Source organism: Comamonas sp. CAH-2 (genome assembly GCF_009668305.1).
Classification (GTDB): Bacteria; Pseudomonadota; Gammaproteobacteria; order Burkholderiales; family Burkholderiaceae_C; genus Comamonas; species Comamonas aquatica.
In genome coordinates, this window is record NZ_VSWF01000029.1 from 1 (window position 1) to 42,561 (window position 42,561).

At 61.7% G+C, this 42,561-nt stretch carries 40 protein-coding genes, 1 tRNA gene and 1 pseudogene; 23 read left to right on the forward strand and 19 right to left on the reverse strand.

What is annotated here, in order from left to right; translation table 11 throughout:
• Positions 1 to 466: 466 nt before the first annotated feature.
• The 3 genes and pseudogenes from FYM52_RS14175 to FYM52_RS14185 all read left to right on the forward strand — a co-directional run bounded on the left by FYM52_RS14175 (position 467) and on the right by FYM52_RS14185 (position 4,851).
• Positions 467 to 2,302: a hypothetical protein gene (locus FYM52_RS14175; protein WP_154164566.1), complete on the forward strand. Its 1,836-nt coding sequence runs from the start codon at positions 467 to 469 to the stop codon at positions 2,300 to 2,302.
• Positions 2,302 to 3,882: a hypothetical protein gene (locus FYM52_RS14180; RefSeq protein WP_154164567.1), complete on the forward strand. Its 1,581-nt coding sequence runs from the start codon at positions 2,302 to 2,304 to the stop codon at positions 3,880 to 3,882. Before FYM52_RS14175 ends, FYM52_RS14180 begins: the two co-directional genes overlap by 1 nt.
• Before the next feature lie 346 nt (positions 3,883 to 4,228).
• Positions 4,229 to 4,851 (forward strand): annotated as a pseudogene (locus tag FYM52_RS14185) (glutathione S-transferase family protein).
• A gap of 202 nt (positions 4,852 to 5,053) precedes the next feature.
• On the opposite strand, the gene FYM52_RS14190 reads toward FYM52_RS14185, so the two are convergent.
• Both FYM52_RS14190 and FYM52_RS14195 read right to left on the reverse strand, forming a co-directional pair.
• On the reverse strand, positions 5,054 to 5,680 hold the full coding sequence (locus tag FYM52_RS14190; RefSeq protein WP_154164568.1) for a TetR/AcrR family transcriptional regulator: 627 nt from the start codon (positions 5,678 to 5,680) through the stop codon (positions 5,054 to 5,056).
• Positions 5,681 to 5,683: 3 nt separating this feature from the next.
• Positions 5,684 to 6,856 carry a CaiB/BaiF CoA-transferase family protein gene (locus FYM52_RS14195; RefSeq protein ID WP_154164569.1) on the reverse strand — a complete coding sequence of 391 codons (1,173 nt, stop codon included), beginning with the start codon at positions 6,854 to 6,856 and terminating at the stop codon, positions 5,684 to 5,686.
• Between the two features lie 98 nt (positions 6,857 to 6,954).
• Here FYM52_RS14195 and FYM52_RS14200 point away from each other — a divergent pair, with 98 nt between their 5' ends.
• The 7 genes from FYM52_RS14200 to FYM52_RS14230 all read left to right on the forward strand — a co-directional run bounded on the left by FYM52_RS14200 (position 6,955) and on the right by FYM52_RS14230 (position 13,885).
• Positions 6,955 to 8,094: an acyl-CoA dehydrogenase family protein gene (locus FYM52_RS14200; protein WP_154164570.1), complete on the forward strand. Its 1,140-nt coding sequence runs from the start codon at positions 6,955 to 6,957 to the stop codon at positions 8,092 to 8,094.
• Positions 8,091 to 9,161, forward strand: a complete 1,071-nt coding sequence (locus FYM52_RS14205; protein ID WP_154164571.1) for an acyl-CoA dehydrogenase — start codon at positions 8,091 to 8,093, stop codon at positions 9,159 to 9,161. The genes FYM52_RS14200 and FYM52_RS14205 overlap by 4 nt, the downstream gene beginning before the upstream one ends.
• An 8-nt stretch (positions 9,162 to 9,169) precedes the next feature.
• The gene (locus FYM52_RS14210) at positions 9,170 to 9,946 is read left to right on the forward strand and encodes an enoyl-CoA hydratase/isomerase family protein (RefSeq protein ID WP_154164572.1); all 777 of its coding nucleotides are present in this window, start codon (positions 9,170 to 9,172) and stop codon (positions 9,944 to 9,946) included.
• Between the two features lie 33 nt (positions 9,947 to 9,979).
• Positions 9,980 to 10,945 (forward strand): tripartite tricarboxylate transporter substrate binding protein, encoded by a 966-nt coding sequence (locus tag FYM52_RS14215; RefSeq protein ID WP_154164573.1) that lies wholly within the window; start codon positions 9,980 to 9,982, stop codon positions 10,943 to 10,945.
• Positions 10,946 to 11,330: 385 nt separating this feature from the next.
• Entirely contained in the window at positions 11,331 to 11,660 is a 330-nt protein-coding gene (locus FYM52_RS14220; protein WP_154164574.1) for a hypothetical protein, read from the forward strand.
• A 149-nt stretch (positions 11,661 to 11,809) separates the two neighbouring features.
• A complete protein-coding gene (rpoH, locus tag FYM52_RS14225) occupies positions 11,810 to 12,754 on the forward strand; it encodes an RNA polymerase sigma factor RpoH (protein WP_042414991.1) in 945 nt (314 codons plus the stop codon).
• Between the two features lie 129 nt (positions 12,755 to 12,883).
• Positions 12,884 to 13,885 (forward strand): tripartite tricarboxylate transporter substrate binding protein, encoded by a 1,002-nt coding sequence (locus tag FYM52_RS14230; RefSeq protein WP_154164575.1) that lies wholly within the window; start codon positions 12,884 to 12,886, stop codon positions 13,883 to 13,885.
• Positions 13,886 to 13,966: 81 nt separating this feature from the next.
• On the opposite strand, the gene FYM52_RS14235 is transcribed toward FYM52_RS14230, so the two are convergent.
• From FYM52_RS14235 to FYM52_RS14250, 4 genes are all read right to left on the reverse strand, one after another.
• Entirely contained in the window at positions 13,967 to 15,703 is a 1,737-nt protein-coding gene (locus tag FYM52_RS14235; protein ID WP_162524737.1) for a bifunctional diguanylate cyclase/phosphodiesterase, read from the reverse strand.
• Positions 15,704 to 15,823: 120 nt separating this feature from the next.
• Positions 15,824 to 16,441 carry an SCO family protein gene (locus tag FYM52_RS14240; RefSeq protein WP_154164595.1) on the reverse strand — a complete coding sequence of 206 codons (618 nt, stop codon included), beginning with the start codon at positions 16,439 to 16,441 and terminating at the stop codon, positions 15,824 to 15,826.
• An 85-nt stretch (positions 16,442 to 16,526) separates the two neighbouring features.
• Positions 16,527 to 17,222, reverse strand: a complete 696-nt coding sequence (locus FYM52_RS14245) for a hypothetical protein (protein WP_154164577.1) — start codon at positions 17,220 to 17,222, stop codon at positions 16,527 to 16,529.
• Positions 17,203 to 17,979 carry an SURF1 family protein gene (locus tag FYM52_RS14250; protein WP_238826224.1) on the reverse strand — a complete coding sequence of 259 codons (777 nt, stop codon included), beginning with the start codon at positions 17,977 to 17,979 and terminating at the stop codon, positions 17,203 to 17,205. Before FYM52_RS14250 ends, FYM52_RS14245 begins: the two co-directional genes overlap by 20 nt.
• Positions 17,980 to 18,003: 24 nt before the next feature.
• On the opposite strand from FYM52_RS14250, the gene FYM52_RS14255 reads away from it, so the two are divergent.
• A complete protein-coding gene (locus tag FYM52_RS14255) occupies positions 18,004 to 18,234 on the forward strand; it encodes a DUF2909 domain-containing protein (protein WP_154164578.1) in 231 nt (76 codons plus the stop codon).
• A gap of 139 nt (positions 18,235 to 18,373) precedes the next feature.
• Here FYM52_RS14255 and FYM52_RS14260 read toward each other — a convergent pair whose 3' ends face one another.
• The 7 genes from FYM52_RS14260 to FYM52_RS14290 all read right to left on the reverse strand — a co-directional run bounded on the left by FYM52_RS14260 (position 18,374) and on the right by FYM52_RS14290 (position 24,915).
• Complete coding sequence (locus tag FYM52_RS14260; protein ID WP_042415000.1) at positions 18,374 to 19,255, reverse strand: cytochrome c oxidase subunit 3; 882 nt, start codon at positions 19,253 to 19,255, stop codon at positions 18,374 to 18,376.
• A gap of 56 nt (positions 19,256 to 19,311) precedes the next feature.
• Positions 19,312 to 19,512, reverse strand: a complete 201-nt coding sequence (locus tag FYM52_RS18780; RefSeq protein WP_179954956.1) for a DUF2970 domain-containing protein — start codon at positions 19,510 to 19,512, stop codon at positions 19,312 to 19,314.
• On the reverse strand, positions 19,509 to 20,114 hold the full coding sequence (locus FYM52_RS14270) for a cytochrome c oxidase assembly protein (protein ID WP_154164580.1): 606 nt from the start codon (positions 20,112 to 20,114) through the stop codon (positions 19,509 to 19,511). Before FYM52_RS14270 ends, FYM52_RS18780 begins: the two co-directional genes overlap by 4 nt.
• Before the next feature lie 18 nt (positions 20,115 to 20,132).
• Entirely contained in the window at positions 20,133 to 20,288 is a 156-nt protein-coding gene (locus FYM52_RS14275; protein ID WP_154164581.1) for a cytochrome oxidase small assembly protein, read from the reverse strand.
• 4 nt (positions 20,289 to 20,292) lie between these two features.
• Positions 20,293 to 21,924, reverse strand: coding sequence for a cytochrome c oxidase subunit I (ctaD, locus tag FYM52_RS14280; RefSeq protein ID WP_042415009.1), 1,632 nt, complete (start codon positions 21,922 to 21,924; stop codon positions 20,293 to 20,295).
• 35 nt (positions 21,925 to 21,959) lie between these two features.
• A complete protein-coding gene (gene coxB / locus FYM52_RS14285) occupies positions 21,960 to 23,528 on the reverse strand; it encodes a cytochrome c oxidase subunit II (RefSeq protein ID WP_154164582.1) in 1,569 nt (522 codons plus the stop codon).
• 478 nt (positions 23,529 to 24,006) lie between these two features.
• Entirely contained in the window at positions 24,007 to 24,915 is a 909-nt protein-coding gene (locus FYM52_RS14290; RefSeq protein WP_154164583.1) for a class I SAM-dependent methyltransferase, read from the reverse strand.
• A gap of 309 nt (positions 24,916 to 25,224) precedes the next feature.
• Between FYM52_RS14290 and FYM52_RS14295 the strand changes: the two genes are divergently transcribed.
• The 3 genes from FYM52_RS14295 to FYM52_RS14305 all read left to right on the forward strand — a co-directional run bounded on the left by FYM52_RS14295 (position 25,225) and on the right by FYM52_RS14305 (position 26,691).
• On the forward strand, positions 25,225 to 25,725 hold the full coding sequence (locus tag FYM52_RS14295) for a ComF family protein (protein WP_154164584.1): 501 nt from the start codon (positions 25,225 to 25,227) through the stop codon (positions 25,723 to 25,725).
• A gap of 40 nt (positions 25,726 to 25,765) precedes the next feature.
• Positions 25,766 to 26,248, forward strand: a complete 483-nt coding sequence (gene trmL / locus FYM52_RS14300) for a tRNA (uridine(34)/cytosine(34)/5-carboxymethylaminomethyluridine(34)-2'-O)-methyltransferase TrmL (protein ID WP_154164585.1) — start codon at positions 25,766 to 25,768, stop codon at positions 26,246 to 26,248.
• Between the two features lie 149 nt (positions 26,249 to 26,397).
• Positions 26,398 to 26,691 carry a DUF4148 domain-containing protein gene (locus tag FYM52_RS14305; RefSeq protein ID WP_162524738.1) on the forward strand — a complete coding sequence of 98 codons (294 nt, stop codon included), beginning with the start codon at positions 26,398 to 26,400 and terminating at the stop codon, positions 26,689 to 26,691.
• Positions 26,692 to 26,739: 48 nt separating this feature from the next.
• Here the strand turns inward: FYM52_RS14305 and FYM52_RS14310 are convergent, their stop codons facing one another.
• A complete protein-coding gene (locus FYM52_RS14310; RefSeq protein ID WP_042415025.1) occupies positions 26,740 to 27,210 on the reverse strand; it encodes a MaoC family dehydratase in 471 nt (156 codons plus the stop codon).
• A gap of 147 nt (positions 27,211 to 27,357) precedes the next feature.
• Positions 27,358 to 27,996 (reverse strand): LysE family translocator, encoded by a 639-nt coding sequence (locus FYM52_RS14315; RefSeq protein ID WP_154164587.1) that lies wholly within the window; start codon positions 27,994 to 27,996, stop codon positions 27,358 to 27,360.
• Between the two features lie 119 nt (positions 27,997 to 28,115).
• On the opposite strand from FYM52_RS14315, the gene FYM52_RS14320 reads away from it, so the two are divergent.
• Positions 28,116 to 28,553 carry a DUF1841 family protein gene (locus FYM52_RS14320; RefSeq protein ID WP_154164588.1) on the forward strand — a complete coding sequence of 146 codons (438 nt, stop codon included), beginning with the start codon at positions 28,116 to 28,118 and terminating at the stop codon, positions 28,551 to 28,553.
• An 80-nt stretch (positions 28,554 to 28,633) separates the two neighbouring features.
• Here FYM52_RS14320 and FYM52_RS14325 read toward each other — a convergent pair whose 3' ends face one another.
• A complete protein-coding gene (locus FYM52_RS14325) occupies positions 28,634 to 29,290 on the reverse strand; it encodes a cytochrome c (protein ID WP_043381095.1) in 657 nt (218 codons plus the stop codon).
• Between the two features lie 236 nt (positions 29,291 to 29,526).
• Between FYM52_RS14325 and FYM52_RS14330 the strand changes: the two genes are divergently transcribed.
• From FYM52_RS14330 to FYM52_RS14365, 8 genes are all read left to right on the forward strand, one after another.
• Entirely contained in the window at positions 29,527 to 30,369 is an 843-nt protein-coding gene (locus FYM52_RS14330) for a MoxR family ATPase (RefSeq protein ID WP_045266280.1), read from the forward strand.
• 100 nt (positions 30,370 to 30,469) lie between these two features.
• Positions 30,470 to 30,718 carry a hypothetical protein gene (locus FYM52_RS14335; protein WP_042415037.1) on the forward strand — a complete coding sequence of 83 codons (249 nt, stop codon included), beginning with the start codon at positions 30,470 to 30,472 and terminating at the stop codon, positions 30,716 to 30,718.
• Between the two features lie 23 nt (positions 30,719 to 30,741).
• Positions 30,742 to 31,368, forward strand: coding sequence for a GNAT family N-acetyltransferase (locus tag FYM52_RS14340; RefSeq protein WP_045266279.1), 627 nt, complete (start codon positions 30,742 to 30,744; stop codon positions 31,366 to 31,368).
• A gap of 73 nt (positions 31,369 to 31,441) precedes the next feature.
• Positions 31,442 to 32,629, forward strand: coding sequence for a VWA domain-containing protein (locus FYM52_RS14345; RefSeq protein WP_154164589.1), 1,188 nt, complete (start codon positions 31,442 to 31,444; stop codon positions 32,627 to 32,629).
• 4 nt (positions 32,630 to 32,633) lie between these two features.
• On the forward strand, positions 32,634 to 34,496 hold the full coding sequence (locus FYM52_RS14350) for an autotransporter assembly complex family protein (protein ID WP_043381074.1): 1,863 nt from the start codon (positions 32,634 to 32,636) through the stop codon (positions 34,494 to 34,496).
• A gap of 4 nt (positions 34,497 to 34,500) precedes the next feature.
• Positions 34,501 to 38,571 carry a translocation/assembly module TamB domain-containing protein gene (locus FYM52_RS14355; protein ID WP_154164590.1) on the forward strand — a complete coding sequence of 1,357 codons (4,071 nt, stop codon included), beginning with the start codon at positions 34,501 to 34,503 and terminating at the stop codon, positions 38,569 to 38,571.
• Between the two features lie 73 nt (positions 38,572 to 38,644).
• A tRNA-Arg gene (locus FYM52_RS14360) sits at positions 38,645 to 38,719 on the forward strand.
• 290 nt (positions 38,720 to 39,009) lie between these two features.
• A complete protein-coding gene (locus tag FYM52_RS14365) occupies positions 39,010 to 39,402 on the forward strand; it encodes a hypothetical protein (protein ID WP_154164591.1) in 393 nt (130 codons plus the stop codon).
• A 432-nt stretch (positions 39,403 to 39,834) separates the two neighbouring features.
• Here the strand turns inward: FYM52_RS14365 and FYM52_RS14370 are convergent, their stop codons facing one another.
• The 3 genes from FYM52_RS14370 to FYM52_RS14380 all read right to left on the reverse strand — a co-directional run.
• A complete protein-coding gene (locus FYM52_RS14370; protein ID WP_156781596.1) occupies positions 39,835 to 40,284 on the reverse strand; it encodes an SH3 domain-containing protein in 450 nt (149 codons plus the stop codon).
• 425 nt (positions 40,285 to 40,709) lie between these two features.
• On the reverse strand, positions 40,710 to 42,077 hold the full coding sequence (locus FYM52_RS14375; protein ID WP_154164593.1) for an MATE family efflux transporter: 1,368 nt from the start codon (positions 42,075 to 42,077) through the stop codon (positions 40,710 to 40,712).
• Positions 42,074 to 42,561: MarR family winged helix-turn-helix transcriptional regulator (locus FYM52_RS14380; RefSeq protein ID WP_370513853.1), on the reverse strand; the 488-nt coding region annotated here is incomplete at its 5' end. The genes FYM52_RS14380 and FYM52_RS14375, both read right to left, overlap by 4 nt.

The window sequence follows — 42,561 nt, forward strand, 5'->3', positions numbered from 1 at the left end:
AATCCAAGTCTGATGTAAAGCTCAACCGCTCGCATCCTGTCTGCGTATGTGTACATGAACTATCTCCTCTGATAGTCCAAGTTTTTGTCCGCATGCCCGCCGGGTCAGTTTTGCGTGGAAATTAACAGCCCAGGCAGATCAAGTTGCCGTTGAATCAATCTTTCTCCCTGAATCTTGTTGTGGGCTTCTGCCCTTTTTTTGAGGTTAGCGTCGGATCTGCTACGCGTGGAATCTCCTAGAGCCAATGTTAGTTGGAAAACTGACGGCCAAGGGCGGTATTCGCCGCAAAGCCGAAGTCGGTAGTTGTTGGCTTGCTTTAGGCTGATTGCCGGCGCTCGATGAGGACGGTTCAAGCAGCGGCTGTGCGTCCAAGCGTACGCTCGCCAAATACGCTATGTGACCGACATGAGCCTTCCGCCCTGCAGCAAAAGTGAACAGAGAGGCCGCTGCATCGTATGCTCTACATATGTCTGCTGACCGTATCACCTATTGCTTAGAGCGTGTCTCAAGCTACCGCGACTTCGAACGGCTCTGTTCAGGTCTCCTTGCAGGTACCGACTATCCCGGGATTGACCCATTGGGGGGAACCGGTGACGGAGGGCGTGACGCAATCATTCGGTCCGACTTGAGCGGGCGAAAAATCGTCTTTGCATACACAGTTCGGGGCGACTGGAAGACCAAGCTCAAAGGCGACTGCTCTCGGGTCCGCGAACAAGCTCACAACCCAGATTTGTTCGTCTTCGTATGCACAGAAGCATTGAACGCTGCGGACAAGGATGGCGCTCATGCACTCGTCCAGAGTGAGTTCGGTTGGAAGCTAGACCTCTTCGACTTGGAAAGATTAAGGGTGCTACTGGTCGGACCTCAACGCCATCTCCTGGCGCAGCATCCCAGCATCTTCACGCCTCCGTTTTTTCCGCAAGCAGGGGGGGAATCGCTTGCAGAGAGCCGAGATACCTTAGTTATTGACCATGTCGACTCCGACCATGCGCTCGCAACTTGGCTTTCGCGCAGACTCACGCTCGCGGGCTTCCGAGTCTGGTGCCGAGGCACCGCACCTTTCGCAGGTGAAAACCAAGACGAGAGCGTTCGGAAGCTCATTGACCTAAGGGCCGCCCAATACATCCCCGTGCTGTCGCAATCCAGCATGACCGACGAATTGCTGCTTGAGCGGTGCGCTTTGGCGGCGGGGAAAGAAGCACTGGTGCTTCTCTGCAAAGCATCCGAGGTTGAGCCGTCAAAGTTGCCCTCTCGGTTACGCTCTTCCACCCCCGCAGACTTCTCCCGTTCCTGGAACACAGGTCTTGAGCAAATCATGGCAAGGCTGGCAGGTCTTGGAATTCAGCCAGACATCATGCTCGACCAGGGCAAAGCTATAGCGCTGAACGACTATATGCCTACGCGGGTCACCGTCGCAAAGGAAGAGCCTGTTTTCGCAAACATCTTCGCGCTGGGATTGCCTGAGACGATGTTGGTCTACGACCTCCACTCAGCGTTATCCGCGGCAAAGCTCGACGAACTGAGAACGAGTTGGGCGTTTGTGGAGTTGAATGCCTACCGGTTGGTTGCCTTCACTCCGCCTCCAGAGAACGCCATTCCTTCTGTCAAGACAATACGCACCCCTGAATTTCTGTGGACCGACACCCCAGAGCGCGATGGCAAGAAGACAGAGGATGTCGCGAAGGAATTGGTTCGCCGGAGCCTTACCGTCGTTTGTGCGCAAAAGGGACTGGCTTGGTGTCCAGACAGAAAAATCTATTATTTTCCGGAGCGCGAAGATGGAGCATGGACGCAACGTATCCGACACGTTGACGGGCGAGACACCCGCGTGAGCCTGACCGGCAAACGGACCAAAGGCTGGGGCGAACGGGCATCGCCATTCCTCTACCAACTTTCTCCTAAATTCCAGCCACAGCGAGACATTGATGGAAGCTGGAATGTTGTCGTCAACGTCTATGTCCGCCCGACGGACCTCAATGGCAAAGTCTATGAGCTCAAAGAGCTGGGGCGACGCCGCAAGGCGGTGACGAAGAATTGGTGGAACAAAGACTGGCTCCCGCGACTACTTGGCGTAGTTCAAGCATTGGAAGCCGAACCCGGCCTGATTCGATATGGCGAAGGACGCCGAGCCGTAACGATGAGCACCTCCCCACTCAAATGGATGTGCCCAGTCGGACTCGACGTGCATGCCCTCGCAGGAATGGTCGATATGAGCGAGGAGCTCGCTGAAAACAGGACTCGCGAAGATGAAGAAGACGAGGGGGACGATAGTGATGGCGCGCCCCAGGCTGGAGAAGCTTAATGAGCAACACATTTCATTTTCTGGGCGAGCCACTTCTTGAATTTGGCCATGGCCAAACCGCTGAAGACCCGCATGACGGACTGGCCCTCTTCGGACCTGCAGAGGCAAGGCAGCAGCTCCCAGACAACATTGTTCTCGGCACTGCTAGTGGCATAGAGGCCTGGAAGAATTGGTGCGCCGCGCTGAATACACCGGCCTCCTGCATCGACCCTGCCAGACATCGGGCTTGGCCACCGTTTCCAGGCTTTGACGTGGCCTTCGGTACCAAATGGCCATCACCTGTTCGCAGCTATGCCATTGATGCAGAGAAGCTCTCGGATGCATCACGTAAAGCCGATAAACACGACCGCGCATTTGCGGTCACTGGCCTGTATATGGAGCAGGTGGAAAAGCTCGGAAAGCTCGATTCACGCCCCGCACTGGCCATCTGCGTTGTCCCCGATGAAGTATTTGAAAACTGTCGTCCGAACTCAATCATTCCTCTTGGAAAGCGCAGCGATGCTGGACGAAGCCGCAACGAGCGGTCTTTCCTAGAGCAGGCAATCGTTGACCGGGCTACCGGTCAGCAGGGAATGTTTGACGACTTCGAGGACGCGGCAGTGACCGCCGTTCGCGATACCTTGGAGACGTTCGAAGAATCTCGTAGCTACTCGCCAGATTTCCGCCGGCAGCTCAAGGGTCGATTGATGGGGCTCGACCTGCCAGTGCAAATCATCAAGGAGTCAACGCTCCATATCACGCCGAAGGTTCGTCTCGGCGAAAAAGGCGAGAATCCGCTGTCTGACCGGCTGTGGAATTTCGGGACAGCTATCTACTACAAATGCGGCGCGAAACCGTGGAAAACGCCCTGGGCTCGAGAAGGTGTCTGCTACGTTGGCCTTGCCTATAAGCTGGCCGAAAACAAGCGCACGGCATGCTGCGCAGCACAGATGTTCTTGGACAGCGGCGATGGCGTTGTTTTCGTTGGTGAATTTGGTGCTTGGTACTCCGCCAAAACGGGCGAATATCACCTTCCGCCAGAAAAAGCAGAGGCGCTGCTGCGCGGCACCATCGAGACCTACCAGGAACAGGATGGTCGACCACTAAAAGAGATTTTCCTGCATACCCACTCAGGTGTGAGTCCAGAGGAATACAAGGGATTTTTAAAGGCTGTTCCAGAGGGAGTGAAGCTCATCTCGATTCGTGTCCGCCAAGACCGTGGCGGTCAGCGCTTGTACCGCTACGACGACCATCCAGATGTGGGAAAACGAGGCCAGTATCCAGTCCAGCGTGGCGTCTTCTGGCAGCGGACAAACCGCCACGGTCTTCTGTACACCAATGGCTTTAAAGCTCGCATCGCGAGCTATGACGGCTTCGAGATTCCCGTGCCCCTCTCAATTACCATTCAATTTGGAGAAGGTGACATTGTTCAGGTGGCCAAAGACATTTTGGGATTGACCAAGCTGAACTACAACTCATGTCAGCTTGGGGAAGGTCGACCTATCACTATTAAGTACTCTGACCGAGTCGGCGAGATTATTCTTGCAAATCCTGGTCTTCCCCAAACCAGTTGGAAGCACAATTTCAAGTACTACGCTTGACTGAGTCTCTCGATATTCGCACGTGCTTGCTGCCCTTGCTCGGGGGAGGCACACGTGGTACCTGACGGGCATCAATCAACGCCGCTTTAAAGTTCGCGGTAGCTATCTGCCACAGAGCGGCCGCTGATGAGGTCGTAGATGAAGGGCAGCAATCGCTGCGCACCTGACGTTCGTTAAATACACGCCACGAGCCTCAAAACTGACTGGTGATTCATCGCACGAAATCGTGGTGATTTTGATGCGCGAACAGCTGGAGGATTTGCTGCGCGAAAAAGTGGTGAATTTGTTGCGGATACTCACGCATAGACTCACCTGAAAGCGTCACTCCGCAGTTGAAAGGTATGAAATGTTGCGCGTGTTGGGCAAGGCGTCGTCAATCAATGTACGCAAGGTACTCTGGGCTTGTGCCGAAATGGAAATACCTTTTGAGCGTGAGGATTGGGGCTCAGGCTTCAAGTCGACCCACACGATGGAATTCATGGCACTGAATCCAAATGCCATGGTACCAGTCATCCAGGATGGCGATTTTGTTTTGTGGGAGTCGAACACCATCATTCGCTATCTGGCCAACCGCTACAAAGGAGCGGAGATTTACCCGCTCGAGGCACTGGCGAGGGCGCGCGTTGACCAATAGAGGACTGGCCGGCGACAGATCTAAACAAGTCCTGGAGCTATGCCTTCATGTCATTGGTGAGGCACTCTCCTGAACACCAGGACAGCCATGCGCTGGCAACCGGTTGCCGAGAATGGTCGAAGCATATGGGAATCCTAGATCGGCAACTAGATTCAACCGGTGCCTATGTTTGCGGCGCGGCGTTCTCTCTTGCGGACATACCTGTTGGCCTATCAGTAAACCGGTGGTTTGAAACACCGCTGGCGCACCCGGACTATCCGGCGGTACGGGACTATTACGAACGGCTGAGCCGTAGGCCGGGTTATCGACTCTATGGCAGAAATGGAATGCCCTGAGAGGGCGGCTAACCGCCATGAGCAGTCCTTCGGGTCAAAACCGCCGGCGGCAGGTCTAGGCTGACTGCAGTCGTTCAAGACACCAATACCGATAACTGCTGATACTTAGAGCAGTCATTTAGCGGAGGTTTTGCGTACGCCTGGCCGTGGTCTGAAAATTTGAGTAAATGCTGATTACTGCAAATGAAGCATCACTAGCAATTCATTCTGAGATGGCATTGCTTTCGTGTAGTTGTTTGTCCAAGATGAAGTTCAAGGCCCTAATTATTTCGTTGAAGTTCATTTCTGAGTCAGTCAAGGCTTGCAAGGCAAGACCCCGCATTGTGCTCATCAGCACGACCGCCAGCGCATGATTGCTAGCTTCGCTAACGCCTGCACGTGCTATCGAAAGATGCTTAGCTATGAAATCTACGTTTTTCTTGTTTAATTTGTTAATAAAATCTCGGTGAGGACTTTCCGCTAAAGAAGCATCAGAGATCAAAAATATGAATGCCTTGGATGCTTGCCAAGAGGCTGTATCTCGCTGCAGATAGGTAGAGAACAAGGCTTTGATGCTCTCTACGCCATCTGGTACAGGCTTTTGATTTGTTCGTCGCTGATTGAATTTCTCGACAATCGCGTGAAGAACCGCATTTATCAAATTTTCTTTGCTGCCGAAGTGTTGATGCGGCAATCCCCGACTGTAGCCAGCATGAATGCCGATCTCAGCCATGGTCACTTCTTTGACCCCACGTTGAGCGATCAGCTCAATCGCGGCATCTAAGATTTTGCGAACTGCTTCTTCTCTTCTTTGGATCTGCGTTTTTGGTGTATTTGATTCTTCAGCCATGATTTACTTTTTGGCAGCCTTTGGAATAAAAGCTTGATCCACACCCAACTCGCTCAATATTTCTAGCGTCTGCTCACCGATATTGGGGCACGGTCTTTCGATCTTACAGGGTGTTTTAGCGAAAAGTGCTGTTGGACGGATTGATACGATGCGACCCTCGGTGGGGTGATCATGCTCTTCAAACAAATTCACGCTCTTGACGTGGCTGTGCTCGTGGATGTTGTCAATGCTGAAAATTTCAGTGACGGGGATGTCCAACTTGCGGCACAACTGCATCAGTTCGGCGCTGGTGAAGTCAGCTGTGACCGAGCGCAGATCTGCATACAACTCATGGATGCGCTTGTTACGCTCATGGCGGTTGCTGAGGTCGTATTTTTCAAACAGATCCTTGCGACCAAGCGCCGTAAAGAATGCTTCCCAGTGTTTTTCTGTATAGGGCAATAAAGCCAAATAGCCATCTTTGGTGGGCGTAGGTTTGCGCCCACCCTTGAGCAGTCGTGCATAGCCTGCTGGACCAATAGAGGGGCTAAAGCCGTTGCCACCCATGTGTTCGGTCATTGTGAAAGCGACCATAGTTTCAAACATCGGCACCTCTACATACTGCCCTTCACCGGTACGTGCTTGGTGAACCAATGCTCCCAGAACCGCGTTGGCGGTGGCAATTCCAGCCACTTTGTCTGCAAGCAGCGTGGGTGGGTACTCAGGCTTATTGCTCTCGCTGCCGACCAGGCTAGCCATCCCGCAAGCGCCCTGAATGACATCATCAAATGCTGGCTGTCCCGCGTAGGTACCATTTTCGCCAAAGCCTGTTGCTGCGCAGTAAACGATATTTGGCTTGATCTGGCTCACTGCTTCATATCCCAGGCCAAGCTTGTTGATGGCTTTAACACGCATGTTGTGCACCAGTACATCTGCAGTGGCGATGAGCTTTTTGACAGCTTCTAAGCCTTCGGGCGTCTTCAGGTCAACAGCGAAAGAGCGCTTGTTGCGGTTCAGGTTCATGAACGTTGAGCTCATCCCGCGATTGCGTGACATGCCGTTGGCACGCATCAGGTCCCCTTCCACTGGCTCAACCTTGATCACATCTGCACCGTAGTCAGCCAGCACTTGAGTGGCCAGTGGCCCCAACACTACCGCAGTTAAGTCCACTACCCGAATTCCTTGAAGGGGGCCCATGTTTGCTCCTGTTTTGTTTTAGCTAACGTTTCTACTGAGTTGACATCAGTTGCAGTCACTATATATATTTGTTTGTCAACAAGCAAGTTAGGAAAAACATGGACGGATTGCACATCGAGCTTGGAGAGCTACCACCGCAATGTGAGCTATTGCGGCAAGAGGTACGCGCGTTTGCGCAGGAGGAGATTAGCAAATACTCCAAAGAGAAGCGCGCCTACAACTGGTCGGGACGTGACCCTGAAATGACCAAGAAGATGGCCGAGCGCGGCTGGATTGGCATGACGTGGCCAAAAAAGTTCGGCGGCGCTGAGCGCTCCATGCTGGAGCGCTACGTGATGCTGGAAGAAATGCTGGCTGTAGGTGCGCCCATGGGTTGGCACTGGTCGGCAGATCGCCAAATGGGCCCGCTGTTGATGCGCTATGCGCAAGACACATTGGCCCCCAAGATCGTGCCCAAGATTGTCAGTGGCGAATGCTCCTTTTGCATAGGCATGAGTGAACCAGATTCGGGTTCAGATCTGGCATCTATCCGAAGCAAGGCTGTGAAAGTTGAGGGCGGTTGGGTCCTCAATGGCACCAAGGTATGGACCTCAGGAGCACACCATGCCAACTACATGGTGGCACTGGTACGGACACGCGAGAAGTCCGAGGATCGTCACGGCGGCATGACCCAGTTCCTAGTGGAAATGGATCGAGAAGGCGTAGAGGTCAACCCCATCTATTCACAGCTGGGCACACACATCTTCAACGAAGTAGTGCTTGACAACGTGTTCGTGCCTGATGAGAACCTGATTGGAGTGGAAGGTGAAGGCTGGAAGCAAGTCACCAGTGAGCTGAAGTACGAACGCTCCGGCCCTGAACGCTTTTTGAGCAGCACACAAATGCTGATCGAAATGATTGACGCCACCGAACCTGAGCGTGAAGACCAAACTGAAGCGATTGGACGCTTGATCGCTAAATACGCCGCACTGCGTCAGATGTCGCAAGGCATCGCTTTGATGATGTCCAAGGGCGAAGACCCTGCGCTTGCAGCCTCGGTGGTGAAAGACCAAGGCGCACTGATGGAACAGTTGATGCCAAACATCGCACATGACAAGTTTGGCGAACACATTGGCACCGGCTCAGATCTCGAGCAAGTGATGAACTTCTTATCTATGGCTGCGCCATCGTTCTCTTTACGTGGTGGCACCAGAGAAATTTTGCGTGGAATTATTGCAAGAGGAATGGGACTGAGATGAACAACGATTTTATTAACGACGCAGCGCAAAAACTGTTTGCCAACGAAGTCGATAAAGGCTTGATCGAAGCTGTAGAAAAAGGCGTGTTCCCTCTAACCTTGTGGGAGCAAGTGCTGGAATCTGGCTTTACCCAGTTGTTTTGCAAAGAATCCGATGGCGGCATTGAAGCCTCTTGGGAAGATGCATACCCTATCTTCTATCATTTGGGTTACTCGCAAGTTCCATTGCCGGTGGCTGAGACTGCAATTGCACGCCTAATTTTGTCAGCAGCAGGACACACGCTGAACACACAACACCCTATTTGCATTGCAGCGAAAGCGCAGGCCAAGCTCAGTCGTGACAGCACAGGCTTGTTGCAAGGAGAGATCCAAAGCGTGAAATGGGCACAGCACTCACAGTGGTGCTTGGTCACGCTGTCAGCGCAAGAAATTGCCTTGTTCAATTTGTCCGACCAAGGGGCGCAAGTTCAAGCGGGCACGGACACATCCAACATGCCCAGTGACCGTGTGGTACTAAACGGCGTACAGCCCCATGCCGTGATAAGTAACCCGTTTACGAATTTTGAAGATTCCATCCAAACCTGTGGCGCTTGCGCACGTGCAGTGATGATGGTCGGTGCGTTGGAATTTGCACTGGACCAGTCCGTGCAATACGCCAAAGACCGCGTGCAATTTGGTAAACCGATTGGCAAAAACCAGGCTATTCAGCAGCAATTGGCACTCATGGCTGGCGAAGTGGCTGTGGCTCGTGCAGCGGCATATATGGCCTGTAAAGACATGCCATATGTCAATCGACTGAACTCCGAACAAGCTCAGTTCAGTGTGGCTGCTGCCAAGGTTTGCACTGGTGATGCTGTGACCAATGGAACATCAATCGCACACCAAGTTCACGGCGCAATTGGCTTTACCTATGAACATGCACTGAATTTTGCTACCCGACGTCTGTGGGCATGGCGTGGAGACTTTGGTAACGCCACTACGTGGGCTCGAATGATTGGCCAAGCGTATGCCAAGCAACCTGGTACAAGCTTCTGGCACCACCTGACCGAGCGTGTGCTCCCCGCATGAGGAATGTGATGACAGAAGACGCCATCCTTAACATTTCCAAGCAGGGTCACATCGGCATCGTTGAACTGAACAAACCGCCGCATAACTTTTTTGATCAGACCTTGATTGCCTCTCTAGCCGATGCATGGGAAGCATTTGAAGCTGACAAAAAAATTCGCGTCATTTTGCTGTGTGCCAACGGGAAGTCGTTTTGTGCAGGTGCTGACTTCGCGGACAAATCTACACGAGAAAAAAAACGCAGCGTCAAACAAACCAATCCGCTGTATGCCGAAGCCGTGCGCCTGTATGGCTGCTCTAAACCGGTAGTCGCCGCCGTTGAGGGGGCAGCTATTGGCGGTGGGTTGGGTGTTGCGTTGACAGCGGACTTTCGCATCACCTGCCCAGAAGCGAAATTCTCAGCCAACTTCAACCGTCTGGGCTTTCATCCAGGCTTTGGTTTGTCATTCACGCTACCGCATCTGATCGGCAAGCAACACGCCGCCAAGCTCCTGTACACCGGCGCCCGCATCGGGGGAGAGCAAGCGCTGCGAATCGGTCTGGTGGATGAAGTAGTTGCACAAAACGAAGTGCGTGCGCATGCGCTGGCCTTAGCGCATGAGATCGCTATTTCTTCACCACGTGCCGTGCAAGCCACGCGTACCACTTTGCGTGGCGACTTTATGGATCGGGTGCGCTTAGCTGTAGTACGTGAAAGCGAAATACAAGCCGTGCAGATGAATACAGCAGATTTGCTGGAGGGTGTAAACGCAGCCAAAGAGCGGCGCAACCCTAACTTTGAGGACTGAGTATTAATTCAGCCATTTATAAAAGGAGACAACATGAATAAATTTAAATTTTCACGACGAAATTTGCTGGCATTACTGCCTATGTTGGCCTTGCCTGCAGGTATGGCAGTAGCCAATGAAAATTGGCCTAACAAGCCAATCCGCATGATTGTTGGCTTTGCCGCAGGTGGCCCCACAGACTCTGCAGCGCGCTTTGTGGCCGATGGAATTAGCAAAGAGCTAGGTACCTCCGTCATTATCGAAAATAAACCTGGTGCAAATGGCCAAAATGCCATAGCTGAACTGAAACGCAGCAAAGCCGATGGATATAACCTGCTGTTTATTACCAGCGGAAGTTTGAGCGTTGCTCCTGCACGCTTTAAAAAATTGCCATTTGATGTGAACAACGACTTTGACTACATCGGTTCCGTTGCTGCCTATCCATCGGTGCTGGTGACTAACGTCAACTCGAAGTTTCGTAACGTAAAAGAGTTGATCAGTGCTTCCAAACAATCCAAGGAAGGACTCAGCGCAGGTACAGTGAGCAACACTCAAGAATTAACACTTGCTCTGTTCAAACACAAGACAGGCATCGTTGCGCAAGGAGTACCCTACCGCGGTGACTCACATGCCATCACAGACATTGCAGGCGGAATTTTGGATTTCGCTTTTTTGTCTCCAAGTGTTGCGATTCCCATGATCGAAAATGGTCGAGTAAAAGCAATTGGTGTAACTGGTGAGCTTTCTGGTCCTTATGCAAACAAGTTTCCTAAACTTGAAATGCTGGATGTCAAAGCTTGGAGTGGGATTGTGTCTTTGAGAGGCACGCCCACCGTGGCCACAGAAAAGATTGGCAAAGCCATGGAAAAAGTGCTAGCAACTCCTGAATTTAAAAAATCTCTTGAATCTTCTGGTCAATCCGTTCTTCCGTTGACCAACGATGCGTTTCGACGTTTTGTGATTGACGAAAAAGAGATGTGGGAGAAAACTGCGGAGTCGGCAGGGCTAGAAAAACTTTAAATATATCGGGGGAGCGGTCAGTTTGATCAAATTTTCAGAATGACTGTTCCCCATTACATTTAGTTTTCACATTAATTAATAGCATCAGCCCTTTTTATTAAATGACTGTTGCTGGGCAGAATGTCGTCATTCACGACCCCATGGTCGAATGGCATCAATCGCCGAGAGCAGACGCTGGCAAGTGATCTTGCGGCGACCGCAATGGGTCGGAAGCACCAGCTCGCAGCTTAGAAGAGCTGTCGTTAAGGTTGTCTCGCGCACTGCGTTGCAACCAGCTTCCGGTTTGAGGTGCACAGCGGACGTCTAGTTAGATAGCAGGTCAACGTCTGGTATCGGCAGCAGCAGTCACAAGCTTGCCAAATCCCAGCAGCTGCAACCAGCCTGGATGTGTCGTTCGCTGTCATGCTCTGAACAACAGAATCTGGCCGATAGCGCTCTTCATACAGCAACACATCGCTGCATCATTCGCATCACTTTAGCCATCGACAACAGGCCAGCTGCACTGACTTTCGATACAGCCTTGAGCAGCGCCCACAGCAAACGGATTGCCCAGGAGAACAATACGCCCGCATACACAGTGATCTGCCCCTTTCTACTGGTTTTCGAAGATTTTTGTGATTTAGATATACGAATCACCAAATTGAAAACCCAAAAAAACCAATTTTTCCTTAAAAAACAATGGATTACATTTACTCAAAAGTACAACACTCAGTGATAAAAGTACAAAACTCAACGTGAATCGACAACATCCGTGCGGCCACTCTGCCTGCTATTTCCCGCAGCCGCAAAAGCTTGGGAACTTATGACTTAGCACTCAGTCACAGAGAGTGCTAACATGAAGCAATGGATGAAAGGATGACTGCAATGACCTATACCACCGGCACCGTTGCGGCTTCGGCCTTGGCACCTGCAAATCCTTGGGCCTTGGTGCCACCTCTGGGCAATCTGGATGCCTACATCACGGCCGTGAACCGGCTGCCCATGCTCACCCAAGAGGAAGAGCAAGACTACGCGCGCAAGCTCAAAGAACACAACGACCTGGATGCCGCCGGGCGCCTGATCATGTCCCACCTGCGTCTGGTGGTCTCCATCTCGCGCCAGTATCTGGGCTATGGCCTGCCCCAGGGCGACCTGATCCAGGAAGGCAACGTCGGCTTGATGAAGGCCGTCAAGCGCTTTGACCCCGCACAGAATGTGCGCCTGGTCAGCTATGCCATGCACTGGATCAAGGCCGAGATCCACGAATACATTCTCAAGAACTGGCGCATGGTCAAGGTGGCCACCACCAAGGCCCAGCGCAAGCTGTTCTTCAACCTGCGCTCCATGAAGCAAGGCATGCAGGCCGATGCCGCCCTGGACGACGAACTGACCCTGCGCGATACGCTGACCGAGCAGCAGATCGACGCCATGGCCGCCAAACTGAACGTCAAGCGTGAAGAGGTCATGGAGATGGAAACACGTCTGGCTGGCGGTGACGTCTTGCTGGACCCTTCCCCCAGCGATGATGGCGAACATGCCTTCGGCCCGATTGCCTACCTGTCCGACGCTGCACACGAACCCACGCAGATGATCGAGTCGCGCCAGCGCGATGTGCTGGCCACCGACGGCATCGCCCAGGCGCTGGACAGCCTGGATGCCCGCAGCCGCCGCATCGTGGAAGAACGCTGGCTGAAGGTCAACGACGATGGCTCCGGGGGCATGACCCTGCACGAACTGGCCGCCGAATACGGCGTGAGCGCCGAGCGCATTCGCCAGATCGAGGTGGCGGCCATGAAAAAGATGAAAAAAGCGCTGACCGAGTTTGCCTGAATGTGCTGCGGCACCATCTGGCCTCCACCGGCCAGATGACAGCCCTACCAAGCCCGGATAATTTCCGGGCTTTGTTTTTTCCACCCAAGCCCATAGATTTCTCGCACTTTCTCCGCATCCATAGCCACCATGAACTTTCTCCGCCCCCTCACCCGACGTTCTGTCCTGGCTGCAGGCACCGCATTGGTGGCCGCCGCCAGCACCCATCTGGCCTTTGCTGCCGACTGGCCATCCAAGCCCGTGCGCATCGTGGTGGGCTTCCCCGGGGGCTCCTCGCCGGACCTGACCGCCCGCACCTTTGCCGATCCTCTGTCCAAGCTGCTGGGGCAACCCGTCATCGTGGAAAACAAGGTGGGCGCAGGTGGCAACATTGGTGCCGCCGAAGTGGCCCGCGCCAAGGACGACCACACCATCGGCCTGATGATCAACGGCAACATGACGATTGCCAAAATCCTCAACCCTGCGGCCCCCTACGACCCGCTCAAGGACCTGGCTCCACTCTCGCTCATCGGGGTGTCCCCGCTGGTGCTGACCGCGCCAGTCGAGCAAGCTGGTGTGCCCAAGAACGCCGATGCCAAGGCCTTCTTTGCGGCTGCACGCGCCGCCGGTGACAAGTGGAGCTATGGCACTCCGGGGATTGGCACCATCGGCCATCTGGGCACCGAACTGCTCAAGGCCCGCAGCGGCATCGCCCCGATCCATATCCCCTACAGCGGCTACCCCCAGGTTGCCACCGCCATGCTGGGCGGTCAGCTGCAGATGGCCCTGCTGCCACCAGCGCTGGCACTGTCCCAGGCGCAAGCCGGCAAATTGCGGCTGATTGGTGTGACGTCCAGCGGGCGCAGCGCGCTGGCTCCCGGGGTACCCAGCCTGGTGGAAGCAGGCATCAAAGACTTTGACCTGCAGATCTGGAATGCGTTTGCGGCCCCCCGCAGCATGCCTGAGGCCCTGCGCACCAAGCTGGCTGGCATGCTGGTAGAAATTGCTCGCACCCCGGAAGTGCGCGAAAAGCTGTTTCAGCAGGGCTGGCAGATGGTGGCCACCTCGCCCGAAGGTTTGGCCAACCGCGTGCAGAAAGACACCCAGGAACTCAGCCGCCTGATCAAGGAACAGAAGATCAGCAACCAGTAAATCACACACCCACTGGATCGCCAAGCCGCTCCTTTGTGGCGGCTTTTTTTGGCCAGTCCACCCGGTGCGTGCGGTGCTCACTCACAGGTGCTGCACACGCCAAGCATCAAACTGTGACGCGCTCATGGCCTTGGACGACAGCCAGCCCTGGTAGCACCGGCACCCCAGCTTTTCCAGCTGCGCCCGCTGGGCCTCGGTCTCCACCCCCTCGGCCACCATGTCCAGCTCCAGGGCATGGCACAGCTGCACCATGGCGCCCAGCAACTTGTCCCGCAGGCGACCGGCACGCATGAAATCCTTGCCCAGCTTCAAACGACGGACCGGCAAGAACTGCAAATAGGCCAGCGATGAATGCCCGTTGCCAAAATCATCCAGCGCCAGTCCCACCCCCAGCTCCGCCAGCTCTCCCAGGACGCGGCAGGCATGCTCCGGGTCCTGCATGGCCTGGGACTCGGTCACTTCCAGCTCCAGCCAGTGGGCAGGTACCTGGTGCAGCACCAGGGCCGCACGTACCTGGTCCACCAGGTTGTGCTGGCGCAGTTGCTGGGGCGACAGGTTGATCGCCACCCGCACAGGGCGCTCTTGGTCCATCCATGCACGGATTTGCCGGCATGCAGCATCCAGCACGTAGCTACCCAGCCCCAGGATCAATCCCGAAGACTCTGCGACCGGAATGAAGCGATCCGGCGGGATCTCCCCCAGCACAGGATCGGTCCAGCGCAGCAGGGCTTCCACACCACAGACCTTGCCTGTGGCCGTTTCGATCTGGGGCTGGTAGTGCAACTGAATGCCGCCATAGCCCAGGGCCAGCCGCAGGCGCTCCGACAGCAGCACTTTCTCAGCCATGGCGTGGCCCATGCTTTCCTCATAGAACACAAAATTGCCACGGCCGCGTTCCTTGGCGCGGTACATCGCCATGTCCGCACAGCGCATCAAGCTGGGGGGATCGCGCGCATCCAGCGGAGAAAGGCCCACCCCGATGCTGGTGCCAAACTCGAGTTGCACCTGCCCCCACGCACAAGGCGCCTGCATCGCATGCAGGATCTGTTCGGCCCACTGGGCCGCAACGTCGGCATCGGCATGGGGCAGCAGCACGGCAAACTCGTCGCCCCCCAGACGCGCCAGCCAGCCCTGGCTGCGCAGCACCGCCTTCAGGCGCTTGGCCACTTCCTGCAGCACATGGTCGCCTGCCGGGTGGCCATACCCATCATTGATGGCCTTGAAATTGTCCAGGTCCAGCAAAAGCAGGGCCGATGGCTCGCCCGTGACCTGGGCCTGCTGCATGCACTCCTGCAAGTGCTGCTGGAATGCCCAACGGTTGCCCAGGCCTGTGAGCGTATCGTGCGTGGCCTGGTACTGCATGCGCTCTTCCATGCGCCGCATGTCGGTGACATCCCGCACAAAAGCCACCACCAAGGGCTGCCCCTTGCGCAAGAAGCTGCCGAGGGCGATGTCCACAGGAAGCTGCACCCGGTCTTTGCGCTGCAGCCACAGGATGCGCCCCTGCCCCATGTTGTGCCTGCGCGGCTGCTGGAAAAACTGCTGCAGATCCCCCCGGTGCTGCGCATGCAAGGCTTCGGGCAGAAGAATTTCCACCGGCTGTCCGCGCAGTTCCTCGGCCGAAAAGCCGGAGATCAAGCCCATCGCGGAATTGCTCACCAGAATGCGCCCCTGCGGATCAATCAACAGGATACCGTCGGGCGCGGCATTCCACGCCTCCAGCATCCAGTCGTTCAGCATCGCCTCCTCCGCCGCCGGGGCTGCACCGCCCGAACGGGCCGCAGGGTGCGATGCTGGGGCGAATCCGGTATTGCTCATGTGCCAGCCCGATGGCTGCTCACCGCCGTCCAGCAGCCAGCCTGACTTGCATGCGCGGTCACATGGGCAAGTGCCTTGCAACGGCGGCATGCACCCGGCAGCCCACAGCGGGCGGAAGGCTTAGACGGCTGCAGTTTCATCCAGCAAAGCCTTGGCATCCTTGGCCAACGCCTGCGCGCCTTGCCCATAGCGGTGGTAGACGCGCAAGCGCCCCTGGGGATCGTAGAGGTACAGGCCCGCCGAATGGTCCAGCGTATAGCTGCCTGGCTGGCGGCCCTCGACCTTCTTGAAGAAAACCTTGAAGTCCTTGGCCACAGCCGCGATGTCGTCCTTGGAGCCGGTCAGCGCCACCATCCGGGGATCAAAGGCCTCGGCATAGGCGCGCAGCACTTCGGGGGTGTCGCGGTCCGGGTCCAGCGACACAAACACCCCTTGCAGGCGTTCGCCCTGCGCCCCCAGCAAGGCCTTGGCCTCCACCAGCTCCTGCAGGGTCGTCGGGCAGACATCCGGGCACTGGGTATAGCCAAAGAACACCACGACCACCTGGCCGGCGAAATCCTTCACGGAACGGCGCTGGCCCTTAGCATCTGGCAACGGAAAGTCCTTGCCGTACTCGGCGCCGGTGATGTCCACGCCCTCGAACTTGATCGGCGCTGGCTTGCACCCGGCAAGCAGGGTGACAGCCCCGGTGGCAAAAGCCCCTGCAATCAGGGTCTGCAAGGCATTTCTTCTGTACATGGCAATCTTCGACAAATTCAGGCGGTCCATGCCGCAACCATAACCGACTGGCGAAGGCCCCCCGCAAGCCCGGGTTTGCGCCATGTCAGCGTCCCGGCTGGTCCCACGAGGACGAGGCCCGCAGCAAGCGCTCCAGATCGCGCCGGGCCTTGGCGGCGTCGGCGGCCTGCAGGCCCGCGGGAAAGCGCAGCATCCAGTGGCCTTGCGGGTCAATCACATACAGGTGTTCCGACAGCGCATGCCCGGCGGCAGGCTGCAGCCAGGCGCCCAAGGCGGCAGCATCGACCTGCAGCACCTGGGCCGATTGCAAGGCCGCCTGCAAACGCGCGGGCGGCAGTTGACCATCCTGGATCAGCCACACCCAGTCGATACGGTCCTTGTCGCGACCCAGGCTTTCACGCAGTTGGCGCTGCAGGTACAAATGCTGCTCGCACGCGGCATCGCAGGCACCGGGCGCGGTACTGAGCAGCAGCCACTGCCCCTGCAACTGGGCCAGCGGCACTTCCTGCCCCTGCAGGGTGCGGGCCATCAGGCCGACAGGCAGGGCGCGCTGCGGTTCGATCAATTCACCAAAATTGCGCCGCCCCTCTGGGCGGATCACGTAGTACGTGAAATAGGACGCCACCACCGGGGCGGCGCAGACCAGCAGCACGGCCAGCATCTTCCAGCGTCCCGTGCGCTGGCGTTGGGCGTTATGGGCCTGCGCGCGCAAGGCCTGGATGCTGGGTGGGTTGTGGACGGTCAGCCCCAGGGGCTGCAAATCAGTCTGGTTGTGCGACATGGGAAGCCTGGACGTTACGGAATGGCCGCAGCCATTGAAACCACAGAACCATCACCGCCAGGACGGCAGAGATGGCGAACCATTGGAAGGCATAACCGTGGTGGGTGGCAACACCACTGCCAGGCTGCGGCCAGGCGCGCAACAGGCCTTCGCTGGCAGCACCGGTCTGGACCACGGTCACCGGCCACAGGGACAGGCCACTGGCCTGGGCGAAGGCCTCCAGGTCCAGGTTCTGCCGGATCTGCAGGTGCTGGGCATCGCTGGCCTGGGCATCACCCAGCTCGTAAAGGCGGGCGGGTGGGCCGGCCAGCCAGCCTTGCACCGTCACCGGACCCGCAGGGGTCTGCACCGCCTGCAAGGCCTGCCGGTCCTGAAAATTGCGCGCAATCCAGCCACGCTGCACCAGCACGGTCTGGCCGCTGCCCAGTTGCAGGGGGGTGAACACATAAAAGCCTGGGCGTCCCTGCATCTGCCGGTTGTCCAGGTAGATGCTGTGCGCCGGCAGCCACTGGCCTTGCAGCACCACCGGCCGGTACAGCAGCGCCTGCACATCGCCAGCCTGGGCCTGCAGTGCCTGCTGCACGCCGGTGGCATCCAGGGGCTGTGACGCAGCCTGGGCCTGCATCGCCAGGTGCCGCTGCTGCTTTTGCGCCGCCCGGTCCAGCTGCCAGAACCCCAGCGCGATGGCCACGCCCACCCCCAGCATGCCGCCCAGGGTGGCCAGCCAGCGCCACAGGTTGCCCCGCTTGCGCATCATGGGCAGCTCCCCATAATGGGCCGCATGACATACGCAGTGGCTTTGTTCTTTCTGGCGATCCTGGCCTGCCTGGCGGCGGCAGGGTTCTTCCTGCTGCGCAAAGGCGACATTGGCGCCAACGATGCCCAGCGCAGCCAACGCATGGCCCGCGCGCTGGCCTGGCGTGTGGGGCTGTCCGTGGTGCTGTTCCTGTGCCTGCTGCTGGCATGGAAGCTGGGGTACATCCAGCCCACGGGCTTGCTACGCGCTGCATGACATAAAAAAGAGAGCTGCTTGCGCTGAATTTCTGAGGCATTCAATATGCTTGGATATTGAATCCTTGGACTGACATGCGCTAGCTGCTCTCTTTTTTTCAAAACTCCCTCCGGTGCCAGGGCGCAGGCCCTGGCGGCGTTCACATCCAGTAGACCAGCACGTACAGGCCCAGCCAGACCACGTCCACAAAGTGCCAGTACCAGGCTGCCCCTTCAAAGCCGAAATGCCGCTCGGCCGTGAAATGGCCGCTTTGCAGGCGCAGGGTGATGAACAGCAGCATCAGCATGCCGACAAACACGTGCAAGCCGTGGAAGCCCGTCAGCAGGTAGAAGGTGGAGCCGAAGATGCCGGAGTTGAGCTTGAGGTTCAGGTCCGTGTACAGGTGGAAGTATTCATAGCCCTGCACGCACAGGAAGGTGATGCCCAGCAGCACCGTGAGCCACATGAAGCCGATCGTCTTGGCGCGCTGCCCCAGGCGCAGGGCGTGGTGGGCGATGGTCAGCGTCACGCCCGAGGTCAGCAGCAGCGCGGTGTTGATGGTGGGCAGCCAGAACGGCCCCACGGTCTGGAAAGGCTCCACCGTGCCAGCCGGGGAGGCCGTGGCTCCCGGCATGACGCTGGGCCAGACTGCCGAAAAATTGGGCCACAGCAAGGCGTTGTCCAGGCTGCCCAGCGCGGGCACCGAGTGCGCCCGCCCCCACCACAGTGCGGTGAAGAAGGCACCGAAGAACATGACTTCTGAGAAGATGAACCAGCTCATGCTCCAGCGGTAGGACAGGTCGATCTTGCGCCCGAACAGGCCACGTTCGCTTTCCTGCGCGGCCTCGCGGAACCAGCGGAACAGCACCACGAGCCACCAGACCATGCCGAACAGCAGGCTCCACATGCCCCACTGGTGGTCGTTGATCCACATGCCGGCGCCCAGCACCACGAAAAACAGGCCAGCGGCCGCCCAGATGGGGTGGCCGGATTCGGCAGGCACAAAGTAGTACGGTGTGCTTGCAGTGTGCGGTGTCGCCATGTCAGCTCCTGTCATCACGCGTCAAAACGATTGCTCTTGCGGCCCGGCGCTGTGCGCTAGACCACCCAATTCACCACCCAGATCAACAACAGCACGAACGCAAAGATCGCCACCAGGCCCACGGCCACGATCTGCAGCGGCCGGACCTGCGCAGCGTCCTGCTGCCACTCGCTGCCTTTGCGCACCCCCAGCAGCGACCAAGCCACGGCCTTGATCGTGCGCCAGAACGAGGGCGAGGGATTGGGCGAGGTGCTCAAGACGCCCCCCCTGCTCCCGCGGCGGAGGCATTGGCCGCCACCGGCGCTGCGGGAATGCGCCCGCCCACCTCGAAAAAGGTGTACGACAAGGTGATGGTGGTCACATCCTTGGGAATGCGCGGATCGATCACGAAGGCCACGGGCCATTTCTTCTTCTCGCCCGGCGCCAGTTCGTACTGGTTGAAGCAGAAACACTCCATCTTCACGAAATGGGGGGCAGCCTGGCGCGGCGCATAACTGGGCACGGCCTGCGCGGCCATGGCCCGGTCCTGCACGTTCTGGAACTCATACATCACCGTGGCCAGTTCGCCTGGATGCACCTGCAGGGAATGGCGCTCGGGTTTGAAGTCCCAGGGGCCGCGCGCATTCGCGTCGAATTCCACCGTGATGGTGCGGCTGGTGTCGACCTGGGTGTTGGCCGGCAACCGGCCCACCGCGCCATTGCCGGGCACCTGGCGTTCGGAGATGCTGAGGATGTTGATGCCCAGCGCCTCGCACACATGGCGGTAGATGGGGATCAGCGCGTAGCCAAACGCAAACATGCCCACGGTGATCACCAACAGCTTGGTGACCATCTGCAGATTGGCGCGGCGCTTGTTCATCTCGGTACTCCGCAGCGGTCAGCCGCTCAGCAGGGCCATCTTGGCCACAAAGCCGACAAAAAAGGCCACGGCGATCGAGCCCAGGATCCAGCCCATGCGCGCATTGCGCTGGCGCTGCAGCATCCAGGCCTCGGTACGGTCGTCCATGGCATTGCGGTGCGTTGTCTTGGTCATGGTGTCATCCAATCACACGGGTGGCCGTGCTGTCCAGTTTGGGAGGTGTTTCAAACGTGTGGAAGGGCGCGGGCGAAGGCACCTCCCACTCCAGGCCCTCGGCGGCTTCCCAGGGCTTTTGCGGCGCCTTCTCCCCCTTGCCACGCATGGCAGGCAGGACCACGGCCACGAAGAAGTAAACCTGCATCAGACCGAAGCCAAAGGCCCCCACCGAAGCCACCGCGTTGAAATCGGCAAACTGCATGGGATAGTCGGCGTAGCGGCGTGGCATGCCGGCCAGCCCCAGGAAGTGCATGGGGAAGAAAGTGATGTTGAAGAAGATCAGCGAACCCCAGAAATGGATCTTGCCGCGCGTTTCGGAATACATCACCCCGGTCCACTTGGGCGACCAGTAGTAATAGGCCGCAAACATGGAGAACAGCGAACCCGCCACCAGCACGTAGTGGAAGTGCGCCACCACGTAGTAGGTGTCCTGCAGCTGGATGTCGATGGGCGCCATCGACAGGATCAGCCCGGTGAAGCCGCCCATGGTGAACACGAAGATGAAGCCCACGGAGAACAGCATGGGCGTCTCGAAGGTCATGGAGCCACGCCACATGGTGGCCACCCAGTTGAAGATCTTCACAGCCGTGGGCACGGAGATCAGCATGGTGGAATACATGAAGAACAGCTGCCCCGTGACCGGCATGCCCGTGGTGAACATGTGGTGCGCCCAGACGATGAAGCTCAGGATGGCGATCGAGCTGGTCGCGTAGACCATGGAGGCATAGCCGAACAGCTTCTTGCGGCTGAAGGCCGGTACGATCTGGCTGATGATGCCGAAGGCCGGCAGGATCATGATGTAGACCTCGGGGTGGCCGAAGAACCAGAAGATGTGCTGGTACATCACCGGATCACCGCCACCAGCGGGGTTGAAGAAGCTGGTGCCGAAATGGCGGTCAGTCAACGTCATGGTGATGGCGCCGGCCAGCACCGGCATCACGGCGATCAGCAGGTAGGCGGTGATCAGCCAGGTCCACGCGAACATGGGCATCTTCATTAGCGTCATGCCGGGCGCGCGCATGTTCAGGATGGTCACGATGATGTTGATCGAACCCATGATGGAGCTGGCGCCCAGAATGTGCATGGCGAAGATGCTGGTATCCATGGACGGGCCCATCTGCAGTGTCAACGGTGCATACAGCGTCCAGCCCGCAGCAGGCGCGCCACCGGGCATGAAGAACGAGCCCACCAGCAACATCCCTGCCGGCACCATCAGCCAGAAACTGAAGTTGTTCATGCGCGCGAACGCCATGTCGCTGGCGCCAATCTGCAGCGGCAGCATCCAGTTCGCAAAGCCTACGAAGGCTGGCATGATGGCCCCGAACACCATGATCAGGCCATGCATGGTGGTCAGTTGGTTGAACAGCTCGGGGTTGACCAGCTGCAGCCCGGGCTGGAACAGTTCGGCCCGGATCAGCAAGGCCAGCACGCCCCCCACCATCAGCATGGTGAAACTGAACAGCAGGTACAGCGTGCCGATGTCCTTGTGGTTGGTGGCGTACAGCCAGCGGCGCCAGCCGGTGGGCGTGGCATGGTGGTGGTCACCGTGCGCATCGTGTGCCGCATCGTGAGAAGGTGGGTAAATGGCGCTCATCTACAGATCTCCCAATCGCTGTCTTGTGCTTGCACTCATTGCGCGGCCAGAATGTCGACGCGGCGGGCCTGGTCGCTCGCACCTGCACTGTCGGTGATGGTTTCGGGCTTGCGCAGCTCCAGGCGTTCCGGCGCAATCCCGGCCTCGGTCAACGCCTTGGCCACCGCCTGGGCGCGTTGCTTGGCCAGCTCCGCATTCACTTGCGCGCTGCCCGTGGCATCCACAAAGCCGGAGAGCACGATCTTCACATTCGGTTGCGCCGCCAACTGCTGGGCCGCCTGCCGGACAGTGGCCAGTGCCTGGTCGTCCAGGCTGCCCTGGCCCGTGGCAAAGAACACCTGGTAGGACTGGGCAGCCACGGAGGCCACAGGCTCGGCCGCAGCACCAGGGGCGGGGGCAGCGGGTGCCGCAGGGGCAGCAGTCCCGCCCTCAGGGAACTTGCCGGCACGTGCGGCGGTGAACTGGGCAGGCTGCACCGCCTCTCCGGTGTGGTTGCTCCAGTTGTTCTTGACGTAGGTGAGCACGGCCGCCAGCTCCACATCGCTCAGTTGCTTCCAGGAAGGCATGGTGCCATTCACCCGCCCTTCCAGCAGCACGTGCATCGGTTCCGTCAGCGAACCCTTGACCAGGGCACTGCCATCCAGCGGCTTGATGGGCCCCGCCCCCTTGCCGTTCGCCTGGTGGCAGGCGGCACAGTTGGCCGCATACACCTTGGCACCCCGCGCCACCAGCTCGTCCAGCTTCCACTCCTTGGTCGGGTCGTCGCGCTTGGCCGACGCCAGTTTCTGCTGCTGCTCCACCCAGGCCGCATACGCCGTGGCTTCCAGCACCTTCACGTGGATGGGCATGTAGGCATGCTCCTTGCCACACAGCTCCGCACACTGGCCGTAATAGTCCCCGGGCTTTTCCGCCTTGAACCAGGTGTCGCGCACAAAGCCGGGAATCGCATCCTGCTTGATGCCGAAGGCCGGCACCATGAAACTGTGGATCACGTCGTTGGCGGTGGTGATGATGCGCACCTTCTTGCCAACCGGCACGACCAGCGGGTTGTCGACCCGCAGCAGGTAATCGTTGGGGGCGTTCGAGAGATTGCCGCTGTCGGACATGGCGCGGTGGCTGCTGTCCAGGGTGGACAGAAAGCTCAGCCCCTCGCCGGGGCCCTTGAGGTAGTCATAGCCCCACTTCCACTGGTAGCCCGTCACCTTGATGGTCAGCTCGGCATTCGTCGTGTCCTTTTGCGCCACCAGCACCTTGGTGGCCGGCAGGGCCATCAGGATCACGATGATGAAGGGGATCACCGTCCACACCACTTCGACCGTGGCCGACTCATGGAAGTTGGCCGCCTTGGCACCCTGCGACTTGCGGTGCTTCCAGATGGAATAGAACATCACCGCGAACACGCCGACGAAGATCAGCACGCAGATGGACAACATCATCCAGTGCAGGAAATGCTGCTCCTGCGCAATCCGTGTGACCGGTGGATGCAGGTTCAATTGCTTGACAGCGGGGCCACCGGGCAAATCCTGGACGGCATACGCTGCCGTGGCCAGCCCGTATGTCGCGGCGGTGCACAGAGAAACCAGTCGAAAGATTCTGCTTTTCATACTTCTCACTTGCATCTAAGCCTCTGGAAATCCGTTGCCTGCGCTGGCCCGAATCACGGCGGTTCAGCCGGTGGGCACAGCGGTGCGATCAGGGCGCCTGGCGCGATGTGCCCAGCTGACTCAGACACAGTCTGCGCGACGGGTCGGCCGAGGCGCACAGGGATTTCAAGCAGAGCGAGGCACTGCGGCGACAACGTGCTGTAGGACGTTGCGCAGAAAGCGATCGGTGGAAGTGCCGGACACACGCACGCTGGCATGCACGGCGAAAAGAAACAAACACACTGCAGGCTGACGCGGGGGTTGCAATCCAGCCTGTCTGCAAGGCATAGCGACACACCAATTTTGTCTCCCTGATGGCCTTGGGCCGTTGGCTTTGCAATGCCCGGGCCTTGGCCCTGCGACAGTGCTTGCTATCAGTAGTTTGAAAAAATTGTAGTGTGCTTTGCGGTAAATCAAAGCAGCTAAAACGGCGTTTCGCCTATCGCAAACCCTGCTCCCGGCCTTGCTTGAGCATGCTGCGCATCTGGTCCAGCGAGACCGTGCTTTCGCCCTCCAGCGCCACGCGCGGCGCTGGCTTGAAGGCATGGCCATAGACCAGCTCAAACGTCAGGGCCAACTGCCCTTCGCTGTGCTCGACCCGCAGGTGCTGCCCCAGGGCCGCATGCAGCTGCGCCAGCCATCCTCGGCCGCGCAAGCCGGCGAAGCGCTGGGGATGCAGGTTGCAGCCCAGCTCGCGCAGCTCTTGCAGCAGGCGCTCGGGGCTGGCAAAGGTCAGCGTGATGGTTTCCATGTCCATTACCGGCTCTGCAAACCCGGCATGCACCAACATGTCACCCCAATCGTGCATATCGGTCAGGTTGTGGCCTGCAGCCGGCCAGCCAAGCTGCTGGTACAAGTCCCGCATTTCCTTGACCGTGTCGGGCCCCAGGCAGGAAAACATCACGAAACCATCGACTGCCAGGGCCTGGTGCCACTGCTGCAGCATGTCCTCGGGGCGGGACTGGGTGTGCAGCAGCATGTTGGCCCACAGCAGGTCCACACTGCCAGCCGGTGGCTGGCCAACCACGGTTTTGGCGCCCGCCCAGCGGTCGGGGCTCCACCAGGGCTTGGACCAGCGCGCCTGGGCAGCGGCCTGCATACGCGGCGCCGTTTCCACCACATAGCAGGTGGCCTGGGCATAGCGCTGCGCCACCGCATCGTGGGCCTGCAGACCGCCCCGTACCGGCTGCCAGTCGCACCACCGCTGGGGCGTGCGGCGGATCCATTGCAGGCGGTCCTCCATCCGGCGCCCCACCTCCTCGTGCAACCAGGGGGACTGCACAGGCGCCGCCTGGTGCCAGCGCGCAGCGGCAACGGGATCAATGGTGGGGGGCAGGTTTTCAGACATGCAAAGGCCAATACACAAAAAGCACCCCTCCGCCACACGGCATCGCGGCCCAAGGGAACGCGGCAGTATATTGATTCCATGCAACTGCGCTGGCCAGCATGGCTATCCCGTTTGGCGCCTGCGGCGCTGTCGCTTCCCAGCCAATGCGGGGCCTGCCGCGCCTGGCCCTGCCGCGATGTGCTGTGCCAGTCCTGCTGGCAGCGCTTTCACCACACGCCACGGCGCTGTACGGGCTGCGCACTGGCACTGCCAGGCATCGCCGCAGAGCGCCCACGCTGCGGCCAGTGCCTGCAGCACCCGCCACCCTGGGTGCAAGCCCATGCCTGGTGCGATTACAGCTACCCCTGGCAGACGCTGATCACCCACTGGAAGCTGGGCCAGCAGCCCGGCCTGGCCCGGCACCTGGCCGGCTGGATGCAGCAAGCCCCCGACATCGCCCAGGCCGTGGCGCAGGCCGAGCTGCTGGTGCCCATCCCGCTGTCGAGCGAGCGCCTGCGCACGCGGGGCTACAACCCGGCGGCGCAGTTGGTGCAGCACCTGGGCGCCGCACGCCACAAACAGTTGCTGGCCGCCCTGGTGCGCACCCGGGACACCCCGACCCAGCGCGGGCTGACACGGGCCCAGCGCCTGCGCAACCTGCGCCAGGCGTTTGCCGTGCCGCAGGCGCATCTGGCAGTAATTGCGGGCCGGCACATCCTGCTGGTGGACGATGTGATGACCACCGGCGCCACCTTCGCCAGCGCCAGCCAGTGCCTGCTGCAGGCGGGCGCCGGCAGCGTCAGCGTGCTGTGCCTGGCGCGCACAGCGTGAGCGCCCCAGGGACAAGGCCAAAAGCGGACAATACGCCGCCATGTTTCATATCGTTCTTGTCGAACCCGAAATCCCGCCCAACACGGGCAACGTGATCCGCCTGGCGGCCAACACAGGCTGCCAGCTGCACCTGATCGAGCCCCTGGGCTTCTCCATGGAAGACCGCCACATGCGCCGTGCCGGGCTGGATTACCACGAGTACGCGCGCGTGCAGCGCCATGCCGACTGGCAGAGCTTCCTGGACCGCATGCAGCCGGCGCGTGACCGCATGTTTGCCATGACGACCCATGGCAGCCAGCCCACGCATGCGCTGCAGTTCCAGCCCGGCGACTGGTTCGTGTTCGGCTGCGAGACGCGCGGCCTGGCGCCGCAACTGCGCGAGTCCTTTCCCACCACCCAGCGCCTGCGCCTGCCCATGCTCGAAGGCCAACGCAGCCTCAACCTGTCCAACGCCGTGGCCGTGACCGTGTTCGAAGCTTGGCGCCAGAACGGCTTCATGACCCCGCAAGGGCCAGCCCGCTGACCCGCCGATTGCGCGATTAGATCGATTTTCGCGACAGTGTGTTCGCCAAAACAAGAGCAATAAACACTGAACTGTCAACGTCTGCTTCCGCTCTATCCCCTGTGCGCTGTGAAAGCGCAGTTTTTGTCACAGGAATGAAAGGAAAGAAGATGTTTGCCATTCGCACCATGGGTGTTGTGATTGCCCTGTCCGCCACTGCGGCTTTTGCCGGCGACCAGACCCTGCTACGCGCCGACGAGGTCAGCCTGCAGTCGGGTCTGACCCGCGCCGAGGTGATTGCCGACTACCAGGCCGCCCGCGCAGCCGGACGGATCGCCGAAGGCGACGGCAACGTACTGCGCCCCGATGAGACCCAGGCCCGCTCCACCCTGACCCGTGAGGCCGTGATCGCCGACTTCCAGGCCGCACGGGCTGCAGGCCAGATCCCCAGCGGCGACCAGTAAGAGGTGCGCCCACTGCAGCGGCCAGGCCGCTGCAGCCTGTCGCGCCGCCTAGGCGCCCATCGGCGCGCCGTAGCTGCGCGACAGCGATTCGGCCACGCACACGGGCTTGTCGCCCCCCTCGCGCTCCACGGTCACCAGCCAGGTGATCTGGACGCTGTCCGGGCCCACGGGCTCGACCGCCTGGACCACCACCCGGGCGCGCACGCGGCTGCCCACGGGCACGGGGGCGGGAAAGCGCACCTTGTTCAAGCCGTAGTTCACCCCCATGGTGGCGCCCGCAATGTGCACCGCCTGGCTGAAGAACAGCGGCAGCAGCGACAGGGACAAGAAGCCATGCGCAATCGGCGCACCAAACGGGCCTTGCGCGGCCTGCACGGGGTCAACGTGGATCCACTGGTGATCGCCCGTGGCATCGGCGAACAGATTAACCTGCTCTTGGGTGATGGTGGTCCAGTCGGTGACAGCGACCTCCTGGCCTGCGCAGGCACGCAGTTCGGCGTAAGAGTTGAAGGTTTTCATGCCTTCAATCTAGGAAGCCTGGCTGCAGCCGTCAGTCGGCCCAGCGACAGGGGTTGACCCGTAGAAATTTGTATGAAATCGGCCTTTAGCGCTTATCCAGCAAGCGCTGGAAGCTATCTTTTCAGATCCAGCGCAGCCGCCCCAGGATTACCCGGAGTGGCCCGAGCGCTGCACAAAGAACAGGCCCAGACCCACCAGCATCAGCAAGCCGCCAAAGATGCGGTTCTGCCAGCGCACTGCCTCCGCGCTGCGCATCCAGCGGCGCAGGGCACTGGCACTGGCGGCATAGCCATGCATGACCACCGTGTCGACGGCCAGGCAGGTGATGGACATCACCAGCAACTGCTGCCACAACGGCTGCTGCGCCGTCAGAAACTGCGGCAGCACCGCCACCATGAAGATGATGCCCTTGGGATTGGTCGCGTTCGTCAGGAACCCGGCCAGGGTCCGCTGGCGCCAGGGCATCGGGCTGGCCTGCAGGTAGCCCACATCCACCCCGTTGCCCACACTGCGCCACTGGCTCCAGCCCAGGTAGATGAGGTAGCACGCGCCCAGCACCTTGACCGCGGTGAAGGCCACATCCGACGCAATCAGCACCGCACCGACGCCGCCACCGGCCACCAGCAAAATCAGCAGCAGGCCCAGTTGCAGGCCGCCAATCGTGGCCGACGTCTGGCGCACGCCATAGGCCAGGCCATGGCTCATCGACAGCACGGCCCCCGAGCCCGGAGAGATGGCGATGAACACGCACGCCGAAAAAAATGCCAACCACGTCTGAAATTCCATCTGCCACTGCCTGTCTGGGGGCGCCATGCCCGAAAGGCGGTGATCTTACGCCGACACGCAGGACCGGATGGCCCCCGGGGGGACAGGTCTCGACCGCCCATGCTACGCTGCCGGCCATCATGCTTTTCAACCCCACGCAAGCCGATGTGCGCCGCTTTTTCTGCAGCGTGCGCAGCAAAATGAAGAATAACGCCCCGATGGAGGCGATCGAGACCCTGGCCAGCCTGTGGATCGCGGAGCACCCCGAGTACTTCGCGGAACTGGACGACGTGGATGCCGCCGTGCAGCGCAACTACGACCTGGAGCCGGACCGCACCAACCCCTTCCTGCACCTGTCCATGCACCTGTCCATCAGCGAGCAGTGCAGCATCGACCAGCCGCGTGGCATCCGCCAGGCCGTGGAACTGCTGGCCAAACGCCGCACGGACCTGCACACCGCCCACCACGAGACCATGGAATGCCTGGGCCAGATGCTGGCCGACAGCCAGCGCCACGGTCACCCGCCCGACGGCAACCAGTACGTGGCCGCCGTGCAGCGCCGCGCCACGCGCGACTGAACACCAGCCACACACCACCAAAAAAGGCCCGCATCAGCGGGCCTTTGGGTTCACGGGCACTAACGGGCACTACTCCCCGGTCAGCGGAAATGCGCCTGGGGCACGGTCTGCAGATCGCCGGGCAGCTTGCCGATGTAGTTGGCCAGCTGCTTCAGCTCCTGGTTGCTGAACTGCTGGGCAATCGGTGCCATGATGCCGTTGCTGCGGCCCACATGGGGGTTGTTGGTGGTCTTGTACTGCTTCAGGGCCACGTACAGATAGTCGGGGTGCTGGCCCGCCACCTTGGGGTAGCTGGGGTCGATCGGCTTGGCAAAGCCCTGGCCATGGCAGCTGAAGCAGGCCCCCTTCTCGATCAGGGCCGCCACCTGGGCCGGCGGGTCATGCGGCTGGGCGGGGCTGGCGGACGGCGTGGTGTGCGCCTGGTAATAGGCGGCCACATCGGCGATGTCCTGGTCACTCAGGGACTGCGCCACGGCGCGCATGGATGGGTGGCTGCGGTCCCCCTTGCGGTAGGCCTCCAGCGCGGAAGCGATGTAGGCCGCCGACTGGCCAGAGATCTTGGGCACCTTGTGCACCTCCGGAAAACTGGCCTGGTAGCCGGCGATGCCATGGCAGCCGATGCACATGGCCACCTTGCCAGCCCCCGCCTGGGGATTGCCTTGCACAGCCTGCGCGGAGGCGGACGACGTCGCACAAGCGACAAACATTGCAAACACCGTGGTCCATGTTTTCATCATTTTGTGCACACAATCCTTTGCAAATTCAGCCTGGGATCTGCTTGGAGACACTGGCACCGCCCGGCACACCGACAATGTGCGTTGGCAGCGAAGTCCCTGGACGCTGGCCGTACCCGCAAGTACGCCCGATCCAGGTGCTCACGCCGCCAGGGTGGCGCGAATGGCTCCCATGGGTCAAACCATTATGAAAGCAGCTGTCAAGGCCCCACATCAATGTTTACGCTGATACCAAGCCCATGAAATTCCAAGGTTCCGACAACTACGTGGCCACGCAAGACCTGATGCTGGCCGTGAACGCCACCATCCAGTTGCAGCGCCCCCTGCTGGTCAAGGGCGAGCCCGGCACCGGCAAGACCATGCTGGCCGAGGAAGTGGCCGCCGCGCTGGACATGCCGCTGCTGCAGTGGCACATCAAGTCCACCACCAAGGCCCAGCAGGGCCTGTATGAATACGACGCCGTCAGCCGCCTGCGCGATTCGCAGCTGGGCGACGAGAAGGTCAAGGACATCCAGAACTACATCGTCAAGGGCGTGCTGTGGCAGGCCTTCACCGCCGACCGCCCGGTGGCCCTGCTGATCGACGAAATCGACAAGGCCGACATCGAGTTCCCCAACGACCTGCTGCGCGAACTCGACCGCATGGAGTTCTACTGCTACGAGACGCGCGAGATGGTCCGCGCCAAGCACCGGCCGCTGGTGTTCATCACCTCGAACAACGAAAAGGAGCTGCCCGACGCCTTCCTGCGCCGCTGCTTCTTCCACTACATCAAGTTCCCCGAAGCGGAGACCATGCGCCAGATCGTGGCCGTGCACTTCCCCACGCTCAAGGGCGACCTGCTCAGCGCCGCGCTCAAGACCTTCTACGACGTGCGCGGCCTGCCGGGCCTGAAGAAAAAGCCCTCGACCAGCGAGCTGATCGACTGGCTCAAGCTGCTGGTGGCCGAGGACATTCCGCTGGAAGCGCTGCAGTCGCCCGACCAGAAGGTGTCTGTGCCGCCGCTGGTGGGCGCCCTGCTGAAGAACGAACAGGACATGAGCCTGTTCGAGAAGCTGGTGTTCATGAACCAGCGCAACCGCTGACACCGCACTGACAGCCCTGTTGCAGGCTTGCCCCGATGCGCAAAACCGCCGTTTGCCCTAACTTTGCAGTTTTCACCACAACGAATTGGGGAGACTGACCATGGCTTCTGCGCAAAAAATGCTGCTCGAAGGGGTGTCCGACGCCGTCTGCTTTGTCCTGGGCGCGCTGGCCGGCTACGGCCTGGGCCAGGCCGTGGGCATCGACATCTTTGCCGATGGCTACAGCGGCGCCGGCATCGTGGGCATCCTGATGGTCGGCCTGGGCGGTGGCGCGGGCCTGCACATCGCCCGCATCTGGCGCGGGCGCCAGCAAGCCAAAGATCGATTGAAAGAAGCCGAGGCCGATTGACCTCCCCTCCCTGTTCCCCTGCCATGCCTGATGCACTGACTGCCACACCGTTTGCTCCCCCTGTCCCGCTGCAAGGCTGGGGCCTGCGCCTGGAACCCCTGAGCCTGGCGCACACCGCCGGACTGCAAGCGGCGGCCGCCGACGGGGAGCTGTGGCAGTTGCGCGTCACCTGGGTCCCGCGCCCCGAGGAAACCACCGCCTACATCCAGCTGGCCCTGGACATGCAGGCCCAGGGCACGCGCTGCCCCTACGCCGTGCTGGACGCGGCCAGTGGCCGGGTGCTGGGCACCAGCAGCTACCACGACATCGTGCCCGCCGTGCAGCGCCTGGAGATCGGCTACACCTGGTACGCCGCCAGCGTGCAGCGCAGCCACGTCAACACCGCCGCCAAGCTGCTGCTGATGCAGCACGCCTTCGGCCCCCTGGGCTGCGCCGTCGTGGGCTGGCGCACCGATATCCTGAACACGCGCAGCCAGCAGGCCATCGCCCGCCTGGGTGCGCAGCGCGACGGCGTGCTGCGCCACCACGCCCTGCGCCGCGACGGCAGCGTGCGCGACACGGTGATGTACAGCATGCTGGCCGCAGAATGGCCGGCGGCCCACACGCGCCTGCTTGAAAAACTGAAGCAACTAGCGCCTGGTATTGCTTGATTTCAGGCATAAAAGCCTTTGAGACACAGTAAACACCTGCGCTGACAGCTTCATTTTTTGAAAGCCCTTTGCCATGCTGATCGACTTTTTCTACACCTTGCGTGCCGCCAAACTGCCGGTTTCGGTCAAGGAATACCTGATGCTGCTGGAAGCGCTGCAGGCCGGCGTGGTCGGCCCGCGCAGCGAGGACGGCTGGAGCCTGGACGACTTCTACTTCCTGGCGCGCACCACCCTGGTCAAGGATGAAAAGCACTTCGACAAGTTCGACCGCGCCTTCGCCGCCTACTTCAAGGGCGTGGAGATGGTGGCCGACTTCAAGAAGGAGCTGCCCGAGGAATGGCTGCGCAAGCTGCTGGACAAGGAACTGACCGACGAGCAGAAGGCCGCCCTGCAGAAGATGGACTGGGACGAGCTGATGGAGACGCTGAAAAAGCGCCTCGAAGAGCAAAAGGGCCGCCACGAAGGCGGCAACAAGTGGATCGGCACCGGCGGCACCAGCCCCTTTGGCCACGGTGGCTACAACCCGCAGGGCGTGCGCATCGGCGGCCCGGGCAAGAACCGCAGCGCCGTCAAGGTCTGGGAGCAGCGCGCCTACCGCGACTACGACGACACCCAGGAGCTGGGCACGCGCAACATCAAGGTGGCGCTGCGCCGCCTGCGCAAGTTCGCACGCCAGGGCAGCCACCTGGAGCTGGACCTGCCCGACACCATCCGCAGCACCGCCGCCAACGCGGGTTGGCTGGACATCAAGATGGTGCCCGAGCGCCACAACAACGTGAAGGTGCTGCTGCTGATGGACGTGGGCGGCACCATGGACGACCACATCCAGCGCGTGGAGGAGCTGTTCTCGGCGGTCAAGAGCGAGTTCAAGCACCTGGAGTTCTATTACTTCCACAACTGCGTCTACGACTTCATGTGGAAGAACAACCGCCGCCGCTTTGCCGAGAAGTTCGACACCTGGGACATCATCCGCAAGTACAACAAGGACTACAAACTGATCTTCGTGGGCGACGCCACCATGAGTCCTTACGAAATATTGCAACCTGGCGGCAGCGTGGAATACCACAACGAGGAACCCGGCGCCGAATGGCTGCAAAGGCTGACCCACGCCTTTCCCCACCACGCCTGGATCAATCCGGAGCCGCAGGGGGTCTGGGAATACCGGCAGAGCATCGACATCATCCGGCGCCTGATCGGCGATCGCATGTACCCCCTGACTTTGAAAGGACTGGAGGAATCCATGAGGCTGCTGTCAAAATGAATCCATGCTCAAGCCTTTTCCTGCAAACACGCCGGCCTTGAGGCCGGCGTTTTTGTTGGCCAGCGTGCTGCTGCTCAGCGGTTGCAGCCTGCTGTCCAAGAACCCGATCGACGATGCCAGCGGCAACGGCCCTCCCAGTTTCGAGCTCGAAGTCGAAGCGCCCAGCGACGTGCGCGAGCTGCTGCTGCAGCACATGGAGCTGCAGCAGTACCGCCGCCTCAGCGACCTGCGCCGCAGCGAACTCAGCCGCCTGCTGGGTGCGGCCGACGCCAACATCCGCAGCCTGCTGGGCACCCTGGGCTATTTCTCGCCCACCATCGAGCTGCAACTGATCGAAACCCCCAGCGGCAGCGACACCCCGCGCAAGGTGCGCGTGCAGGTGGAGCCCGGCCCCGCCACCATCGTGCGCAGCACGCAGATCAGCTTCAGCGGCACCAATGCCGAGGATCCCTCAGGCCGCGGGATGCGCGAAGGCATCCGCCGGGACCTGGAACGCTTCAACGGCGAGCGCTTCAGCCAGTCGGCCTGGAGCAATGCCAAGAATGAGGGCGTGCGCCGCCTGCAAAACCGCCGCTACCCCACGGCCAGTCTGGTGGACAGCCGCGCCGACATCGATGCCGACCTCAACGAGGCCGAGCTGCGCATGGACTATGCCCCGGGCCCGGCCTATTCCTTCGGCCCCCTGGTGATCCAGGGCGCCGAGCGCTACAACCCGGCGGGACTGATTCGTCTGGCCCGCCTGCCAGTGGGCGAGGAATACCGCCAGACCACGCTGCTCGAGACCCAGCAGCGCCTGGCCAACAGCGGCTACTACGACTCGGTGTTCCTGACCCTGGCCACCGAGGTCGCCCAGCCGGGCGACACCGAGGTGCAGGCCCCGGTGATCGCCGAGGTGCGCGAGGCCAAACTGCAAAAGTGGATCTACGGCCTGGGGGTCAGCACCGACACCGGTTTTCGCTTTTCCATCGACCACACCCACAACCGCGTGCCCTACCTGGGCTGGCGCGCCCAGAGCAAGCTGCAGCTGGACCAGAAGAACCCGCTGCTGTCCACGCGCCTGACCTCGCTGCCCGACTACAGCGGCTGGAACTACTTCGTCGGCGCCAAGGCCGCCCGCGAGGAGCTGGCCGACTACATGGCCAACAGTGCCACCCTGGTCGCCGGCCGCAGCAAGAGCGAGGACAAGATCGACCGCGGCTACTACCTGCAGTACGACATGGCCAAGGCCCAGGGCGACGGGGCACCACCCTCCAGCTCATCCATCACGCTCAACTATGGCTGGACGGGCCGCTACTTCAACAACCCGACCAACCCCACGCGCGGCTACGGCCTGGGCTGGGAAGTGGGCGCGGGCAACACCATCACCCCCGAGCGCAAGCCCTTTGGCCGCATGGCGGCGCGCTGGCTGTACTACCTGCCGCTGGAACGCGCCGAGGGCGACACCGGCCGCCGCAGCCGGTTGGCCTTCCGCGCCAACGGCGGCGCCGTGATTGCCAACGGCAACACGGTGGTGCCCATCACCCAGCTGTTCCTGTCGGGCGGTGACACCACCGTGCGCGGCTACAGCTACCAGAGCATTGGCGCGCGCACCGACAACGGCAAGCTGATCGGCGGCCGCTACATGGCCTCGGGCAGCGTCGAATGGCAGCGCCCCATCACGGTGGCCGGCAACCGCAGCGACTGGGAGCACGCCACCTTCGTCGATGCCGGCACGGTCACGGACGCGCTGGACACCTACACCGTGTTTGTCGGTGTGGGCACCGGCATCCGCTGGCGCAGCCCCGTGGGCCCGCTGCAGGCGGATCTGGCCTACGGCCTGGAAACCAAGAAGGTGCGCCTGCACCTGCGCCTGGGCTTCAATTTCTGATTCCATGCAAGAACGGCAAGAACCTACCCTCGCTCCGGCGTCGTCTCCCCCCCCGACGGCGGCACCAGTCTCCCCACGTCGCCGCCGCTGGCTGCGCCGACTGCTGTGGACCCTGGCCCTGTGCCTGATCACCCTGTCCAGCCTGCTGGGCCTGGCCTGGTGGTGGTCGGGCCAGAGCGACTCCCTGGCGCGCACCCTGGCCCGCGTGGCCAGTTGGATGCCGGCCGACCAGAAACTGGAAGCCGACGGCATCGAAGGCAGCCTGCGGCACGGTGGCCGCATCGACTGGCTGCGCTGGACCAGCCCGGCGCTGCAGGTCGAGATCCAAGGCGCCGACATCGCCTGGCGCCTGCAGCCGCTGCTGCAGCGCGAGCTGCGCTTCGGCAAGGTGAACATGGACGAGCTGCGCATCCGCAGTACCCCCCAGCCCGAGGACGACACCCCGCCCACGCCACTGCAGTCGCTGCTGCTGCCGGTGCGCATCGACGTGCCGGTGCGCATCGAGCGCCTGGTCTGGGAAGGCCCGCCGGAAACCGTTGTCACCGAACTGCAGGGCCATTACGCCTACACCGGCAGCCACCACACGCTGAAAGTCAGCAGCCTGCGCTACGCGCAAGGCTTCTACGAAGCCGACCTGCGCCTGCAGGCGGCCGCCCCGATGGCCCTGCATGCCGAGCTGCAGGGCACGGTCAAGGCCCCGCTGCCCCAGCAGGACGACCAGTTCCTCGACATCACGGCCAAGGCCAGCGTGCAAGGCACCCTGGCGACCGAGGCCGCGCGCCTGGAAGTCACCGCCCAGGCGGGCACGGCCACCCCGGCCGCCAGCCAGGACACCGGCCTGGCCGCCGACATCCGCGCCACCCTGCAACCCTGGCGGCCCCAGCCGCTGGAAGCAGCGCAGGTGCAGCTGCGCCATGTGGACGCGGCCCTGTTCCTGCCCGACGGCCCCCGCACCGACCTGAACGGCACGCTGCAGGCCGGCCCCGAGGCCGAGGGCTGGCAACTCCAGGCCGACCTGCACAACCGCCTGCCCGGCCCCTGGGACCGGCAGGCCCTGCCAGTGCGGACCTTGAGCGCCGACCTGCGCTTTGACGGCCTGCACACCTGGCTGCTGCAAGGCGCCCGGATCGATCTGGGCACCACCGGCGAAGGCCAACTGCAGGCCCAGGCCCGCTGGGACGCCCAGGCGCAGACGGTGGAAGGCACGGTCAAACTGGCAGGCGTCAACCCCGCCGACCTGTACAGCACACTGGAGGCCGCCCCCATTGCGGGCACGCTGCAGGCACAGACCGATGCTGCGCAGCGGGTGCAGTTCGCACTGGACCTGCAGTCTGCACGCGCCCGCCACCCGGGGGCCCTGCGCCTGGAGTCGGCCCGTGCACAAGGCAGCTGGCAAGCCCCGCTGCTGCAGGTGCGCGATGTCCAGATCCAGGCGCTGCAAGGCCTGCTGCAGACCCGGTCGCTGGACATCCGCACCGACACCCAGCACCTGCAAGGCCAGCTGGAGCTGCAGGTGCCCGGCACCCGCGCCCAACTGGCCCTGGATGCCAGCCCCGACAGCGGCCAGGGCAAGCTGCAGCTGCAGATCACGGAGGCCCAGCAGCTGGGCCAGTGGCTGTCGCGCCTGCCCCTGGGCCAGGATCCGCTGGCGGGTGCCAGCCTGCAAGGCCAGGCCCAGGTGGAACTGGCGTGGCAAGGCGGCTGGAACAAGCTGCAGCAACGCCTGCTCAACCCGGCCGCCGCCCAGCAGGCCAGCGGTTTGCGCCTGCAGGGCCAGGTGCAGGCACGCGCGCTGCGCTACACGCCAGAGCACGGCACGGCCAGCCTGCTCCAGCAGTTGCAGCTGAGCCTGTCCGGCACGCCGGAAAACCTGCAGCTGCAGACCGAGGCCCAGCTGCAATCGGAAACCCAGACCCTGTCGCTGGACACCACGCTGACCGCCGGGCTGCTGCAGGCACAGGGGGCCGCGCCGATGGACTGGCAGGCCCGCATCCAGGCCCTGTCCGTCCGCTGGAGCCCGACCGGCAAGGCCGACGCCACCTGGCGGGCCCAGCTGGCCGCGCCGCTCAGCGCCAGCCAGCGCACCACCGGCAACCCAGTGCGCACCACGCGCATCCAGGCCAGCGAAGGACGCCTGGCGGTCACCGCCCCCGCCAGTACCGGGGCCCAGAACGCCCACCTGACCTGGTCACCCGTGCTGCTGCGCCAGGCCGGCAATGGCAGCTGGGGCCTGCAAAGCCAGGGCCGACTGGAAGGCCTGCCCCTGGCCTGGGTGGATGCACTCAGCCCCAACCCGCAGCAGCCCCTGCTGGCGGCAGCGGGCATTGGGGGCGACCTGGTGGTCCAAGGGCATTGGGATATCGATAGCACCGGGCGTGCGCTGCGCGCCGACGTCGTGCTTGAACGCGCCAGCGGGGACATCCGCTTGTCAGTGGAAGACAGCGAGGCGGCCCCGGTCACCGTAGTACGCAGCAGTGGCGCCAGCGAGGTCAACCCCGATTCCGGACAGATGCAATCGCGGGCCCTGCTGACCAGCCGCGGCATGCGCACGCGCCTGCAGGACCTGCGCCTGCAGATCGGCGCCCAGGGCAATGACGTGCGCACGCAGCTGACCTGGAATTCCGAGCGTGCCGGCCAGCTGCAGGCGGATGTGCGCAGCCAGCTGCGCCAGACGGCGGCAGGCCTGGACTGGCCGGAGACGGCCCCCCTGTCGGGCACCCTCAAGGCCAGCATGCCCAACATCGGCCTGTGGGCCTTGTTCGCCCCGCCTGGATGGCGCGTCAGCGGCAGCCTGAATGCCGACGTCACGCTCTCCGGCACCCGCAGCGCGCCGCAGTGGAGCGGTGTGCTCAGCGCCGACCAGTTGAGCATCCGCTCCCTGCTGGACGGCGTGGACCTGCGCGAGGGCCGCCTGCGCGCCAAGCTGCAGGGTACGCGGCTGGACCTGACCGAGCTGTTCTTCAAGGGCGGCGAGGGCAGCAGCACGCGCATCCTGGGGCAAAGCGGCAACCTCACCCAGGCACCCAAGGACGGCGGCACGCTGACCGGCAGCGGTTTCGTGGAATACGACCCGCAGGCGGGCGAAGGCCGCTCCGGCATGCGCATGGACATCCGCGCAGTCGCCGAGCGCCTGCAGGTGCTGATCCGCGCCGACCGGCAGGTCAGCGTCAGCGGCAACCTGCAAGCCGCGATACAGGAAGGCCAGGTCACCTTGCGCGGCGGCCTGAAGGTGGACCGCGCCACCATCATCCTGGCCGACAGCTCGGCCCCGACCCTGGACGATGACGTGCACGTGCATTCCGCCGCCAGCCGCAAGGCTGCGCAGGAGAAGGCCGAGCAAGCCGCCCGGCAGGCCCAGGCCCCCGGCGCAGTGCGGGCCGTGCGCCCGCCCGACATCCAGGTCAGCATCGACCTGGGCAACGACTTTGCCCTGCAAGGCTATGGCATCACCACCCGCCTGGAGGGGCAACTGCAGGTGGCGAACGGGCCGCGCATCACCGGGGAAGTCCACACCGTGAATGGCCGCTACCGCGCCTGGGGCCAGGCCCTGGACGTCGAAAAAGGCACCGTGCGCTTCAGCGGGCCATATGCCAACCCGGCCATCGACATCACCGCCATTCGCCCGAACATCGCGGTGCGGGCGGGGGTCAAGGTCACGGGCAGTGCCAACCGTCCCCTGGTCACGCTGTTTTCGGATCCCGACATGTCGGACGCGGAAAAGCTGTCCTGGGTCGTCATGGGCCGCAGCGCCGCCACCAACGGCGCGGAAACCGCATTCCTGCAACAGGCAGCGCTGGCCCTGCTCAGCGGCGGCAACACGGGCGGCAACTTTGCCGGGCAGCTGGGGCTGGACGAGGTGGGCTTCAAGGGCCCCAGCGACGACGGCACCGAGGGTGCGGCCGTCACCGTGGGCAAGCGCCTGTCCAAGGATTTGTACGTCGCCTATGAGCAAAGCCTGTCGGGCGCCATGGGGACGCTGTACATCTTCTACGACTTGTCGCGCCGCCTGACCCTGCGGGGACAGACGGGGGTACAAACCGCCGTGGACCTGATCTACACCCGCAGCAAGGACTGATCCGCAGCGGCGGGGCTGGCATGCACGGTTTGCCCGTCAGCCCCGCAGGCAACACTTACAATACCGCCCGCGTCCCCTTGTAGTTCAATGGATAGAACGGACCCCTCCTAAGGGTCAGATACAGGTTCGATTCCTGTCGGGGGGACCACATTTAAGGCCGTAAGCGTCCATCAGCTTCCGGCCTTTTTTGTTTTCCACTCTGTAGAGCGCATTTTAAAGTCCGCTGAAGTTCGCCACCATCCAGGGGTATCTGGGGGTACATCAGGGGGCCTGATTGTTAAAAAGTGGGGGCACATTTCTCAAGCCCCGCTTTCTGCACCCAAGCCTTCACTGCCCCTTCTCATTGCATGGGGCCGCGAGCTGTTGGCGAAGGCACGGAGAACTGCAAGACTGCGTCCGATCCCTTTGCTACGATGCGGACAGATTGGAGACGTCTTTATGTTCGACTGGCTTCGCCAGCTATTGCTTAACGCCAAAGCACGCCGGGAGTTGCTAGAAGTATTGGAGCATCAGGCACAGGCGGCGAAGGAGCAGTTAAACGAATCGCTGCTATTGGCCCATACCGCAACACACCCTGAGACGAAAGTTACGCGCTTGGAGTTTGCGAAATCCAAATTTGCCGAGTTGCAAACCATTGCCGCAGAACATCCCAGGATGCGCCTCACCAACGAGCAAGAAGTCGACGCCGCCATCAAGCTGCTGGAGGAAGAATTTGCTCAGGCTGGCTATTACGCGATGGCGGAGGCCAGGCGCAGGCAGTCTGCGTCTGCGCATGTCACTCTCAGCCAAGAAGCTGAAAAGCTGCTTGCAATCAACCGTGAACGGCGATGAGGTGTGATGCCTCAATGCACCAAGCCCGCGACAGAGGGCTGGGTTGTTGGGTGTCAGTTCTGACTTAGAGGCATCAGTCTTTTGTGGATCCTGGCGCAGCACATCGTCGAGTGCTGTTGTTTCCACCGCTTGCGGTCTTGTTCTTTGCTCCCGCTGTCGCGTGCATGTTCAAGCTCGCCAAAATCCACGCAGGAGCGCCGCCCTGGAGCATCTGGGGGTACATGTCAGATGCCCCAGCCTTCACTCTGGCGGCCTTTTTGAGTGCATGAGGCTGTGCGCCTTGCCGATGCCCTGTTGCAGCACCTCTAAGTTTCCCGCACTGCACCGCCCCCCAAGGCAGCCAGGCAACAGCGCGACAAGGAGGGGCGAAGGCCCCGTGTCCGCGCGCCATGTGGAAGCGCCCGGCAGCCAGGGACCTGGCCCCTTCTGCTTTCACCAGCCCCAGAGCAACTTTTGCGAGACCCAGCCCTGCTGGCCCTCGCTGGTGCGCACCTTGGCCCAGCCCTGCTTTTTCTCCAGCGTTCTGACCACATCGTATTTCTTGAGCTTGGCCACGATGCGGTGCTGGGTGCCCATGCCGGCCCGCAGGTTGGCGGTCTTGACCTTGACCAGGTAGTGGGGGGTGTTGGTGGTGACGGGCCGGTACACCCAGCCCAACACGCCGTCGATGTCCTTGACCTGTAGCCAGTTGCCCTGCTTTTTGACCACCGCCAGCGGATAGCCCTGGGTCAGCTCCCACGCGATCTCGGACCGGGTGTTGGGTTCGGCCCGGATGTTGGCCTTGTCGCCCTTGACGCTGCGGAATTCGGCAGCGCCGGCCAGGCCGGCCGACACGGCCAGGGTTGCACACAGAACAATTTTTGAAAACGAACGACCAAGCACCTGTATCCAGCTCCCAGTGAAGATTGCAGACTGGCGGGGCTGCGAATTCAGCCCACGCCGCAGAGTTCTGAGAAATTGGTGTGCCCCACGGCGTGTGAGTTCCTTTTATTTGCAGGCATCGTGCCGAAAGATCGTCCGCAAGGCTGCATTGCGGGCTGTGCGCCCGGCCGCAGTGCCTGCCTGCCATGGCGCACGTGGGACCTGCTTCCTGGGGCCTGCGGCCATGCGGGCACAGGGCACGGCGGCCTTGGTCCGCGCCCCGGACCGGTGCCTGCTGGCGCAGGGCACACACCGCGCGCATGCGTTGGCCATGCCCTCGTCCACCCCAGCTGCGTGCCTTCAAAAATAGAAGCGGCCTGCGCTTGCCCATTCAGCATTTCAAACATCAATCATTGTGTAAACGCTGCCAGACCTGCGCCAGGTGCTCATTTTTTATGCCATGGCGTGCGCCACACGCTGGCGATCGTGCACAGGCCGTACAGCGCCATGGCCACCACTACCAGCACAAACAGGCCCTGCGCGCTGGGTGTGGCGCCCGCCATCAACCAGCTGCCGCCGGCGATGACCACCAGCAACCGCACCGTGCCCGCCAACACCGGCCCCAGCACATGGCCCGCACCCAGCGAGGCGAAGTACAGCACCAGCCCCATGCCGAACAGGCCGAACGCCGGGCCGACGGTGCGCAGATAGGCATCGGCATGCGCCAGCACGGCAGCATCCTGGGTGAAGATGCCGGACCACAGCCGGGGCCACAGCACCACCAGCAGGCCCAGCACGGCCAGGATGGCGGCGGCCAGCCACGCGCCCGTCCACGCCACCTTGCGCGCACGCACCACCTGGCCGGCGCCCATGGCCATGCCCACCATGGGCACGGCCGCCACCCCCACGCCAAACGCAATCGGAATCAGCAGAAACTCCAGCCGCTGGCCAATCCCATAGCCAGCCAGGGCATCGGGCCCCAGCCGTGCGACCATGCCGGTCAGCACCAGGGCGGCCAGCGAGGTCTGCACCGGCGAGATACAGGCCAGGGCGCCGACGCGCAGGATGTCCTGGAACATGGGCCACGACAGGCGCGCACCGCGCCAGCGCAGCAGCAGCCGGTCCTGCCCGTGCAGCAGGTACCAGCCCAGCACCACAACGGCCACGGCCATGGCGACGATGTTGCCCAATGCCACACCGGCCATGCCCCAGCGCGGTGCCGGCCCCAACCCCAGGCCGAACGCCCCGCCCACCACGATCTGCAGCAGCGACACCCCGAACAACACGGCCGACGGCCACTGCATATTGCCCGTGCCGCGCACCACCGAGGCCAGCGTATTGCACAGCCACACCAGCACCGCCCCGCTGAACAGCACCGCGCCAAAGCCCGTGGCGGCCTGCAGCACCTCGCCGCGCCCGCCCAGCCAGCGGTAGAAGACGCTGCCGCACAGCACCAGCAGCAGCGAATACAGCACGCCCACCACACCGCCAATCACCAGCGCATGCACGGCCAGGGCCGAGGCCTTGTCGCGGTCGCCACTGCCCAGCGCACGGCTGATGGCCGACGACACGCCGCTGCCCATGGCGCCGTTGCTCATCATCTGGGTGAGCATGGCCAGCGGAAAGACCAAAGCCATGGCCGCCAGCGCCGTGGTGCCCAGGCGCCCGACGTAATAGGTCTCGGCCACGGCCACCAGCACGGACATGCCCATGGCCACCATGTTCGGCAGGGACAGGCGCCACAGCGTGGGCAGGATGGCATCGCGCAGCAAGGGGTGGCCGGCAACGCCGCCTGGGGCTGCGGCGGCGCTCATGCCACCTCCTGCACGTGGGCCAGCCGGGGCAGCAACTGGCCCACCAACTGCTCCAGCGCGGCAATCTGGTCGCCACCGCACAGGGCGCGCACCTCGGCCTGGGCCTGCTTCCACAACCCCAGGGCCTGGCGGTAGCGGGCGTCACCGTCCGGGGTGAGCACCACGCAGCGGCTGCGGGCATCCTTGCCGGGCACCAGGGCAATCAGGCCAGCCTGCTCCAAGGTACGCAGGTTGCGGGTCATGGTGGTGCGGTCGGTATTCAGGCGCTGCGCCAGGGCCGAGACGCTCAGGGGCTCCTGCCCCCTGCGCACGCGTGCCTGGGCCAGCAGGCTGAACTGCGTGCCCTTGAGCCCGCTGGGCGCCAGGGTGTCGTCGTACAGCTGGGAAATCTTGCGCGACAGGCTGCGCACCATGAAACAGGTGCACGGCGCACCGCTGTCGGGCTGCGTGGGGCATGGGGCGGCCGCAGCGGACGGGGAGGACG

What these genes read in the sequence shown, in the direction of transcription:
- FYM52_RS14175 (WP_154164566.1), top strand. Translation starts at nt 467, where the DNA reads ATGTCTGCTGACCGTATCACCTATTGCTTAGAGCGTGTCTCAAGCTAC.
- FYM52_RS14180 (WP_154164567.1), top strand. Translation starts at nt 2,302, where the DNA reads ATGAGCAACACATTTCATTTTCTGGGCGAGCCACTTCTTGAATTTGGC.
- FYM52_RS14190 (WP_154164568.1), bottom strand. Translation starts at nt 5,680, where the DNA reads ATGGCTGAAGAATCAAATACACCAAAAACGCAGATCCAAAGAAGAGAA.
- FYM52_RS14195 (WP_154164569.1), bottom strand. Translation starts at nt 6,856, where the DNA reads ATGGGCCCCCTTCAAGGAATTCGGGTAGTGGACTTAACTGCGGTAGTG.
- FYM52_RS14200 (WP_154164570.1), top strand. Translation starts at nt 6,955, where the DNA reads ATGGACGGATTGCACATCGAGCTTGGAGAGCTACCACCGCAATGTGAG.
- FYM52_RS14205 (WP_154164571.1), top strand. Translation starts at nt 8,091, where the DNA reads ATGAACAACGATTTTATTAACGACGCAGCGCAAAAACTGTTTGCCAAC.
- FYM52_RS14210 (WP_154164572.1), top strand. Translation starts at nt 9,170, where the DNA reads ATGACAGAAGACGCCATCCTTAACATTTCCAAGCAGGGTCACATCGGC.
- FYM52_RS14215 (WP_154164573.1), top strand. Translation starts at nt 9,980, where the DNA reads ATGAATAAATTTAAATTTTCACGACGAAATTTGCTGGCATTACTGCCT.
- FYM52_RS14220 (WP_154164574.1), top strand. Translation starts at nt 11,331, where the DNA reads ATGTGTCGTTCGCTGTCATGCTCTGAACAACAGAATCTGGCCGATAGC.
- rpoH (WP_042414991.1), top strand. Translation starts at nt 11,810, where the DNA reads ATGACCTATACCACCGGCACCGTTGCGGCTTCGGCCTTGGCACCTGCA.
- FYM52_RS14230 (WP_154164575.1), top strand. Translation starts at nt 12,884, where the DNA reads ATGAACTTTCTCCGCCCCCTCACCCGACGTTCTGTCCTGGCTGCAGGC.
- FYM52_RS14235 (WP_162524737.1), bottom strand. Translation starts at nt 15,703, where the DNA reads ATGAGCAATACCGGATTCGCCCCAGCATCGCACCCTGCGGCCCGTTCG.
- FYM52_RS14240 (WP_154164595.1), bottom strand. Translation starts at nt 16,441, where the DNA reads ATGTACAGAAGAAATGCCTTGCAGACCCTGATTGCAGGGGCTTTTGCC.
- FYM52_RS14245 (WP_154164577.1), bottom strand. Translation starts at nt 17,222, where the DNA reads ATGTCGCACAACCAGACTGATTTGCAGCCCCTGGGGCTGACCGTCCAC.
- FYM52_RS14250 (WP_238826224.1), bottom strand. Translation starts at nt 17,979, where the DNA reads ATGATGCGCAAGCGGGGCAACCTGTGGCGCTGGCTGGCCACCCTGGGC.
- FYM52_RS14255 (WP_154164578.1), top strand. Translation starts at nt 18,004, where the DNA reads ATGACATACGCAGTGGCTTTGTTCTTTCTGGCGATCCTGGCCTGCCTG.
- FYM52_RS14260 (WP_042415000.1), bottom strand. Translation starts at nt 19,255, where the DNA reads ATGGCGACACCGCACACTGCAAGCACACCGTACTACTTTGTGCCTGCC.
- FYM52_RS14270 (WP_154164580.1), bottom strand. Translation starts at nt 20,114, where the DNA reads ATGAACAAGCGCCGCGCCAATCTGCAGATGGTCACCAAGCTGTTGGTG.
- FYM52_RS14275 (WP_154164581.1), bottom strand. Translation starts at nt 20,288, where the DNA reads ATGACCAAGACAACGCACCGCAATGCCATGGACGACCGTACCGAGGCC.
- ctaD (WP_042415009.1), bottom strand. Translation starts at nt 21,924, where the DNA reads ATGAGCGCCATTTACCCACCTTCTCACGATGCGGCACACGATGCGCAC.
- coxB (WP_154164582.1), bottom strand. Translation starts at nt 23,528, where the DNA reads ATGAAAAGCAGAATCTTTCGACTGGTTTCTCTGTGCACCGCCGCGACA.
- FYM52_RS14290 (WP_154164583.1), bottom strand. Translation starts at nt 24,915, where the DNA reads ATGTCTGAAAACCTGCCCCCCACCATTGATCCCGTTGCCGCTGCGCGC.
- trmL (WP_154164585.1), top strand. Translation starts at nt 25,766, where the DNA reads ATGTTTCATATCGTTCTTGTCGAACCCGAAATCCCGCCCAACACGGGC.
- FYM52_RS14305 (WP_162524738.1), top strand. Translation starts at nt 26,398, where the DNA reads ATGTTTGCCATTCGCACCATGGGTGTTGTGATTGCCCTGTCCGCCACT.
- FYM52_RS14310 (WP_042415025.1), bottom strand. Translation starts at nt 27,210, where the DNA reads ATGAAAACCTTCAACTCTTACGCCGAACTGCGTGCCTGCGCAGGCCAG.
- FYM52_RS14315 (WP_154164587.1), bottom strand. Translation starts at nt 27,996, where the DNA reads ATGGAATTTCAGACGTGGTTGGCATTTTTTTCGGCGTGCGTGTTCATC.
- FYM52_RS14320 (WP_154164588.1), top strand. Translation starts at nt 28,116, where the DNA reads ATGCTTTTCAACCCCACGCAAGCCGATGTGCGCCGCTTTTTCTGCAGC.
- FYM52_RS14325 (WP_043381095.1), bottom strand. Translation starts at nt 29,290, where the DNA reads ATGATGAAAACATGGACCACGGTGTTTGCAATGTTTGTCGCTTGTGCG.
- FYM52_RS14330 (WP_045266280.1), top strand. Translation starts at nt 29,527, where the DNA reads ATGAAATTCCAAGGTTCCGACAACTACGTGGCCACGCAAGACCTGATG.
- FYM52_RS14335 (WP_042415037.1), top strand. Translation starts at nt 30,470, where the DNA reads ATGGCTTCTGCGCAAAAAATGCTGCTCGAAGGGGTGTCCGACGCCGTC.
- FYM52_RS14340 (WP_045266279.1), top strand. Translation starts at nt 30,742, where the DNA reads ATGCCTGATGCACTGACTGCCACACCGTTTGCTCCCCCTGTCCCGCTG.
- FYM52_RS14345 (WP_154164589.1), top strand. Translation starts at nt 31,442, where the DNA reads ATGCTGATCGACTTTTTCTACACCTTGCGTGCCGCCAAACTGCCGGTT.
- FYM52_RS14350 (WP_043381074.1), top strand. Translation starts at nt 32,634, where the DNA reads ATGCTCAAGCCTTTTCCTGCAAACACGCCGGCCTTGAGGCCGGCGTTT.
- FYM52_RS14355 (WP_154164590.1), top strand. Translation starts at nt 34,501, where the DNA reads ATGCAAGAACGGCAAGAACCTACCCTCGCTCCGGCGTCGTCTCCCCCC.
- FYM52_RS14365 (WP_154164591.1), top strand. Translation starts at nt 39,010, where the DNA reads ATGTTCGACTGGCTTCGCCAGCTATTGCTTAACGCCAAAGCACGCCGG.
- FYM52_RS14375 (WP_154164593.1), bottom strand. Translation starts at nt 42,077, where the DNA reads ATGAGCGCCGCCGCAGCCCCAGGCGGCGTTGCCGGCCACCCCTTGCTG.